The sequence below is a fragment of the Cystobacter fuscus genome (assembly GCF_044360685.1).
Classification (GTDB): domain Bacteria; phylum Myxococcota; class Myxococcia; order Myxococcales; family Myxococcaceae; genus Cystobacter; species Cystobacter fuscus_C.
The window spans coordinates 3,161,667-3,219,337 of record NZ_CP043491.1 but is presented as its reverse complement, the minus strand read 5'-3'; the positions used below and the strand labels follow the sequence as shown (position 1 = coordinate 3,219,337).

Here is a 57,671-nt window from a genome sequence, read left to right as displayed (position 1 = left end):
TACTCGTTTGGTCGGGCATGCTGGACGTCGTTGACCAAACTGGTGATGTTGCCAACCTTGTCGAACTTATATGTGAACCGCTGGAACTCCCCGGCTTCCAACGTGGAGAGTCGTCGGCTGCGCGCGTCATAGTCGTAGTGCGTACGGATACCGTTCCCGGTCTGCAGGAACTCGCGTTGATCGAATCGGTCGTACTCCAACCGGGTCACATACGGGAACTGAACTCCCAGCTTCACGCCTACGGCTGCCCGGATCTGCCCACCCGAATCGTAGGCATACGTGAGCACCTCGGTATCCGGGTAGACCATCTGCTGTAGCCGTCCCCAGGTATCGTAGAGATACCGCGTCACGTAGATCTCTGGGCTATTGGAGCTATTGCCCATGGTGTGGCTGTCGATGCTGCGCCGCTCGAAGACCGTCTCACCGAGTGCGCCGTAGCGCCGCTCCTCGAAGCCGCTGTCGTCGTCCACGCGCACGATACGGCCCACGCGATTACCGCCCTGGCCACGCAGCGAGGCTGCGCCCCAGGCATAGGTCACGTCGTTGTCCTGGTAACGCGGATAGCGGATCCCGATCAGATGCGTAAAGTCGTACCGGTATTCGATTGCCCCACCTTCGCGCCGCAGGTTGGCTGTGATTCGGCGGATGACATTGCCCGCTTCGTCGTAGTCCAACTGGGTGTGTCCGCTGTCGGGATGGACAACGTCGGTTCGCCGGCCGGCCAGGTCATAATCCGACCGTGTGAGATTGCCGACCGTGTCACGCACACGCCGGATCTGCTGGAGCGGATCGTAGTCGTAGCGCGTGGTGATTGCCCGTCCGTCGAGGTACTCGACTACCGCGCGGATGTTCCCGCGCGCGTCACGCCAAGCATCGCGGCGGTTGTTCTCGGCATCGATCGTGGTGGTCAGCGCCCACAGTCCGCTCCCCAAGAGCGCTGGCCCCAGCGTATAGGTCTTCAATGTCCGCGCATCATCGGGCATCACGACCTGGAGTTCGCGGTCGAGCAGATCGTAGGTGATGCGCGCGGGCGGCGCGCTGGTATCCATGGTCCGGGTGAATGCCAGATTGCGCGTCGTGCTCTTGGGCTCCTCGGTGGGGAACCATCGCGCCACCGCCCGGCCCCAGGGATCGAGGTGCGTGCGGCCCGACACGATCACTGCGTCCTGGGCCGCGGTATCGACTCCACGGTGCAGGGTTCCATCCTTCTTCGTCTGGATGGCCCGGCCGAGGCCATCCACGAAGGTCACCGTCTCGATCGGGTCGGCCACATTGCGGAACACATCCATGTTTGCGGTGGTGGCGTAGGGCACCACAGCATCAGGCCGGTACGTGAATCGGATCGTGTAGTCGAGACCTCGCTCTATCTCGTAGGGCCCACGGACACGCGCGATGCGCCCGAAGTCGTCATACTCGGTGAGCACCGGGTTGCCATTGATGTCGATCTCGCTCGTGGGTGCACCGAAGCGCAGGTCATGCCCAGCCGTGGAATAATAGCCAAAGCTGTCATCGATGCGAGCCACGTGGGTTCGTATCTCGTCGTCATAGGTATAGCGCAGCTCGTAGCGTTGGCCGTTGAGGTTGGGTGGTGAGGTGACGCTCGTCAGATTGCCATCGGTGTCGTAGTCGAGTTCCGTATGGGCGACCGTGTCACTGTCGAGCGACACTCGGATCTGGCGCACGTCGCCCGCGCCACTGGCGCAGTCCACGCTGGCCTCCCGCTTGCGCAGGAGCGTGCCAGCCGCGTCACGCACAATGATGCTATCGGCTATGCCCACGATGTGGTGCGCGCGGCAGGTGGACGACCTGCCGGTGTATTGCATCTCCGCCTGGTAGTCGTCGCTTGAGCCCGGCCCGCCGGCATCATGGAGCGCGATGACGTTGCCGTAGGTGTCGTAGTCCTGGGTGGTGAAAGTGTGGATGAACGCGTCGGGAGCGCCCTCGTGCTGGTAGTGGTGCTCCTCCACCTGGGCCGGGAACACCGCCTCGGTGCGCGCCGCCTGCTCGGGCGTCAGCACCCGGCCACTTTCGATGTCGCGGAGCTCGTACTGGTAGGTGGCGCGCTCGAAGATCGCGCCGTCTCTGCCCAGGAGTCGCGATTCAGCCATGAGGCCACGCTCATGGTAACCGTTGTTGCGGAACTCGAGCTTCTGGCGGCGGTAGACCGGTAGCGTGATCGTGGACGAGACACCGTTCCAGCCGCGGGTATCCAGCGTTTCCACCTCGACCCGGGCGAAGCCGTAGAATTCGCGCTCGTAGCGGTCGTAGCGGCCCCCTTCATACCGGATGCGCTGCAGCGAGTAGTCGGTGACCTGGCCGAACTCGGCCGAGTCCGCCTGGCCGTCGTAGACCTTGACCTCGTTCAAGGCCCAGCGGCTCTGCGGCATGTCCTGGGTGTTGCCAGTGCGCGTGTAGTCGAGCCAGAACTCCGCCCCCAGCGGACGCTTCACGTGGCGCAGGAGGTCGGTGCGGCCCGTGCGGTTGCGAGCCACCTTGATTTCATGCGGGTTGTCGGAAACCAGTTGATCAGGACGCCCATCGCCGTCGATGTCCTGGATGGAAGCGGTGGGCCGGCCGACCGATTCGCCGAAGTCCGCGCCCGGGTTGATGATGAGGCTGACAGCGAAGATGGGGATGCTGATGGTGAAGTAGGCGCCACCTCCGAGGGTGGTCGATTGGTTCTCGGAGAGGTCCTTGCCGCCAATGCCACCCCGCCAGCTCACCGGGACTGCGGAAATGCGATGGCCCTGGTTGAACCAAACCCGAAGCCCATCGCCCGCCTGCTCGGCGCAATCGATCAGACCATCGCCGTTGACGTCGAGCAGGGAGCCGCCACACCAGGAGCCCCCGCCCGAGCTGGTTCCGGACTGGCTGTTGCTTCCGTTGATGCCACCGCCGAACCCGTAGATGCCATCGTTGAAGCTGAAGGAGGCTCCGGCGTTCTGTTCCCGAGTGACACCTTGGTGGATGACCGCCTGGCCCCAGGGCTCGCGAACCGCGAACCGGTAGCCCAGATTGAGGGCCACATCCAGCGTCCCCGCTCCCTTCCACACCCGGTCGGGAAGGCCGTCACCGTTGACGTCCATGAGGTCTGCCTCGGATGTGGCGTCTCCCTTGCTGGCGCCCAGGCTCAGGGAGAAACCGACCGGCTGCATCTGCTGGGTGCTGGCGGAACCATTCCCGGGTTTCTCGGCACCGCCACCCATCAGGCCGCGCGCGGTGGCGATCGCAGTGGAGATATTGCCGCCAATGCCAAACGTCGAGCTCTCACTGCTGGTGCTGCGCAGCTCACGGCTCGGCACCCCGCGCCACTCGGCCAGAACTCCCAGGGGCGACGTGTACTGGATGACCTCCGGCGACACCACGTCGGGGAAGCCATCGCCGTTCATGTCGAGGAAATCGAGCAGGCCGCTCGACTTCCCGTCGGACTGGGAGAAGGAGGCGGGACCGGCTCCGCCACCCACGGCCGTGTTGCGCGAACGGGAGATGCGGGGCACGGCCGAGGCCCCAGCGACCTGCGCTGGCTTCGGGAGCCGCATCAGCGGACCCCCGAGCCGAGTGGTCGACATCTCGGTCGCGGTCACATAGATGAGTTCATGGGGCCCCTGCCAGTGCCCACCTCGCACCGGGCTGCACTCGAAGGCATCCTCCGCGGTGTAGCGGCAAGGCATCGTGTCGGGCATGGGCAGGAGTGGGAATGCCCCCATGCCTTCCTCTGAGAACCGGCGGGCCATGTCTGGGGCCGTCTGCTCATTGAGGGGCTCGTTGCCGTAGAAGGGAGGGGGCTTGTCGAGCTCGCTGGGTGGAATGGGCTGATCGCCCTGCTCCTCTCCCCCGTTGTAGCCACCGTAGGACCAGCCGCGGTAGCCATGCGAGAGTCGGCCCGGTTGCGCCACGCCATAGCGGATGTAGGGGAGTGGGGTAATGCCGGTGAAGAGCGAGGTCCGGATGGCATCGAACAGCCCCAGGTCGCTCACGGAGAAGGAGAAGAAGACCGGCTCATTGGCCGTCACCGGTACATCCAGGGTCACCGTATAGCTGCCGCCATTTTCGACGGTGACTTGCTTCTTCCCGAGCAGGCGCCCCTGGCTCTTCGCCGTGAAGGTGACCGTCGCCTTGCTCGGGATGCTGCCCACATCGATTCTCGCCGCGACGGGCAGGGTCCGGCTGACCGAAGGCACGAAGGCCGGTGGCGGACTCTCCGGTGCACGCAGCGAATACGCCGTCATGTCGTAGATCAGGGGAATGTCGAAGATAGGCTTCCCTTCATGGTCCACGACGGGCAGGGTCCGGCCGTCCTCGTCCCGTGCGCTCGCGTAGCGGATCCACGGGCCATGCTTGACGCCACCGCCCGCGACACTGATGGGTGCGAAGGCCAGTGCGGTCAGATCGATGGGCGAGTCCGAGTGGATGCGGAGCGCCACGAAGCTCCGGGCCTGAACCGTGATCGCCTGATCGAGCGTGAAAGTGCTCCGAGACGAGGCGGGGAGCACCTGGGTGACTGCCGGTTTGCCGTCAACCATGAGCATGACGGAGACGTCGTCGGACGTCTCGCGTGTCTTGGTGAGCCGGCCCGAAACCCGCAGGGTTCCGGCATAGGGAACATTCATCCCGGTGCCGGCGCGCCCGGCGAGCACGAACTCGGCCGCGGCGTTGAAGCGATGGACGTCGAGGAGGTTCTCGTCTTTGCCCGGAGCCACTCCCAGGTATTCAATGAGCGGGTTCCACTGCACCCGGTCATCCCACTCGTTCTCCAGTGCATGGATCCGGAAGAGGATGCGCTCGCCCGCGGCGACCTCCACCTCCACGCTGGGATTCTGCGGCTGGGTCTCGGTGGCATTGAAGACATGCGTCCAGAGTTGCGAGCCCTCGTGTTCGATGGAGGCCCGGAGACCATCCCCGCCAGAGCGCTGGGTCTGACTCAGGCGCACTGCGCCAGAGACGCGAACTCGCCCCGGGTAGGGCGCCTGCCAACTGCGGACCACATCCACGGGAGGCGCATGGCGGTCGAGCTCGTCTTCGAACTTGGGGTCCTCGAAGGACGTGGGCAATACGTCGGGCGCCACGGCACTCGCGCCGATACGCACCGGAGTGCCGCTGCTGTCTCCGGGGACGAACCGGGGCAGGCCGTCCGGGCGCCGCCAGTTGAAGTAGACCGTGGAGCCTTGCACCAGGTCCACTAGGCCGTCGGCATTGACGTCGGACAGGTAGGTGTCCTGCTCGGCGGATGAGAAAGCCAGGTTCGCGTGGAACTGGCCCGGGGTGAAGTACGCCTCGGCGCCAACGGACAAGTGCATGGTCGAGCGCTCATGCGACAGCGCAGGAAGACCCTCGACGGGGAGGGCTGAGGCCGCGAAGCTCGAGGGGCCCACGGGGCCGGACTGGTTGCGGTTGAAGAAGTAACCACCGCTCGCGCTGTGGAACACGCGGTCGGCCAAGCCGTCTCCGTCGACGTCCGCGAGCGCGACCCGGCCCTTGGTGTCGTCGGACCGCCGACCAACCTTGGCGCCGACCGAGATGTTCTTGCTCGTGCCGAAGCCGACGCCGACGTACAGGTGGCCTCCGAACGACCGCGTCCGCGACCCGCCGAGCGCGCTGGCGTCGGCCTCTCCAATGGAGTCGTAGAATCCGCCCGGCAGCGCGAGCCCGACATCGGGTTCCTCCGCACCCGCGTTCCACAGCTTCTCTGGATCGAAGCCGCGGTAGACGCCGCCCGGCTCGGTGACCTCGTCGAAGTACTCGAAGGCGTGCACGTTCCCCGGGAACGGCTGGTTGCCCACGCCGAACTGGGTGAGCGTCCTCAGCCGGCTCTTACCAAAGGGTCCCTGGTCGTACTCGAGCTGCCAGGCTCGCACGAGCGTCTGGCGGTAGTGGACCTCGATACGGCTCAGGCGCTCGCCGGTGACCTGCTTGAAGCCACCGCGACCGCTCACGATCAGATCCGGGCGGCCTCGCTCACGCAGGAAGACCACGCGATACGGTGCCGTGTCCTCGCCCACGCGCAGGGTGTAGTGCGCGGAGGACAGGTAGAGTTCTCGGCCAGGGACCTGTCCCGGCGCGCTCCAGGTCACCGTGTCGTAGTCGAAGCGCACACGGTTGCCGTGAGTGTCGCGGATCTCACGTAGAGCCCAGCGGAAGACATGACCGTCATCGTCCATCAGGCAGGCCTCGGATTGCCTGCTGGTCTCGGGCGTACCGCCGTAGAAGTAGCGTGTGCCCTTGCGGTCGGTGACCTCCCACCAGTAACGGCTGGGACTGTTTCCATTGCGGACGATGCGCTGGAACGAGCCCTCGATGCGTGGGTGGAACACCGTGGGGCCCGTGGAGCGCGGGCGCGGCTGGCTCCGGTGCGCGGTGGGGGAGAGCTGGGCACCATTGAAGAGGTAGGTCTCTGTCTCGAGCGCGGTGTCGTAGCGGGGAACACCCCAGCGGGTCTCTGCCTCGATGGCCGACAGGCCAATGTCCCAACCGAGTCCCATCCAGCCGTTGCCGCGCGCGGAGTTGTAACCGAGCGCGAACGAGGGCTGGACGCCGAGTCGGCCAGGGGGAATCTCCAGCGGGTAGTTCAGTGCCGCGTCACCGCTGGAGCTCGCCTGTGGTGGCTGAATGAGCTGGATGCCCGCGCTGGGGGTGGCCGTCTTGATGCCCTTGAGGCGATTGGGATCGAACGAGGCGATCTGCGGATGCTCGGGTGACACCACGAGCGCGTTGATCATGATGGTGAAATGGTCGGTGAGGCTCTCGACCACTTCCCGATCGCGCACGAGCCCGGCGCGGGCGAGCGGCTCCCAGCGCTTCAGGGTCTCGTCATAGTAGAAGGTCTGGATGTCCTCGGGCACATAGCCCGGTGGCAGCAGCGAGGGCTGATAGGGCAGCGAGATCTTCAGGGCGTCGTCGAAGTTTTCGCCGTGCGGCTGGAACTCGTAGGCGCGCCGGAAGGGCGCGGTGACATTGATGAGACCCGCATCCAGGGGCGGCAGTTGGGCGGCATCAAGCTGCTTGAGCGAGACACGCTTACGGCCCTTCATGGCGGTGGCTGGAATCTCGACCGAGACACGGGTGCCGAGCTCGATGCGCTTCGCCTCGCGAGGCGCGACCTCGGCATCAGCAAGCTGCCCGACCTCTCCGTAGCGGGCGCGGCGCTCCTCCTGGGTGAGGCCGTCGTCGAGCACGGGGTCCCGGGAAGCGGCACCCGGCATGAGGCCGGCGTCGCGGTCGAGCACGAACTGACGTGTGAAGGTGCTGCCATCGGCGAAGCGGGCGGTGATGGTGACCGGCCAGTGCTCGTCGGGTTTGGACGTGCGCCGGAGCATGGAGGCGAACACACCCGTGGTGGTGTCGGTCTCCCGGCCGTCGATGCTCATGCGCACGCCACCACTCACGTGACCGGGCGCACGAGCCCAACCATCCACCCAGGCCTCGTGGCCGAAGTGCTCGCGGGCCGACGCGAGCACGATGAGCGGGAAGTCGATGCGACGAGCCGCGCCCGAGCCGAAGACGCGCAGGCGCGTGACAGAGGTATCTCCCGAGGGACGCAGACGCAGGCCAGCGCAATGCGCACGGCCCGCGTCGTCGATGGCATACGTGTTGGTGCCCGTGGTGCCCTCGACACGTGAGGTCGGCAGGTCATGCGCTACCGCGCCAGCGCCCACGCAGCGCAGCGACCAGCTCACCCCCGGCCCCGAAGCGATGTGGACCACGTCTGGAGAGATCAACCGCTCGAAGGAGACGACGAGCTCCTGGCCCGCCGCGACCGGGACGGGCTCACCGCCTTCGCGAAGCAAGGCCATTGCACCTTGTGTGGGAATGGAATCGAAGGGCGCGACGGAAATGGACTCGATGACGTTGCTGCCGTGATCCAACTCGGCCACGAGCTTGACCCCATCGAGCTTGACCGTACCGCGCGCCTCGCCAGGCAGGCAGAACTCGAGCTGGTTGCGCCCGAAACGGAGGAGCTCGGTATCGATGGGATGAACGAAGGCGCCCTGCGCACCCGAGGCATCCGCGGCGGGCGGTACCCAGAAGCCGCGCGTCACCGGCCCCCCATTGATGACGCGTGTCAGGACCAGTGGTCGGAACACACCCTCGGTGCGGTAGCTCAGCCAGACGCGCCGGTATGCACCGGGATGGCGTGCGAGCTCGAACGAGAACGTGGTGCAGCCGGAGAAGCCACTGACCGGCTCGCGGCTGAGACTTCCGGTTTCAGGCGTCGCGGGTAGTACGTCGGCGAGCCCCGCCGGGGGCACCTCGTCGCCGGGGGGCACCGCCGGCTCCCACGCGAGCGGCAGCGCCGCCGAGGTGCCCCAGAGCTCCACCTCGGGCACCACGGCCCCGCTATCGTTCGTGGGCACGAAACTCAGGGTGACGCGCGACATCCGCAGCGGCACCTGCAACGGGAACGTCGTCCATCCGTTCGTCAGGGTCGCCAGATCATAAGGGCCCGAGATGCGCTGACCCTGGACATCGACCAACGAGAGTTGGTAGGGGCTCGGGCCGAACACCTTGAGCGCGACGACCTCCTGGCTTCCGTCCAGGATCACCGTGACATCCGTGTACCGCTCGCTGGCGGAGGGCCTCCAGCCGATGGCGGTATCGCGATCGAAGAGCGCCCAGGCCCCAACGTCCGTGCCGACTTCCAGCGCGCGGGGCGTGAGCCGGCGCGCCGAGCTTTCCCCCAGCTGTCCAGTAGGGTTCTCTCCGCCCTGGCAGGACAGGGAGGCCACCAGCATCATCACCGCAGCGGTGGAAAGTTTGAGCGAAGAGAGAACTCCACCGCGATGAATGGACATCTCGGTTTCTAAGGAGTTAAGCATGGGGCTTTGATTTCAAATTTAGTTCCATACTGTCAAGGGAGGTACTTGTGCGCCTGGGGACATACATGTCGCCCCTCTTCATCCTCGGAATCATGCTGAGCAGCGGCCTGATGGCGGGTTGCTCGAGCGACACACCGTTCCAACGCGGTGCGGCAGGCGAGAGTTGCCGCGCGCGTAATGATTGTGAAACCGGGCTCGCGTGCATCAACGAGACCTGCGTTCCCGGCGGCTCTCGCCTGAGCGTGACTGGCAAGGCGTGTTACCGGGTTGAGTGTGGGAACGATGCCGAATGTTGTGCCGATTTCGTCCCTGCCTCGGGCTGCGACATCTACGCAGCGGCCTGTCAGGCCAATCCGAGTGACTGTGATGCCTATCACAGGCTCTGTCAGTGCAATCGGACCTGCGAGGATGAGATGTGCGTGGACAGAGGGCCGGGCTGCTCCTCGGATGCACAGTGCTCGTCATCCTCATCGCCCTTCTGCGTGGGTAGCCGATGCGTGGAGTGCCGGGATCATGGGGACTGCCTCAACGAGGGTGCGCGCTGTGTCGAGGGGACTTGTAAGTCGCCGTGCACGACGAATGAAAACTGTCCGCCGCTCCATGCCTGCACGGCGGGGATCTGCGTGCCCTCCGGGTGCACCTCGGATCGTGAATGCAGCTTCGTGCTGGGTGATGCTCACGGCCGCTGCTCGAATGGCACGTGCTTTATTGGATGCACCAATGACACCGAGTGCGATGCGACAGCCTTCGAGGTGTGCCACGAGGGGCAGTGCACCTTCGCCGGGTGCGAGAGTGATACTGAGTGCCGTGCCTACCTGGGCATCTCCAACACCCCGGACGATATTCGAGCGGTGTGCCGGTGATTCGACTTCATGTCAGCCACCGCGCCAGTGTGGTGGTGAGCAGGAAGTCCAGGAGGAAGATGGCCGCGCACCCCAGCACCACCTCGCTCGCCGCCGCCTTGACCCACCACCCTCGCCGCCCCGCTATTGCCTCAAGCAGGTGCGGAGGAGACGAGCGCGGGGCTTGAGGCAGTGGCCATTTCTACTCCCCCAAGCAGGTGCGGAGGAGAGGAGCGTGACGCGCCCTCAGTTAGGAGCAGAGGAGGCGAGCGTGGCGCCGGAGTGATGTTGAGGCTTACGCCGCCACAGCCAAGAGACCTGATGCCCCTGCCGCGCTCCTCATAGGAGGGCAGCCTGGGCAGGCATGCCCAAGGAGGCTGCGTGGCCTCTCCACCGGCCCGGCTCACAGCTCGGCCGGCACCCTTCAGCGGCCCTCCTCCGCCCCTCTGCACCAGCCCACCCCCTCAACACGGCCTCTATCCTGCCTATACGCATACGGATTTGGTCCAAATTTGGTCCGACAAGAACCGGTTTGGTTCCCCAAGATGCTCCACGCCTCCTCGTTAGGAGTGGGTTCGACTCAAGGCGGCGGGTAACTTCTAGTGGGAGCGGCGGGAATCCAACCCGCCGCCTCCACTGAGGTGTCCGGAGAGAGTCCTCCCACACGGGCCTGATGAGGAACCGCCTTATTGATGGCTCGTGGGATGCTCGACGGTCAGGGGAAGCTGTCCCTTGAACAACCGGTTGATGTCGCCCGCCAGCCGCAAATAGAAGTCCGAGGACACGGCGACCCCATCCGCGTCCAGGCTCAGGAAGTACTGGCTGGTGGGAAGCATCGAGCTGTTCTCCGCCCCCTTGGCAATGGCCGTCCCCTCATCGTACTCGTCGAACATGGCCACGTAGCCGGTCGAGACCCCCACGCGCTTGAGATCGTAGGCCTGCCGCCACATGAAGTCGCCGTGGAGCCGGGGGATCTGATTGCGCGGCCCCGCGTTCAGGTTGGCCCAGGAGAACCCCGGCCAGATGACCGCCTGGTAGGCGATTCCATACTGCTGCGTGTAGTTGAAGTCCGGCTGCCACTGGTTCGCCATGTAGTGGTCCGCGCCATCCAGCCCCCCGAAGCGGCCGACGAACCACGGGGAGATCATGTCCAGGGACCTGTAGACGTTCTCGAACCCCGCCCTCGAGTCGTTCGTGCCCGTCCGCCAGTAGGTGGGAACGCCACCGATGACATACAGGCCCTGGCCCTTGAACCAGTTGATGAGCTCCATGGCCTCGGCGGCCGTGCCAGGCCGATCGGTGAAACCGATTCCCCAGATGCAGACGACCCGCTTGCCGTTCTGCCTCGCGTAGGCGGGGGACGAGGTCAGCTGCATGGCATTGACCACCTGGGCCGTCCAGTCACGCTTGACCGCGGCCACCCAGTTGGTGGGGTTCATGCCCGTGATGTCATACATGACATAGAACTTCCTGCCGTAGGCCTCCGCCGCGTTCTTCACCTTCACCGCCACGCTGTCGCGGTTGGTCTTCCAGCCGTTCGGCGCATCGTTCTCGTCGGCGCCGAACCGCTGCAGGGCGGCTCCATCGATGTTGTAGGTCCGCATCCACTCGAAGTGCTTGTTGACCGTCTCCGGATCATAGGACGAGAAGAGCCGGGCGGGCTGCCCATTGGCCAGGTTCCCCAGATTGGTCGGGTACAGTTTGGTGTACTCCCGGAGGTCCGGGTAGATCTCGAAGTTGACGTTGGAGTTGGGCGTCGGCGCGCTGCTGTTCTTCGACCAGTGGATCCAACCGTTGTTCGGAGAGCCATCCCCGGCCGCGTTGAACCAGCCCTGATATCCCGCGAACAGCTTGCCGGCCACGTCGTTGCCGTCACCCGCCGCCGCCGTCGAGAACTTGAACCAGCTCACGTTGAAGAGGCCGCCCGTCCCCGTCCCCGTGAACTTCAGGTACAGGTTGTGCACGCCGCTCACGCCACTGATGGCGCAGGAACGGGTGGTCCAGGTCTGCCAGCCGCCCGTGGCCGGGACCGCGCAGGTCCCCGCGAGCGTTCCGGTCTGGCTGTCGAGCCGGACCTCGATATTGCCCCCTGCCCCGGCGCTGGCGACACGGGCCTCGAAGGTGTTCGCGCCGCCGCCGAAGTCCAGGTTGTTGAACGCGATGAAGTCGCCATCGTCGAGGAAGGCGACATCCTGTCCCCCTTCACTGCACGCCTCCAACTGCGTGCCCGACTGGCTGTCGTAGCTCGAGGCCGCCAACTGGCCGAGCGCGGAACGGGGAGTCGTCGTGGGGGCGGAGCCATAGACCTCGAACTCGGAGACCTGACCGCCCGTGGCGCCCGAGTTGGCCGTGAAGTCCAGCTTCACGTACCTCGCGCTGGTCGCCGTGAAGTTCAAGGTGACCGTATTGGCGCTCGGGCTGAACGTATAGGGGGCGGAAGCGAGCACCTGCGTATAGGTGACGTCGTCGGTGCTCTTCAGGACGGACAGGGTCTGCGTCCTGGCGCCCCAGGCCGTCGGTAGCTTCAAGACCACCTGGTTGAGGCTGTTCGCGCTGCCCAGATCGACCCGGATCCAGTTGGGATAGGCGTTGGCCGCACCCTCCCAATAGGTGGCTGGATTGCCATCGTTCGCGTTCGTCGCGACATAGACCTGCGTGTAGCTGCCCGCCGTGATCCCTTGCGCGTTGAGTCTCAGCGGGAGCGTGCTCGCCCCCACCTCACCGGCTGGATTCACATCGGGAGCCCGTGGCGGGCCGCCCTCGGGCGCGCAGGCCAGGACCGCCCACAACAGGCCTCCCACTCCAATCCACAACCCCCCACGGCTTCCCATCCGTCTCTTGAAGTTCAAAGCCACTCGAGCCTCCTCGTTTTTACTTGAATTTCAATTCTATCATGGAAAGTTACTTTCCCTGAAGGAAGGCCAGGAGCCGAGCAGGCACCAGCGGCGGAGGCCCCTGCTCCGGGTTGATCCCCGCTCGGGTCGGGTCCAACTTCCAGGACATGAAGCTGCCCGTCATGCCTCCGGTGTCGCCCATGCTCGCCAGGCTGGAGCGAGAACTCCCCGAGGAAGGCGAGGTGCTCTACGAGCCGAAATGGGACGGATTCCGCGCCATCGTCTATCGCGACGGGGACGAGGTCATCCTCGGCAGCCGCAACGAGCGGCCGATGACGCGCTACTTCCCCGAGCTCGTCGAGTCGCTCCGCACGCAGCTGCCGCGCCGCTGCGTCGTCGACGGTGAAATCGTCATCGTGGGCGAGGACGGTGGGCTCGATTTCGACGCGCTGTTGCAGCGCATCCACCCGGCGGCTTCACGCATCCGGAAGCTCGCGGTGGAGACCCCCGCCTCGTTCGTGGCGTTCGATCTGCTCGCGCTCGACAAGCGCGACGTACGGCCACGGCCCTTCCACGAGCGCAGGAAGTTGCTCGAGAAAGCGCTCGCGGGGGTCCGTGCGCCCATCCACCTCACCCCCGCCACGCGCAGCCGCGAGGTGGCCGAGGCCTGGTTCCGCCGCTTCGAGGGCGCCGGGCTCGATGGGGTCGTCGTCAAGCCGCTCGCCCTGCCCTACCTCGAAGGCAAGCGCGAGATGTACAAGGTGAAGCATGAGCGCACCGCGGACTGCGTCGTCGGTGGCTTTCGCTGGCACAAGGACGGCCAGGGCATCGGCTCGTTGGTGCTCGGCCTCTACGATGAGCAAGGCGCTCTGAACCACGCGGGCGTCGCGACGGGGTTCACCGCGAAGCAGCGGGTGGAGCTCGCCAGGAAGCTCGAGCCATACCGGAAGCGGGCGATGGAGACGCACCCCTGGCGCGAGTGGGCGGAGGTGGAGGACGACGCGGTCCGGATGCCGGGGGCCCAGAGCCGCTGGAGCGCGCAGCGCGACCCGAGCTGGGAGCCCGTGCGCCCGGAGCTCGTCGTCGAGGTGGCGTACGACCACCTGCAGGGCATGCGCTTTCGGCACGCCACGCACTTGCGAAGGTGGCGCCCGGACCGGACGCCGCGCTCGTGCACCTACGCGCAATTGGAGCGCTCGGTCCCGGCCGAGCTCGCCGAGGTCTTCTCCTCCGAGCTCGAGGGCGCCTCGGCCCATTGAATGCGCCGTTCCCCGGGTCGGCTCAATGGCTTCCGCCGCGACGCGGCTGTCGCTTCGCCCGGGCCGCGAGCGCCGGTTTCGCGAGGCGAGCACCCGCGCGAGGCGGCGCACGGAGCGGTTCGTCCTCCTGCTTGTCGAAGTGCGGAGGAAAGGGAGCCTCACCAAGCCCCTCGGCTTTCTGTCGCTCGAAGAGTTCGAGCAGGCTGTCGAGCGTGAAGGCACGCGCATCCATCTTTTCCCAGACGTCGCCGAGCTTCTTGTAGCGCCGGGGCACCGTGGCGAGCGTGAGCTCCTCGGGCTCCACGTCCGCGACCTCGTCCCAGCGCAGCGGGCAGGACACGCGCGCTTCGGGGTTGGCTCGCACGGAATAGACAGACGCGATGGTCCTGTCCTTCGCGTTCTGGTTGAAGTCCACGAACACCCGCCGGCCGCGCTCCTTCTTCCACCAGGCGCTCGTCGCCTTGCGCGGCATGCGCCGCTCCACCTCACGCGCGAGCGCGAGCGCGGCGTGGCGAACCTGGGTGAAGTCCCAGTGCGGTGCGATCCGGACGTAGACGTGCATGCCGCGTGACCCGGACGTCTTCGGGTACCCCACGAGCCCGTGCTCCTCGAGCACCTCGCGCACGCACAGGGCCACCTCGCGCACGGAGGAAAAGCGCACGCCCGGCTGCGGATCGAGGTCGATGCGGAGCTCGTCCGGGTGCGCGAGGTCGCTCCGGCGGACCGGATGCGGGTTGAAGTCCAGACAGCCGAGGTTCACCGCCCAGACGACGTGCGCCAGGTCCACCGGGCAGAACTCGTCCGCGCTCCGGCCGCTGGGAAAAGTCACATGGGCGGTCTGGAGCCACTCGGGCGCGCCGGGCGGAACCCGCTTCTGGAAGAAGAAGGCCCCTTCGGCGCCGTCCGGGTAGCGCTTGAGGGCGCACGGGCGCTCGCGGACGCCGCGGAGCACGCCTTCTCCGACGGCCAGGTAGTACTCGATGAGGTCGAGCTTCGTCTCGCCGCGCGCGGAGAAGAAGACCTTCTCCGGCCGACTGATGCGCACGGGACGGCCCGCGACCTCCAGGTGGGTGAACTCGTCGGACATGTCCTCAAGGTAAGTCCATATCCGAGACGGGTGGCCGGGGTGAGGGTGGGAGCGCCCGGCTGTCCGGCGGCCGAGCAGGACTCACGGTTCACTCGACGTCCGGGGAAGGACCCGCTTAAGGTGCGTGGCCCATGACTACTCCCCGTCCCCTTCTCTCCGACGACAAACGCGCGCCCGCCGTGGCCGAGGCGATGGCCGGCTTCCACCGGGACATCGTCGATCAGGTCCGCACCACCGTGGAGCGCGAGCCCGTGGTGGTGGTGGGCATGGCGCAGAATCCCTTCGTCAAGAAGGTGCGCCAGGCCCTCACCGAAGCGGGCATCACCTTCACCTACCTCGAGTACGGCAGCTACTTCGCCAAGTGGAAGGAGCGGCTCGCCATCAAGATGTGGAGCGGCTGGCCCACCTTCCCCCAGGTCTACGTGCGCGGCGTGCTCATCGGCGGCCACGACGACACGCTCAAGGCCCTGAAGGATGGCTCCCTGCGCGAGCGGCTCGGGCCCAAGGCCTGAGCCACCCGGGGCCGGGGCCTACTGCACGTCCTGCAGGCTCCGGCCCTGCACCCACGCGTCGTGGTACACCACGCCGGTCTGCGCGATGGAGCTGTTGCGATACAGGCCGACCTTCAAGTAGTTCGTCTGCCCCGAGTACATCGTCGCGCCGTAGCGCTTGGGCAGCTCGAGCTTGCCATTGCGGTAGAGTTCCACGAAGCCCGTGCCCGACTTGGACGACCACTTCACGTGGAAGATGAAGTCCTGCCACTGCCCGCGCACCAGCGGGGCGCTCCACACCACGGTGCTGCCCTGCAGGCGCAGGTACATCGTCTCTCCGTTGACGTAGAACTCCACCGGCGGCGAGCCGCTGTCACCGCTCTGGTGCCACTGGGTGAAGAGCTGCCACGTCTTGGCGCTCGGGAAGTCCGAGGCGAACATCGTGCTCCACCGGTAGTAGTACTCGTCGCCCTCCTTCTCGTTCGTCATCTTCACCAGCTCGTTGCGGTTGCCGCTCGCGCTGATGGGATTGTCGCCCTGCTTCACCGTCACCTTGATGGCGTAGCTGCCCTGGCGCGACGGCGAGGACACCACCTGGAGCCGGTCCGAGCTGACCATCTGCGTCCGGGTCCACTGCGTGCGATCGCCCGTATCGAAGTCACCCCGCCACACCACGCCACTGCCGCTGGACGACTCGGAGGCCACACCGCACGCCCGGGCCTCGGCGATGCTCGCCCAGTCGTTCTGGGAGTTGCTCTTGAAGGTGATGCGCAGCCGGCGCGCGGACGTGGGGGAGAACGTATAGGTCTCCGCCGCCGTCGTCTTGCCCGAGCTCGTGCCCGAGTAGACGGTCGTGTAGCTCATCCCGTCCAGGGACACGGACATCGAGAAGGTATTGGTGCGCAGGTTGCCCTGGTGCCAGGCGATGGCCGCACCGGACACGGTGCGCGTCGAGCCCAGGTCGTAGTCAATCCACGAGCCCGCGCCCTGGTTGCTCCAGCGTGTCCCCATCTGGTCATCCAGGGTGTTCTGCGGGCCGTTTCCATCATTGCCGGAGGCCAGGACCGAGGCCGCGGAGAGCGTGGTGCAATTCGACGCGCTCAGCGCATCCGCCGTGGCGCCCATCGTCTGGAAGAACTCGTCGGCTTCCCCTTGTTCATCAGGAAGTCCGCAACCGAGACCAGCGAGGGCGAACAGGGCTTCAACCAGCAGGAGGGTCTTCTTCAAAATGAGGCTCTCCGGGGGGATAGGGCAGACAGGGGGTGAAACCGGACCGCGACACACGGCCGGTGGGGGGGATGAACAGTCTGGCTTTCGGACGCGGGACTCTCGTTGTGCCAATCGGGAACCGGCCCGATCAACGAGAGCGGATGTAACCGCGTGTGTGACTTTGACTCCCAGCCCAGACACCCGTGAAATCACGGGTGAATGAGACGCGCGGGAGCATCCCCTATCTTTGTATCCCAATCAACACCACGCCCCCGAGCCCGGGTGCAGGGCGAGGAGGCAGGCATTGCGGCCTCACGCCACGGAGCGCAGCGGCGTGGGCTGGTTCTCCGCGATGCGCAGACAATCCCCCAGGAAGCGGATGTAGGCATTGAGCGCCCGCGCGCCCGCCTCGGCGTAGATGCGCGCATTGTCGGGCGAGCGGGAGATGGCCTCCTCCAACAGCTTCTCGTTGAGCAGGGTATGGCCCACGTCCACCGCCACGTGCTCGGCCATGAAGGAGAGCAGTGAGGAGACCTCGGTGCCCAGCACGCTGTCCACCTGCTTCATCAGACGGGGCCCGAAGTAGACGGCGAGGTAGCCCACCTCGCGCTCGATGGCGATCTGCCCCACGGGGAAGTCCCCCTCGATGGTCTCGTCATGGAGCTGGCGGTAGCTCTTCATGGAGTCGGTGGGGGACTGGGCGATCAGGTCCTCCACCCTCAACGCGGGCGGCGGCTGATGGGCATTCCAATGCCTGACGAGGGCGTGGGTGTCCTCGAGCGTCATCAGGTGGTGGCCCGTCTCGCTCTTGGCGTGGATGATGAGCGCGTTGCCAATCTTCTGCATTCCCTTCTCGATGCAGCGCTGGCCCGTGCGGCGGATCCACCCGTCCACCGGCTCGGTCATGTACACCGCGCGCGCCATCCACTCGATGAGGAAGCGCTCGAGGACCCTCGGCTCGATGGAGGGCGAGAGCAGCCGGCACAGGGCGGGATCGGTATCCAGACGGGCGCGGGCCTTCACGGCGTGGGGCTCGTACAGCTTCTTCAGCAGTTCCATGGTGGACTCCTTCAGGGCACGGCGTGAGGGGTTGAACGGGAACGGCCAGCGGACTGCTCCTGGATGTGTTCCAGGAATTCGGGAACGAGCGAGGCGGAGATGATCCACAGGACGGGCTGGGTGGACGGATCATCGTGCAGGCGGGCGGCGGAGGCGTACGCGCCGTCGTCCTCGCACAGGTAGACGAAGGAGGTGCGCTCGCGCAGGGCGAACCAGCCGCGCGCCTCGTCCAGCAGCGCCACGTAGGCCTCCTTGCCCTCGGGCGACAGGGGAAAGAGGCGGGCCGAGTCGAGCAGGCGGAAGAGGTTGGCGCCGGGCTGCCCCAGCTCGAGCACCAGGGCCGCCAGCGGCAGGCCGTGGCGCCGGGCCACGAGGATGCGCCGCTCGCGCTGCAGCCCCGCCTCCCACCAGGTGCGCGACGCGCCCCGCATCTCCAGGCGCTCCCGGGTCAAGTCCAACGCCTCGGCGTAGCAGGCGGGCCGCGTGCGGGCGATCTCCCGCGCCAGCAGCAGCTTCTCCCCCATGGACGCGGGGGCGATCTCCAGATCGCCCACGGGCAGGCCGCTCGGCTCCGAGCACTCCACGTCCATCAGCCGCACGTTCATCACCAGCGACTGCCCGCTTGACGCCATGCGCTCGGCGAAGCGCACGTGCGTGCGGCGCACCCAGGGCACGGTCGACTCGGCGTAGCTGAACAACCAGCGGAACTCCGGGTCGCCCTGGGAGTGCTCCACCGTGCGCTGGTAGACGTCGCGCAGCGTCTGTCCCGGCGTCTCCGGGGCATGGGCGGGCTTGCCGGGCCGACGGCCCAGTTGGTGCAGCATCCAGGAGGACTGGTACAGCTTGAGCGAGGAGATCGACGCCTCCACGCCCCGCTCCGAGGGCCACACCGTCTGGCAGGACAGGAGGGGAAGCCGCGCGACGCGGGTATTCATGTCCATGAAGTCGCGGCGCAACGCCTCGAAGTGCTCGGACGTCTTGCCCGCCAGATTGAAGTAGCCCGAGGCGGCGTACAGCTCCCACAGCGGCTCGAGCCAGTCCTCGCTGGTGCGCGTGGAGGGGCAGAGCGACTGGGAGACGAGCTTCATCCACCGCAGGCTGTCGCGCTCGGAGCACGGCCGGACCTCGAGCCCACACAGCCGCCGGCCATCCGTCTGGGAAAAGGAGACGTGGCGCACCTCGCAGCGCAGGTCGATGCGCTCGCCCCGCGCCGTCTCCAGCTCCAGCGGCAGGAAGAGTCCCGGGAAGAGCAGATCCTCGGCGCCGCTGAGCAGCCCCAGGCCGGAGTAGGAGAGATCCACCGCCTCGCGCTCGAGCCACCCCAGCTCCGTCCAGAGCGGATGGGCGAAGCGCACGCGCAGCCCCGCGGGCGCCGGCACGCGGCGGTGCCAGCGGTGACGCACCCGCCACAGCCGCTCGGGAAGCGGGGTCACCCAGTGCTCGCCCCGCCCGGCGGGGGGCGCCAGGCGCATCCGGTAGGCGGAGTTGTACCCCACCACTTCCACCTCACAGGGGGGCTCGCCCCAGCGCGCGAGCGGCTCGGCGCAACGCCAGAACAGCAGGCCCCGCTCCGCGTCCATCCGCTCCAGCACCAGCCGCACCATCCGGCCGGGCTCGCGCAGGACGGCCTTGTTGTTCACCGCGGCGATCATCCCGAGGAGGGTCGCGATGCGCTCGGGGTCGGAGATCTCCTCCTGCACGGGGAGCGGAGACGCCTCGGGCAGGGCGCCCCCGTGCCGCAGCCGCTCCTCCATCATCGTCAGGAGGGCCCGCCCCTGGGCCGGCGAGACATCCACGAGCCGGATGCCCAGCATGGAGTCCTCGCCTCCGGCCTGCTGCCAGTGCAGCTCCCCCGACAAGGGCCCGAGAGAGGCCGAGCCTGTCTCCAGACACACCCGCAGCGCGCCATCGGACGGCCAGGACTCCACGCGCGACTCGGACCGGGCCCACACCGACGCGGGACTCAGCAGGGTCGCCGGCCCCAGGCGCCGTCCTCCCAGCTCGGGAAGCACCACCTGGATTTCACCAGGGGCCGACAGTGAGTAGCCCGAGTAGGGGCTGGTCACGGCGACCCTCCCCGTGGGCAGGGAGCGTGCCGGCCGATCCGAGATGGCGTTCATGGCGGGGTTCCTTTCGAACCGTTCAATCTCTCTCACAAACCAATAACGGGTCTCCGCGATTGTCGTCAAGCCAACCCGCTAGTCTTTGCAACTGTCTGGGATGAAAAACCTTGTCACGCGAAAGCTCCGCCCTGGCCGCGTCGGATTTCCCGGCCTCCACCCGCTCGCGGCATACGCCGAGGGATCCTCGTCCGTGGGAATTCCCGAACCCCTCGTCAATCCCATACAAGGGAATCAAGCTCTCACCGGGCCCGCCACGCTGACAGGGATTGGCGAGGAACACCGGGACTCCGGCGGAAGGCCAGGAGGGACGGTTGGGCGAAGAGTCCGGGGATGGCGGGACCGAGCGGACGAAGGCCAGGGCCCGGGGGACTCGACGACCCCCTCCCGGAGGGCACCCGCGCCCGCGGTCCCGTCCACACGCCAACAGGGAGCGCCACGCGTGCCCGTCCACCAGGCAGGCGACCCATGAGGAGGACTCAACCCCCTGAAATCACGGGGGACTTCCTCCTCCCGGCCCGCCGCCGGGGGCCCGGCGCCCCCTCGGGGAGGGGGAAAGTGGGGTGAATCAGCACCCCCCTCGCAACTTTTCCCAAAGCTTGGGAGATAATCCCCTCAACGCTGTACCCAACCTATTGGCAGGTGCGTCATGACCGCTCCCATCAACAACACCCCTCGCGCCACCGGCGTGGCCTCCACCACGCCGAGCGAAGTGCGCTTGAACCTCACCGGGAAGTCCACCCTGGAGGAAGTGACCGAGGGACTGCAGAAGTACGGCCTGGATGAGGCCAGCGCCAAGGCGTACGCGCTCCAGGTCGGCTCCATCCAGAGCAAGGAGAGCCAGAGCGCGGTCTACCGGAAGGTCGAGCAGAACGTGAACAAGTTCCTGAAGGCCAATCCGAACGCGACCGAGGAGGAGATCTCCAAGGAGGCCAAGAAGCACCTGATGGCCCAGACGCTCATGTACAAGCACGTGGAGAGGAGCATCATGGAGATGGCGCAGAAGTCCATCGAGCGCATCCGCGACACGTTCTCGGAAAACAACTGAGCGTGCCTGGTGCCCGGAGTCCCCTCGGGTGACTCCGGCGCGCCACCCGGCGCCCCGCGCGCCTACCAGTCCAGACGTACGAGAAAGCTGCTGGCGTCCTCATCCGTCACGCTGATCTCGTACTTCAACTGGCCCTGCTCCAGCGAGAAGGCGGCCCTCACGCTCGCCAGCACCATGCCCGTGTTCCAGGCCGGGCCAATCAAATCCTGAATGAAGCGCAGTTCCCCGGAGCCAGGGGTGACCCGGCGGTAGGAGTGCTCGCCGAAGTTGACCGCCTGCGCGGCCGCGTTGGGAATGCCTTCCAGGGCCCGATGCATGCCCGACACCGTGGACACCCTGGCGCGCACCCGGCCCACCGAGCTGCGCACATACGAGGACCCCGCGGTCCACCCGCTCTGGAAGAGCGCCTCGCCATAGGGCACTCCCTGCACCTGCGCCGCCTGCCCGATGACATCGAGCATCTCCAGCATGGCCTTCACCGGGTAGCGGTAGTTCTCCAGCAGTTGCCCATCCTCGGCGAGGTGCCGACGGGCCTGTTCGACCACCTGCGGCCCATAGGCCCCGGCCGAGGCGAGCACCGACTCCAAGAACAACCCAGGAACCATCTGCTCCCGCCGACATCTGGCCAGCCGAGACAACAGCTGTGGGCGGGTCTCCATCATGGGGGCGGCATTCTGTCACAAATCGATACATCCCGTCTCGACAGATCGATTCCGACGTCCCCCCCCCGTCCCGCTAGACGCCGGCGAGCAGGGGGGAGCGCACGCCCGCCGAAACCAACCAGAGCTGGTGGGAGGCCCGGGTGATCGCGATGTGCAGACGGCGGCGTGCCTCGTCATGGGACGGATAGGCCTGGGCGGTGGCGTCTGGAATGACGACGTAGTCGAACTCGAGGCCCTTCACGTTGTCCACGTCCGTCACGTCCACCCCCGGCTCGAAGGAGAAGTCTCCCTCCAGCACGAGGCGCGCCCAGGACATGTCCGAGATGACGCGATGGAAGGCCCGGGCCTGCTCGCGGCCACTGGCGATGACGGCGACGGAGGCCTGGGGCTCGCGCTCCAGCAAGTCCCGGAGCGCCTCGCCGATGAACAGCCAGGCCTGGGCCTCGTCCGGGAAGTGGTGCAGCCCCACGGGCGCCCCCTCCCGCCCCGCCGTGGGCGGCTCGCCCGGGGCCTGCGTGCCCAACACCTGACGCGCCAGCGCGGTGATGGGCGCCGGGCACCGGTAGGACACCTGCAACCGGCAGGTGGCCGCGTCCTGGATGCCCAGCTCCGCGAGCACCGCCGGCCACCCCGCGAAGCTCGTCGAGGTCTGCTGCATCTCGTCGCCCGCCAGCGTGCAGCTGCGCGCCTCCCCCAGGAGCCGCCCCACCACGAACAGCTCCACCAGCGAGAAGTCCTCGGTCTCATCCAGCACGACGTGCACCAGCCGCCCCACCGCGCCCAGGTTGCCCGCCTGCGCCCGGAGGAACAGCAGCAGCGGCAGATCCTCCACGTCCACCGTGCCTGCCAGCTCGTCCGGGGTGTCGCTCTCCAGGGACTTGCCATCCAGTGTCTGCAGCCGGTCGGGATCCACGCCCTCCAGCTCGTGGGCGATGGGCGTGGCGATCTGCAACATCGTGTGCCGCACCGTCTCGTCCACGGACGTGCTCGGCAGATCCCCCCCGGAATGGGCGACGACATTCTCCAGGAAGCGCCGGTCCGTGAAGAGCTCCGCGAGCCGCTTGCGCAGGCGCGGCAGGGCCGTGGCGGACGAGGACAGCACCCCCAGCCGGGCCGAGAGCGCGCGGCGCAGGGCCGGGTGGCGCTTGAGCTTCGCGACGAGCGGCGGGGTGTCCTCCCAGGGCTTGAGGGCCTTGGCGCCAAACGCCACGCGCGCGGTCAGCGCGGCCCACGAGTCCAGCGTCTCGACGGACACCTTGCCCAGGCCCAGTGGCGCGAGCAGCCGCCGGGAAAGCCGGGCCAGTCCCTCCTCGGGGACGATGACCTTCATGCGCGACTCGGGGTAGCGCTCCGCCTCGTCGAAGGCGATCTTCGCCAGCCGGTGCAGCGCCACCGTCGTCTTTCCACTGCCCGCGCTGCCCAGCACCAGCAGGGGCTGGTCCGCCGCCACGTTCACCGCCTCGAACTGCTCGGCGTCCAGCAGGGCCGTCACGTCCAGGGCCCCCTCGCGCCGCGCCGTCCCCCGCCCCACCCCGAGCTGGCCCGGCCGCACCGCCGTCCCCGTGCCCCCCTCGAGCTGCGAGCCCCACCCCGTCCCCAGCCGCCGCCACACGCCCCCGGGGCCCCGCACCAGCACGCGCGTGCCCACCTGCACGCGGCTGAGAATCCCCCGCTCGATGACCACCAGGCGGCGCACCTTCACCGTCCCCTCGGACAGCCGCTCGCCGAACCACTCCTCGTACGAGTCCCCTTCCCCGTACAGGTAGAAGACACGCGCCACCGGAGCGAAGCGCCAGTCGATGATGCGCACGTCCGCGGACACGTCCGCGAAGCTCGTGCGGCCCAGGAGATAGTCCCGGTCCCCCGTCGTCCCGGCCACCCGCAGGTGGGCGAAGTACGGGGCGCCGAGCTCCGGCAGCCGCGCCGTCTCCTGGCGCTCGAGCAGGGCGCGCGTCTGATCCATCTGGAAGAACAGGTGCGGCAGGTCCGCCACGGCCGCCGTGGCCGCGTCGTCGCGCAGCTCCTGGAGCCGGGTGATGAGATCCTCTGTCTCCTGCTTGCGATGGCCACTGCGCAGCCTCGCGCCCTCCACCGCGGCGAGGACGCGGCGCAGGACCGCCTCCTCCTCCGCGATGATGGCCAGCTCCTCGGGGGACAGCTCTCCGTCAGGCGTGCTCATGTGGGCGGGCAAGGTGACGCGGGGAGGGCACGGGGTCAACCCTCGCGCACGCTCCCCCAGAGGCTCAGCGCAGCAGACCGCCCAACAGACCCCCCAGGCCCCCGCCCCCCGGCGTCCCCCCGCCCTCCGGCGGCTTGTTGCCCCCCGTGAGCTGGGTCAGCACGGGCATCACCGTGAGGATGCCGCTCACGAGCTTGGGATCCAGCCGGGACTTGAGGAAGTCCAGCAGCAGGGGCGCCACCAGCGCCGCCTTGCCCGCGTCGAGGTTGAAGCGCTGGAGCAAGGCCACGATGCCCGCGATCTCGCCCGCGTGTCCCACCGCGCCGCCCAGCGCCCCCATCAGGCCGCCTCCGGAGGCGCCCTGGGCCTGCCCCCCGAGCAGTCCGCCCAGTGCCCCCATCAACCCCCCACCCGCCTCGGACTGGGGCTGCGCCTGCTGCTGCCAGGTCTGCATCTCGGGAATCGACTGGCCCAGCTGCTCCGCCGCCTCGGGGCTGATCTTCTCCTTCACCGTGCCCTGCACCAGCTTGAGCAGCGAGCCCGCGAGCCCCTGCGCCTGGTTCGAATCCACACCCAATTGCTGAGAAAGCTGCCCAATGAAGTCCATGGCGTCCGCTCCTTGCCGTCCTCGGATGCCGCGGTTGTAGCGGACCCGCCGCGCTTCCCCCAACCCCGGTCACATCCGTGTCACGAAAGTGACGTCCTTTGCCCGACGGATGGCGGGAGCGCGCTCGCGTGTATCCTCGGGGGCCATGAGATGGCCCCACTGCCGCCCGCTGCTCCTCCCGCTCGTGCTGCTCGCCCTGCTCGGCGGCTGCAGGCGCCCCACGAGCGCCCCCGACGAGAAGGCGAGCGCTCCGGCGCCCGGCTCCCTGGGCACCGTCACCGTGAAGGGGTCGGATACCCTCGTCGTGCTCGGACAGCGCTGGGCCGAGCAGTTCATGAAGGACCATCCCGGGGCGCGCATCCAGGTGACGGGGGGCGGCTCGGGCACGGGCATCGCCGCGCTCATCAACGGTACCACCGACATCGCCATGTCCAGCCGGCCCCTGCAGGACGCCGAGCGACAACAGGCGCGGCGGCGCTGGCCCCGCGGCCCCGTGGAGCTGGCCGTGGCCCGCGACGGCATCACCTTCTATGTCCATGAGAGCAACCCCGTGGACAGCCTCTCCCTGGCCCAGCTCCAGGCCATCTACCTGGGGGACGCGCGCAACTGGAAGGACGTGGGCGGCGCGGACGCCCCCATCATCGTCTACTCGCGCGAGAGCTCCTCGGGCACCTATGTCTTCGTCAAGGACGCGGTGCTCAAGGGCCAGGACTTCACCGAGCGCGCCCAGACGCTGCCAGGCACCGCGGCCGTGGTGAACGCCGTCTCCCTCGAGCCGCATGGCATTGGCTATGGCGGCGTCGCCTACGCCCGGGGCGTCAAGGAATTGAAGGTGCGCGTGGGCGAGCAGGACGAGGCGGTGCCCCCCACCCCCGCCACCCTCCAGTCCGGCGCCTACCCCCTGTCGAGAGAGCTCTACTTCGAGCTGCCCCGGGAGCCCACCGGGCTCACGCGCACCTTCATCGACTACGTCCTGTCCCCCGAGGGGCAGGGGCTCGTCACCGACGCGGGCTTCTTCCCGGTGAAGTAGCGCTCACGCGAGCCCGTCCACGCTGGCGTCTCCCCAGCACTCCCGGGCCAGCGCCACCACCCGGACGTTCTCGGGCACCTCGCGCAGGAAGCGCGCACGGTGGGCGGGCTCGGGGATGTCCGCGGCCCGGGCCCGCACGCACTCCAGGGCCTGGCGCAGCGCGGACTCCGCCTGCTCCCGGGCGCCCTCGCGCAGGCACGCCTCCGCCAGCGCCAGGTACATGGCGACCGCGTAGACGCCCTCGCCGCGGTTGCGCTCCAGCTCGTGCACCCCGAGCACCGCCTCTTCCCGCGCCTGCGCCACGTTGCCCCGGGCGAGCAGCACGGTGCTGAGCACGCCCCGCGCGAAGACCACGTCGGCCTGGAAGGGCGTCAGCAGCGCGCACGCCTTGCGCGCGTGCGCCTCGGCCTCCGCCAGCGTCTCCGGATCACTCCAGGTCTTCGCCAGCACGGCGTGCGACACGCCCTGGCGGAACAAGGCCAGGCCCTCATCCAACCCCTCGCGCGCCAGCACATGCGCTTCCCGGCGGTGCTCCGGATCCGCGCTGCCGGCCAGCAGCACGCTGCGATACGCCAGGGCCGAGCCCACCACGAGGTGCTCCTCCAACCGCCGTCCCGTGGCCAGCACCTCGCGCATGCGCTCCAGGGCTCCGGGCATGTCGCCCACGGCCCCCAGCGCCAGGGACACGCAGGTCTGCACGATGAGCGCGTCGCGCTCCATGCCGAGCTTGCGGAACAGGCGCGTGCCTTCCTCGGCCAGCACGAAGGCCGTCCAGGGCCGCGGCGCGAAGAGGTAGTGGAAGAAGCCATCCATGTAACACGTCCAGGCCCGCGCCACCCCTTCCTTGGCCATGCCCCGCATCCGCTCGAGCCACGCTTCCAGCTCCCACCGCGCTCCCGAGTACACGAGCGACAGGCCCAGACACGCCAGGGCCCAGTGGTGGGCGTCCACCGCATCCGGCAGGGGCACGGTGTTCCACAGGCTGGCGTTCAACCGGGCCGCCTTCTCCGCGTCCATTCCCAGGTAGGCGCCCCCCACGATCTGTCCGCCCACCAACCAGCACCACAGCCGGCTGCCGGGCTCCAGCTCGTCCAACACCGCGGAACCGAGCGACAACGAGCGCACCAGATCGTCCATCCAGAACGCCACCACCGCCTGGAGCGCGCGCAGGTGAACGGAGCGCTCCCCCTCCACCCCGCAGGCCAGCGCCTCCACCACGCAGCGCATCGTCCCCGGCAGATCGTACAGGGCGAAGAGCCGCTCGGCCGCCAGGGAGTAGTAGTGCACCGCGCGCTCGGGTTGTCCGCCGCGTTGATGGTGCGTGGCGAGCACCAGCGGATCCATCCCGCCCATCCGCTCCAGCCAGTCCGCCGCCAACCGGTGGCCTTCCGGACGGTAGACGTCGGACAGCAGGCCATAGGCCGCTTCCTGGAGGAGCGCGTGGCGGAAGCGGTAGCTCGTCTCGGTCGGCATCGCGTTGTCGGACCGCGGCTCGATGACCTCTTGATCCATGAGCGTGCGCAGGTGGCCCTCCAGCATCGCCTTGGAGACCTGGTCGCCCAACAACTCGCCCAGGCCTCCCGACCAGAAGTCGCGGCCGAAGATGCTGGCCGCCAGCAGGACCTGGCGCACGCCGGACTCCATCCGCATCAGGCGCGCCTGGAGCACCGCCAGCACCGTCTCCGGCGCCTCCGTCCCCCGCCCCTCGGACGCCACGCGGATGAGCTCCTCCAGGAAGAGCGCGTTGCCGTCGGCCATCTCCACCGCCCAGCGCACCACACTCTCCTCGACCCGCGAGCCCAGCACCTCCCGGACGAGCCGCGCGCTCGCCTTGCGGCTCAGGCCCTGCAGCGGCACCTCCTGGAAGCGCCGCGTCCAGGGGAAGGGAAACTGATCCTTCACCTCGGGCCGCGCCAGGGCCAGCACCCCGAAGGGCTGCTCGGCCAGATCCCTCAAGAGCGCGTCCACCCGCCGCACCGTCAGCGCGTCGCTCCAGTGCAGATCCTCCAGCACCAGCAACACCGGGTGCTGGGCACACTCCGCCTCGAGGAAGGTCACCAGCGCCCGCTCCACCTGGGTGCTCATCAGCCGCGGATCATTGCGCGCGGCGCGCAGCAACGGATCATCCTCCTCGTCGATCATGGGCACGGCGCACAGCTCGCCGATGAACTCCACCGTCCCCTCGGCCCGCGCCTCCGGCAGGTACCGCGAGATGCGCTCGCGCAACCGCTCGCGCTGCACCTGCAGGGGCTCGCCCTCCATGATGCCGCACAGCCGCCGGAACACCTGTCCGAGCAGGCCGGAGGCCACGCCCGCGCTCATCGGCTCCCCGCGGCCCAGCAGCACCAGGGTCCGCGGCGCGTCGCGCTCCATGCGGCGCAGGAACTCATGGCGCAACCGGGACTTGCCCGTGCCCGCGGGAGCCGTCACCAGCACCGCCTTCGCGACGGACTCCTCCGCGCTGCCCTTGAAGGTGAACTCCAGCAGGGACAACTCCTGATCCCGGCCCACGCACGGCGTGGGCTTGCCCAACAACAGCCGGGACTCGTCCACGCCGAGCTGCTCGCCCCGCAGCACGAACATGCCCTGCTCCACGCGCGACAACTGGAAGCCCGGGCCCAGCAGCCCCGCGGTGGTCTCGTCCATCACCACCGGGCCGGAGCCCTGCTCCTTGCCCATGTGGCGCAGCAGCTCTCCGGCGCGATCCATGGCGTTGCCCACCGGCAGGCGCTCGTTGAGCATCCCCACGCCGGTGACGAGCACCACCGAGGCCTCGGGCCAGTGCTCCTTGAAGGACAGGGCGGAGCGGGCCGCCACCGCCGCCTGATCCGTGGCGGTGCCGCGCTCGGGCATCACCGTGGCCACCAGCGAGCCGTCCGCCAGCAACTCCACCTGCGCCCCCGAGTTCTTGAGGGCCGCGCGCAGGGCATCCCGGGGCGCCGAGCCCGGCTTGAGCACCTGGGTCGCCCCCTCCGGGCCGGGCGTGTGGGTCGACACCAGCAGCACGCTGAAGAGCTTCTGCTCGGCGCCCGCCATGCCGGAGGCGGAAGGGAGCGTCGCGGAGGACAGCAGGCGGGGCACGGTGTCCAGCTCCGCCATCAGGCGCAACAACTGGTCGGCATCGGCGGGCCGGCGCGCGAGATCCTTGGCCAGCATCCGATCCACCAGCGCGCGCAGTCCCTGGGGCAGGTCCGGACGCAGCCTGCGCAGGGGCACGGGGTCGGCGAAGAGGATCTTCGCCAGCACGGCGGCGAAGTGCGGGGCCGAGAAGGGCGGCTGGCCCGTGAGGCACTCGTAGAGCACGCACCCCAGCGAGAAGATGTCCGCCGCGGGGGGGATCTCGTCCTGGCTCGAGGCCTGCTCGGGCGCCATGTAACCCGGAGTGCCCACCACCGTGCCGGCCACGGTGACCGCATCCAGCGAGGGCGCGGCGTAGCGCGCCAGCCCGAAGTCCAGCAGCACCACGTCCTCGGGGCGGCCCGCGCGCAGGAAGAGGTTGGAGGGCTTGATGTCGCGGTGGACCACGCCCTGGCGATGGGCCACGGCGAGGCCCTCGGTGGCCCGGCGCACCATCGCCACGCTCTCCGTGGGGCTCAACGGCCCGCGATGCAGGCGGTGCGAGAGTTCTTCCCCCTCGAGCCACTCCATCGCCAGGTAGGGTGGACCTTCCGCGAGCGTGCCATGTGCCACGTGGCCGACGATGGCGGGATGGACCAGGCCCTCGAGCAGCTGGGCCTCGCGGTTGAAGCGCATCGCCGCGTCCGCCGAGGCGCCCACCAGCAACAACTTGAGGGCCACCTGCCGGCCGGTGACTTGATCCAGCGCCCGGTAGACGAACCCCATGCCACCACTGCCCGCGAGGTCCTGGATGACGAAGCGGTCGGCGACCGTCCAACCCGCGGGAAGGACCGCGGGAGCCAACCCGGGAGGTGATGGAACCGTCTTGTCGTTTTCCATGAGAAGAGCGCGGGTCAATCCATATCATGCGTCCCTGTCCAGCCGCTGTCCGACTGAAGCTCCGTGCTGGCCTCGGGCCGCCGGGATTGCGTAGGCTGCGTCCCATGATTCAGGGCTCGGGCCGCTGCCACTATCATCCAGAGCGCACCGGACTGGGCATCTGCGTGGAATGCCGCCGCGTCATCTGCCGGGAGTGCACCACGCAGTTCGAGGGCATCAACCGGTGCGCCTCCTGCCTGGACCAGCGCACCCGCGCCCTGGCCGTGTCCGCCGAGCGCCGGGAATGGAGTGTGGGCAACGTGCTGCTCGCCCTGCTGGCGGGCGCCGTGGTGTATGGCGGCGTCCTCCTGGCCGCTCGCCTGGCGGCGGGGCTCTAGACATGGCCGTCTCCGCACTCGAACTGCGCCCCCGAGGAGCCGTGGCCCTGATGGATGCCGCCCTGCGCCTGTGCGTGCGCGGCTCGGGCCTCTGGGCCCTCACCCTCCCCGGCGGCGTGCTCGTCACCGCCGCGCTCCTCCACCTGATGGACGCGGTGTCCCACCGCCGCCCACTCGCCCTCCCCGCCCTGGTCTTCACCCTGGCCTGGCTCGCCCGGGGCCTCTTCCAGGGCGCCGCCTGCCACCATGTCCAGCAACTGCTGCTCGGCCAGGGCCCCGAGGCGCCCTCGGTCCGCGACTCCCTGCGCGCCGCCCTGGCCCGCGCTCCCAGCCTGCTGTGCGCGGTGGCCTACCTGCTCGTCTTCAACACGGTGACACTCGGCGTCACGCTGGGGCTCGCCTATGTGTTCCTGTCCGCCCACATCGTGGGCTATGCGGCGACCCTTCAGGGCCGGGGCAGTCCGCTGAACCTGTATGGTCAGTGCGCGAAGCTGCTGGGGCCCGCGAAGATCACCGCCATCGGCGTGCGTCTGCTGCTGCTCGTGCAGGGGCTCGTCCTGCTCAACCTGCACATCGCGGCCAACGCCCTGTTCTACGTGGGCCGCAAGCTGCTCGGCATCGATCTCACCTTCGCCGAGCGCTTCGCCTCCCTCGACAACCCGTCCTGGGATGTCTTCCTCGTCGCCGTGACCTTCACCCTCTTCGAGCCCCTGCGCGCCGCCACCGCCTCGCTGCTGCTGATCGATGGCCGGGTGCGCCAGGAGGGGTTGGATCTGCTCGCCGCGGTGCAGCAGCTCCCGGTCCGCAAGCCGGCGCTCGGGCTGCTCGCGCTCCTGGGAATGAACCTCCTGGCTCCCACCGCCCAGGCCCGACCCGCGGCGTCCTCCGAGCCCTCCGGGGATCTGGTCCCGCGCGTGGAGACCCTGGCCGGAGCGTGCGAGTGGGACGAGGCCGCGCTCGAGGAGTGGCGGCGCACGCTCACCTCGCTCGGCCCGGCGGAGGCGAGGAAGGTGGCGCGGCTGGTGCGCTCCGTGGAAGCGGAGGTGGAGGAGAACGAGGAGTGTGCCGCGCTGGAGCGGCTCGACGAGGGACTCGCCCTGGCGGCGAGCACCACGGAGCTGGAGCGGCAACGGGCGGATGCCGCGAGCGCCCGGACACGCGCCCGGGACATCCTCGCGCGGCCCGAGTTCCAGGAGCCCGCCCCCCGGGCCGAACAGGAGGAGGCGTCCCCCGACGACACCGTGCCCAACGGCCTCTGGGAGCGCTTCGTCAAGTGGCTCGAGAAGACGCTCGAGGAGCTCTTCCGGCGCCGGCCGGATCCCACCCCGCCCCGCTCCAACGCCTCGGGCCTGGGAGGTGAGGCGGTGGCGAACGTGCTGGTGGTGGTCCTCGTCACCGCCGCGCTGGGCGTGCTCGCGGTGGTGCTGTGGCGCGCGTTCAACGCCCGGGGCCAGGCGGACGAGGGCGCGCGGCTCGAGGTGAGCAGCCAGAGCGCGGCGACGTTCGCGGCGGATCCGATGAACGCCCTGGCGCGCGCCCCCGAGGGCTGGGCCCACCTCGCCGACGAGCTGGCCGCCCGGGGCGAATACCGCGAGGCGGTGCGCGGCCTGTACCTCGCCCTGCTCTCGCGCCTGCACCACCAGGGCGCCATCCACTATGACCCCCGCCTGAGCAACTGGGACTACCTGCGCCAGTTCCGCGGCCGGAGCGAGTGGGTGCCTCCCCTGCGCGAGCTGACGCTGCGCTTCGACTTCGCCTGGTACGGCAACCTGCCCGTGGGCATGCAGGGCTACCGCGACTTCCGGGCGATGTGTGCCCCGATGCTCTCCACGCCCGCCGTCGCGGAGCCCGCCCGTGCGTGACCGATTCCCCCTGCTGGTGGTGGGCAGCCTGCTGCTGACCGCGGTGCTGGGCGCCTGGCTCGTGCGAGGCGCGGCCCGGGGCGGCTTCGCCGACACGCTCTCCACCTGGCGCGCCCAGCCGGATGGGGCCCGGGGACTCTTCCTGCTCGTCCAGGAGAGTGGCCTGTCCGTCACGCGCCGCACCGCGGACCTGCGCATCCTCTCCGAGCCGGGCACGCTCGTGCTGCTCGCCGTGGAGGTGGAGGGCGCCCAGGAGGACGACCCGGACCAGACGGCGCTCGCCGCGGACCGGGGCTCGGACCTGGAGGACGAGGAGGTCCCCCGCCACGGCTTCAACCGGCTGCACGTGCCCGAGCTGAGCGACGACGAGACGGAGAAGCTGCTCGAGTACGTCCGCTCCGGCCACTCGCTCGTGCTCGTGCCCTGGGGCTCGAAGGAGAACCCGCTGCTCGACGCGCTCGGGGTGTCGCTCATCAAGGCGGACACGTCCCTGCCCATGCGAACGCTGGTGCCCCCCCTCTCCAGTCCCTACACCCTGGGCGTGGAGCGGGTGGAGGCGCGCGTGCAGGCCTACCTGTCGCTGTCCGCCGAGGGCGCCATCCCCGTGCTGGAGGACGAGCCGCTGGGCATGACGGTGGCGGCGGTGGTGCCCTACGGGACGGGCAAGGTGCTGGTGGTGGGGGCGCCGGAGCTGGCGATGAACCAGGCGCTCGCGCGCGCGGACAACGCCCGGTTCTGGCTGAGCGCCCTGGAGGCACTGGGCCCCGGCCCCTACGCCTTCGACGAGCACCACCATGGCTTCACCAACGAGCGCTCGGTGGTGGACTTCGCGCGCCGCTACGGCCTGCACTTCGCGGTGGCGCAACTGCTGCTGGGGCTGAGCCTGTGGGCCCTGGCGCTCCAGCGCTTCGGCCGGCCCCGGCCTCCGCCCGAGACCCAGCGCGTGGGCACCACGGATGCGCTCTTCGCCATGAGCCGCCTGTACCGCGAGGGCCACCACCATGCCTTCGCCGCGGGCCTGCTGAGCCGGGGCCTGCTCCAGGAGCTGGCCGGGCACGCGGGCCTGCCCGCCCACGCGCCCGCCCAGGCCGTGGCCGAGAACCTCACCGCGCACGGCCAGGCGGAGCTCGCCCGGGGCCTGCGCGAAGTCGTCCACAAGGCCGCGAACGTGACCAGCGAGAGCGAGCTATTGCACCTGGCCACGCGCGCCGCGGCCCTGCGCCAACGCCTGCCTTCTTCCGGGCCGCGCCCCGCCGCGCCCCCCGCCCAGACACCCGAGGAGCCATGACTTCGCCCCCCTTCGCCTCCGCCCAGACCGCCGCCTCCCCCACCGCCGTGACCGCCGCCCACGCCATCCGCGAGGGCGTGCTCACCGAGGTGCGCAAGGCCGTCGTCGGACAGGACGAGCCGCTCGAGTTGATGCTCGTGGGCCTCGTCGCCGGCGGCCACGTGCTGCTCGAGGGCGTGCCCGGCGTGGCCAAGACGCTCATGGCCAAGGCGCTCGCGCGCTCCATCAGCGCGGACTTCAAGCGCATTCAATTCACCCCGGACCTGATGCCCGCGGACATCCTGGGCACCAGCATCTTCGACTTGAAGAGCCAGGCCTTCACCCTGGTGCGCGGCCCCATCTTCACGGACCTCTTGCTGGCGGATGAAATCAACCGCGCCCCGGCCAAGACGCAGTCCGCCCTGCTCGAGGCCATGCAGGAGCGCGGCGTGTCACTCGAGGGCCGCCACCTGGCGCTCTCGCCGCTCTTCTCCGTCTTCGCCACGCAGAACCCGGTGGAGTCCGAGGGCACCTACCCCCTGCCCGAGGCCCAGCTCGACCGCTTCCTGTTGAAGATCGACGTGGGCTACCCGGCGCCCGAGGAGGAGGATGCCATCCTCGCCGCGGTGCACCGGGGCTTCGACTCGGGCGACCTGGAGCGCGCGGGCGTGGGCGCGGCGGTGACGAAGGAGGGCATCCTGGAGGCGCGGCTGGCGCTCAACACCGTCACGGTGGAGCCGGCCGTCATCTCCTATGTGCGCCAGCTCGTGGGGGCCACGCGCACCTCCGGCCGCATCCGCCTGGGCGCGGGGCCTCGCGCCGGCGTGCACCTGCTGCTCGCGTCCAAGGCCCTGGCGGCGCTGCGTGGCCGGGGCTTCGTCACGCCCGAGGACGTGCGCTTCCTCGCGGAGCCGGTGCTCAAGCACCGCCTGTTGTTGTCGCCGGACGCGGAGCTGGATGGGGCCACGCCCGCGGACGTGCTGCGCGAGGTGGTGCGCTCCGTCGAGGTCCCCCGGTGATTCCCACCGGGCGCCTGTGGGTGCTGCTGTGCCTGCTCGCCGTGCCGATGATGGCCGCGGGGTTCTTCCCCGGCCTGGGCGGCGCGGTGCTGGCCCTGGACACGCTCGCGCTCGCGCTCGCGGCCCTGGACTTCCTCATGGCGCGGCGGGTGCGGCTGGAGGTGAGCCGGCAGCTGCCTCCCCGTCTGTCGGTGGGCGCGCCCAACAAGGTGGAGCTGCTGCTGGTGCACCGGGGCCCCCGGGACGTGGAGGTGCGGGTGCGCGACGACGTGCCCGAGTCCTTCACCGCCGAGCCCGAGGAGGCGCCGCTGCGCTTGCCCGCGGACAGCCAGACGCGCTGGGTGTACCGGGTGACGCCGGCGAAGCGGGGGCGGTTCGGCTTCGGGGACGTGCACGTGCGGGTGCGCGGGCCCCTGGGCCTGCTGCTGCACGAGCGCCGCGTCCCCGCGGCCCAGGACGTGGCGGTGTTCCCGGACATGCGCGGCGCCAGCCGGCTGTTGCTCTCGGGCGCGGCGTTGGACCTGGTGAACCTGGGCCTGCGGCAGTTGCGCCGGGATGGCCGGGGCAGCGAGTTCGCGCGCCTGCGCGACTATGCCCAGGGCGACTCGGTGCGCGAGGTGGATTGGAAGGCCACGGCCCGGCGCACCCGGCCCGTCACGCGGGTGATGGAGTCCGAGCGCTCGCAATCCCTGCTCATCTGCGTGGACGCGGGCCGCTCCATGGCGGCGCAGGTGGACGGGCTCACCAAGCTGGACCACGCCGTCAACGCGGCGCTCTTCCTGGCCTTCGTGGCGGTGCGCAATGGAGACCGCGTGGGGCTCGCCGTGTTCGCCGATGGCGTGAAGGCGTACCTGCCCCCGGCGGCGGGCCGCCTCCAGTACCGGAAGATACTGGACACGCTCTACGCCACCACGCCCAGCCTCACCTACGTGGACTACCTGGCGCTCTTCAAGGAGCTCAACGTGCGCCTGAACCGGCGCAGCCTCCTGTGCGTGTTCACGGACTTCCTCGACGAGGAGCAGGCCTCCACCCTGGTGGCGCCCCTGCACCGGCTGGCCCGGCGGCACGTCCCCCTGTGCCTGTCCGTGCGCGACACCGCGCTCACCACCCTGCTGCGCACCCCTCCCGCCGGCCCCGAGCAGGCCTACCAGCAGGCCGTGGCCAGTGAGCTGCTCTCGGACCGAGAGACCCTCAAGGCCAAGGTGGGCGCCGGCGGCGTGCACATGCTCGACGTGCGGCCCGACGAGTTGAGCCTCGCCGCCGTGAACCGCTACCTCGACATCAAGGCGCGCGGGGTGTTGTAGGCCGGACATTGCCCCACGCCCGCATCAGCCCTGAAAGCGGGTAAAAGCAATGAAACGAGAATTTTACGTTCCCCCTGTTCAATAAGGAGGTAAGAGAGAGGCCGCTCAGCACCTGAACGGCTCCCCGGGGCCGACGCGAGGTCATCCCATGAAGAGCGCGACCCTCCTCTGCTCCCTGCTCGGTGGACTGGCGCTGCTGGCCGCTCCGGCCGCGAAGGCGGACGTCACCACGGCCAGGCCGCTCTTCGAGTCCCGGGTGGCCAGCGCGCGCACCGCCAGCAGCCCCGGGGGAGCGACGGTCCTGCGCCAGGAGCTCATCACGGCGCTGGACGCATTCATCGTGGACGGGTGGGTGGACGCGCAGGAGGCGAGCTACCTGTCCACCAGGGTGTCCAACCCCACGTTCCTCACCGGCCTGGAGGCGGCGGCGAAGAAGTACCTCTTCGACTTCCACGAGCTGAACGACGCGGAGGACTACGAGGCCCCCCTGAGCCTGGAGTCGGTCTCGAGCACGCCGGCCCAGGTGTTCGGCGCCAGCGGGCCGCTCGCCAGCAGCTCGCGCATCAAGGAGGGCTCCATCCCCGAGGGCACGGGGGTGGCCAACCAGGTGACGCTGACGAACGCGTACACGTGGGTGTTCGGCAGCTCCTACGACAGGCAGACCTACTTCGAGCCCGTCAACATCGAGGAGCTCACCGCGCGGCTCAAGGCGAGGACGTCCTACGGCACGCCGAGCACGGCCGAGGTGAATGGCGCGCTGGCGTGGCTCGCGCGGATCTACAACACGGGCAACCGCATCTACGTCGCGGACTGGCGCAGCGAGGGCCGTGGAGGCCCGGGCGAGTCCGCCGGCTTCGTGGTGGCGGTGGTCAGCGCGGACCGCGGGTTCGTCCGCATGCTGGAAGTGCTCACCTGGGCGGAGTAGCCGCCCCGTCGCGAGTCGTAGCCCCGCTCGCGGACCCGCTCGTACAGGCGTGAAGCTCAGGCTTCTTCGTCGGGCAGGAGATTCAGCAACAGCTCGTCGTCGGGCCCGAGCGGGCGCCAACCGGGCGGCGGTGGCGAGGCAAGGAGTGCATCACCAGCCCTATCGGCGCGCTCCTTGTGGGTTTCTGGGGTGTACGCAAACCAGCGACCAACTGCCTTGGCCACCTTGAAGCGGTTGGCATCGTCCAGCACAGTCGGCCACCCATCGGGAAGACTCTGGGACAACATGCGCACGAGCACATCACGCACGAAGCGAGTGACCTGATTGCGCTGCTCCGCCTCGGCGAGCAACCCACTCAACACCTGCACCCCTGCGATGTCGTCCGGACCCAACTCGTCGGCCAGCGCAACCAAGGAGGCAGTGGGGCGGGCGTTCGCGAAGGCCGTGACCGAGTCGTAACCCCGCTCGCGGATCCGCTCATACAAGCGGGCTTTCCAGTTGCCCTCCCAGGAACGATCCTCGCTCATGGTCCTTCCAGGAGTGAAGCTCACGCTTCTTCGTCGGGCAGGAGCGTGAGCAGTAGCTCGTCGTCGGGCCCGCGCGGGCGCCAACCGGGTGGTGGTGGCGAGGCGAGGAGTGCATCACCGATTCGCCTGACGCGCTCCTTATGGGGGTCTGGAGTGAAGGTCCCCCAACGGGCAAGTGCATGGGCGACGTCGAAACGGTTTGCGTCGTCGAGCACGGCTGGCCAGCCGTTGGGGAGTGCTTCGGCCAGCTCGCGCACGAGTTGGCCGCGTATCAAGCGCGTGACTCGGCGGCTTCGCTCCGCCTCGGCAAGCAAACCGCTAAACACCTGCACTCCCGCGATGTCGTCCGGGCCAAGCTCCTCAGCCAGCGCCACCAGCGAGGCAACGGGGCGCTCCTCGGCGAAGGCGGTGAGCGAGTCGTAACCTCGCTCGCGGACCCGCTCGTACAGGCGCACCTTCCAGTTACCCTCCCAGGAACGTCCGTCGGCCATCGCTCATTTCCCTCGGCAGCGGACGAAGTTCATCGGGATGTCGTACAAGTTCATATAGCCCGCGACGATCTTGAGGATCTCGTTCCGAGTCAACATCCGGCCCGCCTTGGACTCGGCATCGTACAGCACCTCCATGATCATCCGGTTCCATTCACCGGACCATTGGCGCCCCAGCATCCAGTTTCCACCGCCGTGAATCGCCTGATGGTGCGGCTGCTGAAGCGTGACGCAGAACCAGTCGATTCTCATCTTGCCGGTGAAGCCGCGCTTCTCGAACCACTCGCGGAACTCCTTCGGCATGACGTGATGACGCGGGGGCTCGGCCATCCCGGCGCCCGTCTTGCCCGTCACACGCATGGCCCGCACCTCGGGCGCATCGCCAAGCGCGTCGCGCACGCCCCTGGGAAGGTCGCCGTGGCCCTGTGCCATCATCACGTGGCCGGCCTGAATCCGCACGGCGGCGCTGACGACAGGCACGGAGAGGACGCCCGCTCGCACCAACTGGCGCATCATCTCCACCCACTCGGCGGACACCACCACCCGCGTCCCCATCATCACCCCGTTGGGGCCCACCATGAGGCTCGCGCCGAGCATGGCGGGAGTAGCCGCGCGCAACGCGGGCAACGTGAACTTCAGCACCGACAGGCTGGTGAGCGCCTCCATGGACTCCTTCAGCACCAGCGCCGTCTCGAGGACTTTCGCCCCCTTGTTCATGGCCTCGAGGAGTGCGGCGAATTCGCCCGTGAGGTGGCCTACCAGCGCGGGCATGTCCTCCGCCGCTGACTCCACCTGCTCTGGCTCCAGGGAGGAGAGAGCCCTCATGGAGGGCTCCATCATCTTCTGCCAGCCATCCATCCTCATGAAGAGCGCCTCCACGCCGTAGAGGCGTCGGGAGAGCGCGGCGTCGGCGAGGTTGAGGAAGTCAAACCACACGGCCAGCAGCATGGAGCCCATCATGGCGGCCTCCAGCCGTGGGCCCGCGAGGCGCAGCAGGGCGAGCTGCATGTCCGGGTCCTTCACCTCCGACGCCTCGGCGGCCAGCTCCGTGGCGGCGGCAAGCTCAGCGTCAATCCACCGCAGCTGAGCTTCGCCCTGGTCGACATAGCGGACGAAGATGCCGTTGCCCGCGCCAGCGATGCCGAGGTTGCTGGCCTTGAGTCTGGAGAGCTCGCGGGAGATGCGGCGGGTGGAGCCGGACACCTCGCCCACGCCCTTGCGAAAGGCCAGGTGGGCCGCGAGGGCGCTCCGCCACACCGTCGCGTCGGCGCTGCCAGGGTCCGCCACCGTCACGGCTTCCCGGGAGCCGCGGCGACGGTGCAGCCGCTCTGGCGCCTCGGGCCCAAGCGGGGAGGTCGGCTGAGAGTCGAGGACGAGCGGCGACTCCTCGCCCGCCCCTCCGGTCCCCGCGAGCCCCGTGACGACATGGGGGGTGTAGCGAAGGCTCCGCCCCGGGCCGGGCCGAGGCGTCAGCGACCCACAGCCGTTGGACAAGAGGGCCAGGGCGAGCAGCAGCCCTGTCCCCCTCGCCCTTGCTGAGTCAGCGCACATGGTCCACCCCAGGCCCGTGGGTCACCTGGGGCGCCCGTCCTCCGCCCCGTCCCGCGCGCGGCCCGCCCCGCGCATCCAATCCGAGCCGAGATAGGCATAGACGCCCAGGCCCACCATCAGGGCGAAGGACACCTTGAAGGCCACCGACAGCTTGGGCGGGTGGATTTGAGAGATGGTGCCCTCGATGAAGCCCGCGAGCACGAAGAGCGCGAGCGTGCCGAAGAGCAGCCGCACCGCGCGCACCGCCTCCTGACGCAGCGCCACGCCGCGGGGCAGTCCTCGCGGCGCCACCTGCCCCCGGGCGATGACGAGACCCGCCGCGCCCGCGATGCAGATGGCGGTGATCTCCGGAATGCCGTGCGGGAGGATCCACGCCCAGAACCAGCCCGCCATGCCCTTGGCCGTGTACACCTGCGCGAGCGCGCCCAGCATCAGCCCGTTGCTGAAGAGCATGATGCCCGTGCCCACGCCCGCGGTGATGCCCAGCGCGAAGGCGAGGAAGGCCACCTGGATGTTGTGGGTGAAGAGGAAGGTGGTGAACTGGGCCTGCTCGCCCACGCTCGCCCCCTGCCCCGCGGCCTCGTCCCGGGCGCGCTGGAGCGGGTCCAGGTTCAGGTGCTCGGCGGGGACGAGGTAGGGCGCGGCGTCCGGATCCACCAGCATGCCCAGGTAGCCGAAGCCCAGGCCCGCGAGGAACAGCAGCACCGACGCCGCGTACATGCGCCACTCCTGGCGCAGCAGCGCGGGAAACCCCCGGGCGATGAAGTTCCACACGTCCGCGAACCTCGGCCGCTCGCCCGGATAGGTGAGCGCGTAGGCCCGGCCCACCAGATCATTGAGGTACTCGCTCACGTCGGCGGCGCCACTGCGCGCGCGCACCCACAGCAGGTCGCTCGAGACGGCACGGTAGAGCCGCCCCAGCGAGCGGGCCTCCTCCAGTTCCAGGGCGCGCAGCCCCTTGCCCTCGGCCTTGTCGAGCAGGGACTCCAGTTGCTGCCAGCGCGGTCGGCGCGCCTCGATGAACTCGGGCATCTCCATGCCCGGACACTCTAATCCCCTTCAGCAGGGAGTCGATGGCGGAGGGCGCAGGGCCTTGGGCCACGCCGGCCCCATTCATCTACATGACGTAGAGCGGGCTGTTGCCAATCTCCGCCTTCTTGAGTTCCTCGAAGGAGTTGTACTTCTTCGGGGCCGAGTGGTTGTAGCTGTCATAGCTGGTCCACTTGCCGTTCTCCTTGCGCACGGCGAAGAAGTGGCCGGTATTGACGTTCGCGACGATGCCCTGCCCCTTCTGTCGGAGTGACTTCTCGCTGCCCTCTTGCAAGCCGTACAGGTTCAGGGCTCCAGGATCATTACCACCCAGCACGAGCGCTTGCGCATCCTCCGCTGTCATACCCAGCATCTGCTGGTAGTGGTTGCTCGCCCTTTGGATGAACTCCGACTTGCTCACCTGTCCGTTGAAGAAGTGGTGCAGCGCGTAGAACGCGCAAAGGTTGGAGTCAGGATAGGTTTTCGGCTGCTTGACGAAACAAAACTGGGACGCTTGAGGCGCGCCTCCATACCCTACGGATTTGGCCGACCCGTGGTTGTACACACCATGATGGTGTGATGCATGTTGGAGGTTGGAGCCATAGGCCTGGTGATAGCCATGCGACGGTCCCGGCTGACTCGAGTAGGCGCTGTGGGGGGAGGCCTGCTGAGGATGCGCGTACGGCTGATGCGTGCTCTGATGAGTCTGCTGAGGAGCGGAGCTGTGAGACGCTCCATTCGTCGAATATCCCTGTCCGGAATTGTTGTAGTGGTAGTGGTACGATGGCGCGTTATTGTTGACCTTGCCCATTTCAGTTCCTCCTGACGCGCGCTCCAGACACGGAGCCCACTCGCGCATGGGTATTGAATATTCCAAGCTGGATGGACGCGCAATAGACAAAGCGCTTGACACGGCACTACCGCGCTTTCCTCGGATTCTCAGAAGAGCCCCTCGAACTCTCAGAAATCGAGGGCTCATTGTGCTGCCTGGACACCTACGAGAAGGGCCCGGGGAAGGCGTCAAAGGTGTGGCTGGGAGGAGCAATGCCCATGCCATCCCAACGCCCTATCTCAGACAGTCTGGAGCTCCTGTGGCAGCGGCGGGAGCAGGCCCGACCAGCCGAGTGTCCACGGGGTAATCCCCGGGCTTCCTACGCATGTCCTCCGCCGCTGACTCCTTGGCCCAGTCCTCCCGGCGCCGGGCCCGCCATGGTGGCGGAGAGGAGATTCCCAGCCCGGCGAGCGCGAAGCCGGGTTCCACCCACCACGGCGAGCGACAGTCCCGCCAGGAGCGCGACCCCGAGCAGCGCGTGCCCGGCGATGGCCTCCACGAAGGGGACGATGGGCGTCTGGAGGGCGAACGCGCGCTCGGCGATCCACCCCACCGCGGCCACTCCCGCGAAGCACGCGCCGGCCCCCCGCACGAGCGCGTGGACGGGAGAACGGCTCAACACGAGCAGCCAGGGCAGGGTCACCGCGACCACCGCGAGCTGCATGGCCTCGATGCCCAGGTTGAAGGCCAGCACGCTCAACACGAGCGCCCGGGTGTCGAGGCCGAACTCCGCGAGCACCGTCGAGAACGCGAGCCCATGCACGAGCCCGAACGCCACGGCGATGAGCGGCTCGCGACCGGAGAACAGGGGGCGCAGCGCGTGGACGGCCGACACGAGGATCGACACGGCGATGAGGATCTCCACGGGCGCCTGGGGCACCTGGAGGACGCCCAGGGCCCCCGCCGCCAGCGTCAGGGAATGGCCGAGCGTGAAGGCACTCACCACCTTGACGACCTGTTTCACGCCGTGGCCCGTGGAGGGCGACGGCGCCCACCGCCCCCCGGCCCCGAGCAGGGGCGCGGCGAGCAGGAGGACCAGCAGGAAGAGCAGGTGATCGGTGCCCTCGGCGATGTGCCGGGTCCCCAGGACGAAGACGGACTGGAAGCCCCGCCACCACGAGCCGTCCGAGCGATCCATCCCCAGGCTCGTGCTTCGATACCGCAGCACCCCGAGCAGCTCGGGATGCGCGGAGAAGACACCGCCCTCGAAGTCACTGCGGACGTAGACGAAGACCGAGTGCGTGACGACCCGGTGGAGGATGGCGTCGTAGCGCAGGGTGAGCGCACGGGCCGTCGCGCCGGGGGGAGGGCTCATGGAGAGCTTCACCACGAGGAACTCGGAGCCGTCGATCCGGCGCACCTCCGGAGAGAGGAGGTCCACGCGGAACGCCCGGCCATCCGGAGCCTGCACGGACAGGTGCTCCCCCAGGTAGCGCATGAGCTCCTCGCCCCTGCGCGCCACCAGGGTCGAGGTCTCCTCGAGCAGGCCGCGCCGGAGGGTGAGCTCCAGTTGATCCAACGGCAGTTGCACCTCGCCCCCGACGGCTTGCCCTCGCAGCTCGAGGAGGACGGCGGTCGAGCGCAGGGGATGGGCGGCCACGGGAGCGGCCACGCCGACGAGGACGAGCGCCAGGAGCAGCGCCCACGCGGGAAGGGTCCGGTTCATGGGGGAGCTCAGAGGCCTTGGCCGTAATCCATCGTCTTGTCGCGCAGGATGGTGTGGAAGTGGATCTGGTCGCGGAAGACCACGCCCGACTGGCAGGCGAACTCGATCCACAGCCGGGGACCATCGATGCGCACGTAGGTGCCATTCACGTTCGGGTCGAGCTGATCTCCCGCCCAGGCCACGTAGGTGTCGGCGTACGCCGCGGCCGAGGTGTACTCGGCGAGCAGGGCCTCGGAGATGTCCGGGCTGTAGTCCTTCACCCAGGCCGAGATGGCGGCCGTCACCAGCGCCTGCTGCTGCGCCGTGAGGCTCGACACGAGGACGCCCACGCGGTCCGCTCCCGTCGGATAGTCCGTCGGGTACACACCGCTTCCGTTGTCCGGGCCCACCGTGACGTCCCCGTACACCACGGGCTGCCCATTGTTGGTGATCCGGGCGGAGGTCTTCTGCGCCTCGGAGAAGGAGTCGAAGATGCCGAACACCGCGATGCGCTCGTCCGTCAGCGGGGAGTAGGTGAGGCCTCCACTCGTCCACGTCTGCGGCTCGACGCCGATGAAGTTGGGGGTCGGGCTCGCGACGCCGTTGCGATACGTCACGTTGATGGCCAGGTGGTGACCACCCAGTTGCAACATCCAGTCGCCCGCCACGGAGGGCGTTCCAATGAAGGCGATGGAATAGTTGTCCGAGGAGTAGCCACCACCACCCGGAAAACCTCCACCCGGAGGAGGACCCCCGCCCCCATCGGGCGGGCCGCCTCCCGGAGGACCTCCGCCGCCGTCGGGGGCCCCTCCCCCACCACCGCCTCCGCCGCCCTGGGTCCCGAGGTAGTCGTCCGCCGCCAAGATGGCCTTCAGCTCCTCGTAGCCCTCGGGGCTCATCACCTGTTCGGCGACCGCGAGCGCCGCCGCGCGGCTGTCCTCGTCCAGGTCGCCGAGCGCCAGACCATTGCGCGTCACGCCGGGAAGGTTCGACCACACGGTCTTCGCGGCCGAGTCGCTCCAGTCATAGAGCAGGGCCTCGCGCTCGGTGTCCGTCAGCGTGGCCATGAAGGCATTGGCCGCGCAGACGACCTTCTCGGAGTGGCTCGTGGCACCCGAGCAATCCACGGGCTGGGGCTCCGTCGGCGTCCCGTCCTCGTGACAGCCCAGTACGCCCAGGCCCACGGTCAGGCCCATCACCACCGCGAACTTGAAACGGTTCATGTCGTGTCTCCAACGGGGCTTGGAAGAAGAAGCACCCCGTTGCATCCAGGAACCGTAGGGACCGCAGCTGAAGAGAATCTTAAGCCCGGCGCTCTACTGCGGCAGCGGCGGGAGCAGGCCCGACCAGCCGAGCGTCAGCTGCCCTCCCCAGGCGCCCCAGACACTCGCTCCGTCCGGACCGAAGCCCCGGCGCACCGAGGCGCCCACTTCGAATCCGCTCCACTTCCAACGGGCACCCACCCCGGCCGCGTAGGCATGGGGGCCCGGAGCCTCGAGCGTGGCGTCCACCAGGGCGTTCACCTCGGCTCCGAGCGCCAGGGTCGGCAGGGGCAGGAACCATCCCTGGTAAGCGCTCTCCCAGGTCGCCCGCGTCCGTCCAGGCCGCAGGGCGTACCCCTGGCTGGTGGACCAGGCCCAGCGCTCCCACTGTCCTCCCGCGATCAACGCCGGCCGCAACCACGCGCCACGCTCCTCTCCGGCGAACGCCGAACCCGCGAACAGGCCCTCGAAGGACAGCAGCACGCGCAGGGTGGGCAGATCCGACAGCAGGACCCGGCCCGACAGGGTGGCGGACAGCTCCCGCGAGAACGCCTCGGGACTCACCGCCAGCGCCGCGCCCAGGGCCACGCGCTCGCCCAGCCGTCCCTCCACGGAGAGCGCGGCACGACCGCCCGCGACGTCCGCTCCCGAGGGAGCCGCGCCGGTCTGGGCGCGCAACTCGACGAGCAGCGAGCGCGGCAGGAAGGCGGTGGGCAGGGCCGAGGCGTCGCGCCGGCCTCCCGGGGGAGCACTCAACAGAGACGTCAGCGCCACCTCGGGACCCGCGGGAACCACCGGAGCAGGTGGCGGGGGCGCGACGGGAAGCGGAGCCTGGGCCTCGAGCCGCGCGAGGGACGTATCGCCCCAGAGGGCCTCCACCGAGGTCACGCGCCGCCCTTCCCGCTCGGCGGGCACCACGCGCGCCAGCCACGAGCCATCCGCCTGACGGGACAAGGGCTCCACCCGGGTGCCCTCCAGACCGCGCAGCGTCAGCGCCGTAGGGGCGATGTCCAGAGGCTGGCCCTGCTCGTCGACCACCCGCAGCCGCGCCTGGAACGTCTCTCCGAGGGGCTCGAGCGCCAGGGTCGCCTTCGGAGGTGACACGGTGAGCGTCAACCGCTCCGCGGGCGCGTCGGGCAGGCCGCGAGGCCGCAGTTCCAGCGTGTGCGCGCCCAGGGCTTCCACGCGCAGGGGCAGTGTCACGGGGGCGCCATCGAGCCGCGCGTCCAGGGACTCGGCGCCGTCCACGGAGAACTCGAGGGGAGGCGTGCCCTGGAGCCCCTGGGGTCCGAGGGTTCCGCGCTGCGTCTTCACCCGGAGCACCTCGACCCGGCGCACGGCGGAGGCCCGGCCCAGCAGGCCCGCGGCATCCACGGCTCGCACCCGAGCGAAGTACTCGCCAGGCGCCAGCGCGGGCACCACGGACTTCAACGGCTCCGGCCCGGCGGGGACCGTCTCCGTGTGCAGCCGATCATTGAAACGCTCATCCCGCGCGAGCTCCACCCGGTAGGACGCCGCGCGCGGCACGGGCGTCCACGGCAGCGTCTCGTCCACGCCCGCGCCGTCCAGCAACAGCCGCACCGAGCGCACACCGCCCACCCACTCCGGCGCCTCGGGCAACGGGCGGGGCTTCTCGGGCACCTTGCCCTTCTCCACCCGCGTCCCATGGTCGCGGGGCACCTGCACGCGCTGGCCCTGGGCGGCCACCTCGGCCTGGCCGTCGAAGACGGACAGCCGCGTCATCTGCTGCGCGTCCACGCCGACAATCAAATCCCTCGAGCGCGAGTCCACCGTGGCCGCCGGCATCTTCACGCCCAGCGGCTCGCCGCGCAGCTCCGCCAGCGACACGTTCAGCTCGCCCTGGAGCAGCTCCACGGCACCGGACTTCTTCACCTTGTCCGGCGCCTGGGTCTCCTGGCCGTAGATGACGACGAGCGCGTTCTCGTTCATCTGCAGCCGGGTGAGATCGCGAAAGGTCACCTCCGCGCCGGCCGAGCGCAGCGTGTTGACGGAGTCCAGGCGCCACAGGCCCTGGCCGGTATTGGCATGGAGCCAGTCGGGCTTGCCGGCGCGCTTGGAGTTGACCTCGGGCTTGACGAAGGTGAGCCGGGCGTCCGGGTCGCCCTTGATGCGCAGCCGAGTGCCTGGCTTCAGCGTGTGCGGCGGCGGCCCCATGGAGTTGAGCGCGTGCAGCTTCGCGGAGCCCGCGGAGGCGTCGCCGAAGAACCTGCGTCCCACGCTGGCGCAGGTGTCTCCCGGCTGGACCACGTACACGTCGTCATCGGCCTGTTGGGCCCGGGCCACGTCCGGACGGCCCAGCACCAGGAAGAGGAGGAGGGAGAGAACCCTGACGTTTGAGTTTCTGGGCACGAGATACCTTCCGGGTCAGATCCCTCGGGTCGGGCGGAAGGGGGATGAAGTCGAACACGCCCCCCTCCAATGCGCCTGTCACCAGCTCCCAGTCCTCCGCGGGACCACACACCAGGACAGGCGGAACATCCGGGCGCGCAGCCAATTCCCTCGCCCGGGCGAGCGACGCACGCCCCTCGGCGATGACGAGCAGCGCGCCAAAGCCGAGCAGGGGCTCGGCCGCTTCGGCGAAGCGCGCCTGGAAGCCACACGTGGTGAGCAACTCCACCAGGCGAGCACCGGCGTCGGTCCGCTCGGACAGCACGGCCACGGGCGCGCTCCCCACCACGGGTCCCGGCGGAGCCACTTCGCGCGGCGTGGGCCGCTCCGTCTTCTTGCCCTCGCCCCGGCGCGCGGGAGGAGCGCCCGGCACCGGCTCGGCGAGCACGGCGAGCAGCTCCTCGCGCATGGCCGCGGCGTCCACCGGACGCGCCGTGGGCAGCTTCTCCATCGCCCGCATCACGGCGGACTCCAGCCGCGCCGGGAACGACAGGTCGGGCCGGGCCTCGCGCAACGAGGGCACGGGCCGGTAGAGGTGCGCGGCGGACACTTCCACCGAGGGCCCCACGGGAAAGGGGGGCGAGCCCGTGAGCAGCTCGTGGAGGACACACCCCAGCGCGTAGAGATCGCTCCGCCCGTCCACGAGCCCGCCCCGCATCTGCTCCGGCGACATGAAGCCCGGAGTGCCCACGGCGGTGCCCGCCTGGGTGATGCGCGTGTGCCAGGACTCACTCAGCGTGGCGAGGCCGAAGTCGAGCACCTTCACGCGCTCGCCCTCCGGGTGGGGCTCCAGGAAGAGGTTCGCGGGTTTGAGATCCCGGTGGATGATGCCGAGCGCGTGGGCGGCCCGCAGCACCTCCAGCACCTGGACGGTGAGGCCCACGGCGCGGGGCACGGACAGCACGCCCTCGCGCTGGAGCACGGCCTCCAGGGACTCGCCGGACACGAGCGCCATGGCGATGAAGAGCAGCTCCTCATCGGCCCCGAAGTCATACACCTCCACCGAGCCCGGGTGGCGCAGCCGGGCGAGCACCTGGGCCTCGCGATGGAAGCGCTCCACGAAGCCCGGAGCGCTGGAGATATGCGGGTGCATCACCTTGAGGGCCACGAGCCGGCCGAGGCCGAGCTGCTCCGCCTCGTAGACGACGCCCATGCCGCCCTCGCCCAGCGCGCGGACGATCTGGAAACGCCCGGCGACCACCTGCCCCGGAACGAGCCTCACACCGGCACCTCATAGGTGCGCGTGGCGGCGGAGCGGCCATGCAGCCGGCGCTCGCCCGCGGGCACCAGCTCCACGGAGTCGTCGCCGATCCGCTCGCGCGTGGCCTCGCTCACGAGGATCTGCCCTGGCTGGGCCATGGACTCCAAACGCGCGGCCACGTTCACCGTGTCGCCGATGACCGTGTAGTCCATGCGCTTGTCACTGCCCACGTTGCCGGCCACGGCGAAGCCGGTGTGCACGCCCATGGCGAGCTGGATCTCGATGCCCCAGCGCTCGCGCCAGCGCCGGTTGCCCACGTCGAGCCAGCGGCGCAGATCCTCGGCCGCGAGCACCGCGCGTTGGGCATCGTCCTCGTGGGACTGGGGCGTGCCCCAGACGGCCATGATGCAGTCGCCGATGAACTTGTCGATGATGCCCCCGCGCCGCTGGATGATCTCCGTGGCGAAGGTGAACAGCTCGTTGAGCAGCGCGACGATGACCTCCGGGGGCTGGGTCTCGGACAGGTGGGTGAAGCCCACCACGTCCGCGAAGAGGATGGTGACCTCGCGGCGCTCGCCCCCGAGCCGCAGGCGCTCGGGATGGGAGACGACCAGCTCCACCACGTCCGGAGACAGGTAGCGGCTGAGGGCGGCGCGCGCCTGGGTCTGGGAGAGCAGCTCGCGCTCCTTGGAGGCGAGCGTGCGCGCCATGTCCTCGAAGGCCCGGCCCAGGGTGCCCACCTCGTCCGAGCGCCGGGTGACGCGCTCGCCCACGCCGCGGAAGGCGCGCTCGGCGAGGGCCCGGGTCGCCGCGACGAGATCGCGCAGGGGCCGGGTGAGCTGCCGGGCTCCGAGCAGACCAGCCCCCAGGGCCACCAGGGCCGCGAGCGCGAGCGCGGCGAGGATGGAGCGGCGCATCTCCGTCAGCGACGCATAGGCCACGGACTGGGGCTGCTGCACCACCACCGCCCAGCCATGTTCGGACAGGACCTCCAGCGAGCCGAGCATCGCCTGGCCCTCGAGCTGGAAGTCGGAGATGGCGGCCATGTCCGTGGAGAAGGAGGCGTCGCCGCTGAGCGCCGCGAAGAGGCCGTGGTGGGAGAAGTCCTCGCGGGCCGCCACGCGGGCGGGGTCGGCGTGGAGCACGAGCCGCCGCCGCTGGTCCACGACGAAGACGTTCTCGCGCGCGCCGAGGAAGCGCTCGCCCAGCTCCCCCATCAACGCGCACAGCTCGCCGAGCCGCACCTGGGTGCCGAGGATGGCGCGCGGGCTGCCGTCACGGATGATGGGGAAGAACACCTCGAGCACGGGCTCGCCCCGAGCCCCGGTGCTCACGTCGCGCACCACCAGGTGCCCCCGGGAGACGAGCGCGTCGAGCAGGGAGGCCTCCAGGCGGGAGGCGATCCGGGGAGCGGGCACCTCGTCCGCCTTCACCGTGGTGACGCTCTGGCCGTTGGGGGCGTAGAGCGTGACGAAGTCGATATTGCCCAGGGCGGCCACCCGCGAGCCGACGAGGGCGAAGCGCGTGGCATCGTCTCCCAGGCCGGGCGCGAAGAGGATCTGTCCGAGTCCCTCGAGGTCCTGCTCGACGCGCGCCAGCGAGCCGCGCACGGAGCGCTGCACGTCCCCCACGAGGGAGCGGTGCAGGTGGCGCACGAGCTCCTCCAAGGCCAGGGCGTTGGTGTCCATCATCTTCCAGCCCAGCCCCACGAGCGGAGGCAGCGCGCACACGAGGATGAGGAGGAACAGGCGAGTGAACAGCGAGACGCCCCGGCGGGTCTCCGGAGAGGACATGGGAGGGGCCTCCATCGCTGGAGCCTAGCAGACCCCCCACCGCGAATGCATTCCACGCCACCGGGTGCGCCGTGAACGTAGAATGCCCGCTCGCTCTCCACCCCTTGAGGATGTCCAGCATGCACACCGAGAGACTCGTTGCTGGCCGTTGGCTCGCGGCCCCCCTGTTGTTCCTGTTGGCGGGCTGTGGCGACACGAGCTCCAGCGGCCCGCTCCTGCCCCTGGGCGAGTACCAGAACGGACTCATCACCTTCTATGACGCGACGGGCGCGGGCAATTGCAGCTTCGACGCGAGCCCGAACGATCTGGACGTGGCGGCGATCAACATCGGCCAGTACCAGAAGAGCGCCATGTGCGGAGCGTGCGCGGAGGTGGAGGGACCGCTGGGCACCCTGCGCGTGCGCATCGTGGACTCGTGCCCGGACTGCCCCGACAAGGGGCACCTGGATCTCAGCCGCTCGGCGTTCGCGAAGATCGCCAACCCGGTGGATGGCCGGGTGCCGGTGCGCTGGCGCATGGTGACATGCAACACGCCGGGTCCCATCCGCTACCACTTCAAGGACGGCAGCAACCCCTGGTGGACGGCCATCCAGGTGCGCAACCACCTGGTGCCCGTGACGAAGCTCGAGGCCTGGAAGAACGGCGCCTGGGTGTCGCTGCCCCGGGCGGACTACAACTACTTCGTGGCCGACAAGGGCCTGGGCTCGGGCGAGCTCAAGCTCCGGGTGACGGCGCTGGGCGGCCAGACGCTGGAGGACACCCTGGCCGGGGTGGGCGACAACAAGACCTTCGACGGCAAGGCGCAGTTCCAGGCTCCCTAGCGCGTGCGGTAGCCTCGGGGGCGTGACGGACGCGCCCGCCCCCCTCCTCGACGGCATCCATACCGTGCTCACACCCGAGTACGTGGAGTTCCGCTTCACGCTCGCGGGCCTCTACTCGCGCTTCCTCGCGTGGCTGGTGGACGCGGTGCTGGTGATGGTGGGCACGAGCGTGCTGCTCGTGGGGTTGAGCATGGGGATGGCGGCGTTCCCCGGCTTCGCCAGCGCCCTGGGCATCGTCCTCTACTTCCTGGTGGACTGGGGCTACGGCATCACCCTGGAGACGCTCTGGAGCGGGCAGACGGTGGGCAAGAAGCTCTTCGGCCTGCGCGTCATCCAGCGCAGCGGGGTGCGCATCGGCTTCCACCATGCCGCACTGCGCAATCTGGCGCGGCCCGTGGACCGGCTGCCCCTGTTCTACCTGGTGGGAGGGGTGACGGCGCTGCTGTCCGGCTCGCACCAACGGCTGGGGGACATGCTGGCGGGCACACTGGTGGTGCGCGAGCGCCGGCTCAAGCTGCCCTTGGCCATTGGCGTCCCGGCCGGCCAGGGGCTCCTGGCGGATCCGCTGTTCGTCTCGCGGGTGAAGCGTCTGGGCACCGAGGCGCGTGAAGCGGTGCTCTCGGCGGTGCTGCGGCGCGAGGAGCTGAGCATGGAAGCGCGCCTGCGGCTCTTCTCCGTGCTCGGCGCGAAACTCCAGGAGCTGCTGGCCATGGAGAAGCCGGCCCACCTCTCGGACGAGAAGTGGACCCTGCTGGTCGCCGCGGCCCTGCTGCCCGCTCCGGGGAGCGCCCCCACGGGACGAGGGCGCGCGGTGGCCGCCTAGAAGTGGACGGCCGTGCCCCCGGAGAGGATGAGCGAGGTCTGCACCCGCTCGTTGAGCGCCAGGTAGAAGTTGTACTGGGCCCGGACGCCCAGGCTGATGGAGTCGGAGACGAAGAAGTCCAGGCCCGCGTTGGGCCCCAGGCCGACGTAGTTGGAGTCTCCCGCCGGCTTGAAGACGTGCAGGTAGCTCAGGTCCGCGCCGAGATAGGGGCGGATGGACTCCTCCAGGAAGAGGTAGCGCACGCCCAGCGACGGAGCGATGCCCACCACGCGCTGCCCGCTGATGGGATCGTAGGGGAAGGTGAGCTTGGTGAGGGACACCACCTCGAAGCCGCTCTCGATGTAGAGGCTGGCGTCGAAGCCGATGAAGAAGGTCTCGGAGAGACTCTGCGTGTTGTTGAAGTTCATGTAGCCCGCCGACAGGCCCAGGCTGCGGTTGGCGAACTGGGCGTGTGCGGGAGCCGCCGCGAAGAGGGCGGCCAGCAGGGCGAGGGACAGGAGAAGCGAGCGCATGGGCGCGTACTGTAGCGTCCCCCCCTCACCGCCCCACCCATGAATCCGCGAGGTTCGCGTCATCGGGGAGTGGACGTTGATCCCCTGGGGGCGCGTCTCCTACACTCCCGCCGCCATGCGTTCTCTCCGCCCCATGCTCGCCCTGCCGCTGTTCCTCGTCTCCGGGTGCATCAACACCCCGCCGCCGTCGGACCGCGCGCTCATCAACAACGAGCTGTGCGTGAAGGAGCTCGACAAGGGCAACTGCAAGCAGGCGGAGGTCTACTGTGACCTGGGCCTCGAGTTCGCTCCCCAGTACGCGGACCTGTGGACCAACAAGGGCCTCATCGCCATGTGCATGGAGAACAAGAAGCAGGCCAAGGAGTGGTTCATCAAGGCCATCCGCTACAACCAGGACCAAGCCTCCGCGCACATGAACCTGGGGAAGATCTACCTGGACGCGGGTGACTACGGGAAGGCGCACGACAGCTTCCAGCGCGCGCTCAAGGTGAACCCGGACTACATCGAGGCCCGCTACAACCTGGGGCTCACCTTCCTCAACATGAAGAAGCTGGAGAAGGCGGAGAAGGTCTTCCTCACCCTGCTGGCGGTGGATCCCAACGTGGCCCAGGTGCACCACGACCTGGGGGTCGTCTACTACCAGATGGACGACAAGACCAAGGCCGTGGAGGAGATGGGCATGGCAGTGCAGCTCGCCCCCAGCCTCAATCCGGACTGGTGGAACGACCTGGGCGCCGTCCTCATGGAGCTCAGCCGCTTCGAGGAGGCCCGGCAGTCCTTCGGCAGTTGCGTGGCGCTCCAGAACGAGCACTCGCAGTGCCTCAACAACCTGAGCATCGCCCAGCGCAAGGCGGCCCTGACGGACTCGGCCCTCAAGGAGTTCCGGGACACGCAGCGGGCGGAGAACACTCCGAGTGCGCTCTTCGAGCTGGCGCGCAAGTACAAGAGCCAGGGGCTGCTCTCCGAGGAGGAGCGCGCCTACAAGGACTGTCTGAAGCTGGACGGCAAGTTCGCCCCCTGTCACTACGGCCTGTTCCAGCTCTACTCCGAGGGCCAGAAGCGCCAGTCGGCGGAGATTGCCTGCAAGAACTTCCTCAAGTATGGGGCGCTGGACGAGTTTCCCGCCGAGATGCAGACGTGCGAGAAGTTCCTCAGCGCGCAGTCCTACTAGCCTCCGCGCTCCCCATCCTCGCCCTTCCCGTCCCCCGCTGCGATGAGTGTCAGGCTTACGGTCAAGCAGAGCAGTGAAGCCGGTGGCAAGGCCACCGAGCACGTCCTCGACGAGCCCGTCATCACCCTGGGACGGGACAAGTCCTGCCAGGTGGTGTTGGCCCAGCAGGCCGTGTCGCGCAACCACGCCCGCATCACCCAGGAGGGCAACCTCTTCTTCCTGGAGGATCTCGGCAGCGCCTTCGGCACCCAGGTCAATGGCAAGCCGCTGCCCAAGGGCGAGAAGCGGCTGTTGCGCAATGGCGACGTCATCGCCATCGCCCAGTTCGACGTGCGCTTCGACAAGGTGACGGAACTGCCGCACGACGTGGACTCGCAGAAGACGTCCTTCGTCGCCCGCAACATGGTGAAGGACGTGATGCGGGGCCTCGCCGGCAGCGAGGAGCGCTACCTGCGCGTGATGAACGGCCCGCGCGCGGGTGAGCGCCTGGAGATCGCCGACGCGAAGGAGTTCGTCATCGGCCGGGACGACTCCGCGGACGTCATCTTCCGCGACGATCTCATCTCCCGCCGGCACGTGAAGGTGCGGCGCGACTGGTCCGGCACGCACGTGGAGGACCTGGGCAGCCGCAACGGCATCAAGATCAACCGCAAGCGCGTGTCGCGCAAGCTGCTGCGCGACGGGGACGAGCTCGAGGTGGGAGGCGTCCGCTTCGTCTACGTCTGCCAGTCCGAGGCGCCCGAGGAGCAGCCCGAGCCGCTGCTGGAGGACGTGGCCGCGGGTCCGGGAGAGTCCACCAGCGAGACGCCGGTCCTGCCCACGCCGCGCAAGCGCGCCCCCGTCGTGGAGAAGAAGGAGGAGCCGCCTCCGGAGCCCGAGCCCGAGCCGGCTCCCGAGGAGCCGGAAGCAGCCGCGGAGGAGGAGCAGCCCGCGCAAGAGGAGCCCTCGGAGCCCGAGGCGGAGGAGCAGCCCGCGCAAGAGGAGCCCCCCGCCCCCGAGGAGGAAGCCGCCGAGGAGCAGGCCGCCGTGGAGGAGAGCGCGCCGCCCGAGCAGGGCATGAAGCGCTACATCCCGGTGATGGTGCTGGGCCTGTTCGGCGTGGTGGCGCTGGGCGTGCTGATCGTCCTGATGGTCGCCTGACGTACCGCCCGGGGACTGCTCCGAGCGAGGCGGCCGGGACAGGGGCTCGCCTCGCGCGAGGCGGCCCCCCGCCGGGGACACTCAGCGCGTGGAGATACGGGCCACGGGCTGGATGTTGAGGTCCGGGGACAGCTCCTGGAAGCTGACGACGGAGAAGGGCGGGTTGAACTCGTACTCGAGCAGCTTGCGCACGTAGCGCCGGATGTCCATCGCGGTGAGGATGATGGGACGCTGGGCGCTGGGCGGCAGGTGTCCGCACTCGGCCTTGACGGCCTGGACGATTTCCTGGGCGATGTCCGGCTCCAGGGCCAGGTGGGTGCCCGCGGAGGTGCGCTTGATGGAGTTGCGGATGGCCTCCTCGATCTGCGGATCCAACAGGTAGACCACGAGGGTGCCGGTGCCGCGCGCGAACTTGTGGGACACGTAGCGCCGCAGGCTCGCGCGCACGTGCTCGGTGAGCATCACGTTGTCGGCTTCCACCTGGCCGAACTCGGCGAGCGACTGGAGGATGCTGCGCATGTCGCGCACGGAGATCTCCTCCTCCACGAGCCGGGCGAGGATGTCGGTGAGCTTGAGCACGTTGATGACCTTGGGCACCACCTCCTTGACGATGGCGGGGAAGGCCTTCTCGAGCTGATCCAACATGGACTGCGTTTCCTGCACGCCGATGAACTCGCGCGCCTGACGGCGCAGCACGGCCGCCAGGTGGAGGATGATGTAGCCGGGCACGTCCCAGGTGGTGAGCCCCGCGGCCTCCAGCGTCTCCTTGTGCTCCTCGGGCACCCACGCCGCCGGCTGACGGGTGGCGGGGTTGATGGCCTCGAAGCCCTGGATGCTCATGAGCTTGAGGCGCTCCACCGTGTCATTGACGAGCACGTGGCCGATGGTGGCCTGGCCCGTCACCACGGGCACCTCGTTGATTTGAATCTGGTAGGCGCCGGGCGACAGGTTCGGGTTGCCGCGGGCGCGCACGCCGGGGAAGCGCACGCCCAGTTCCACGAAGAGACCATCGCGCATGAAGGGGATGAGCTCGAAGAGGAACTTGCCGTTGTCCTGGCGCGAGTCCACGTAGGGCACCAGCGCGTCGGACACCTCCAGCACGATGGGGGTGACGACGGGGATGAAGAGCTCGGAGTCCGGGTTGATGGGCTCCTTGGGCGCGGGCTCGACGGCGGCCGGCGTCTCTCCAGCGGCCGTCTCTCCCGCGAGCGCCATGCCGCCGGTGTCCTCGCCCGCCGCCACCGCCTTCTCCTTCTTCAGCATGGTCCAGGAGGCGTAGCCGGCGAGCCCACCGAGGATGAAGAAGGGAATCTTGGGCAGACCCGGGATGAGGCCGAGCACGCACAACATGGCGGCGGCGATGGCGATGGCCTTGGGGTAGGCGGTGAGCTGGCTGCCCACGTCATGGCCGAGGTGCTGGCCCTCCTCGTCGCCGCCCACGCGCGTCACGATGATACCGGCGCAGGTGGAGATGAGGATGGCGGGAATCATTCCGACCAGACCGTCACCGATGGTGAGCAGCGTGTACTTGGCCGCCGCGCTCCCCACGTCCATGCCCTTCTGCATCACGCCGATGACGAGGCCGCCCACGATGTTGATGACGGTGATGATGATGCTGGCGATGGCGTCGCCCTTGACGAACTTCATCGCGCCGTCCATGGCGCCGAACAGCTGGCTCTCCCGCTCCAGGTCGCGGCGCTTGCGCTTGCCCTCGTCCTGGTCGATGGAACCCGCGCGCATGTCCGCGTCGATGGACATCTGCTTGCCGGGCATCGCGTCGAGGGTGAAGCGCGCGGCCACTTCCGCCACGCGCTCGCTGCCCTTCGAGATGACGATGAAGTTCACGATGACGAGGATGACGAAGATGACCAGACCCACGACCATGTTGCCCTGGACCACGAAGTGGCCGAACGCCTCGACCACTTCTCCCGGGTCACCCGTCAGCAGGATGAGGCGCGTCGTGGAGACGGTGAGCGCCAGCCGGAACATCGTGGTGATGAGCAACAGGGTGGGGAACACCGACAGCCGCAGCGCCTGCGGCACGTACAGGGAGATGAGCAACAGCACCACGGAGATGCTGATGTTCAGGGTGAGCAGGACGTCCAACAACAGCGTGGGCATCGGGACGATCAACATCCCGATGATGGCCACCACCACGATCGCGAGGACGATGTCGGAGTACTTGGAGAGAAAGCCGTTGCTCTGGGCGGACATGCGGCCCGCGATACTAGCGAGACCCCGGCCCTTTCCCAAGCCTCCCCCCCCACCAGGGGCTCGTCATGCTCGGCCCGTCCCGGAGCGGACGAGCGTGAGGCGAGGCCCTACCCTTCCTGGACCTCTCCCAGATCCCTCTGGGCATCTTCCGCGCTCTGCCACGCCGCGTCGGCCAGCACCCGCGCCCGCTCGGTGAGGGGATCCTGGTTCTCGGGATCCAGCTCCACCACGCGAGAGAAGTCGCGCGCCGCCTCCAGCGTGTTGCCCAGCCGCAGGTGCACCTCGCCGCGGTTGATGAGCGCGGCCGTGTCCTCGGGGTTGAGCTGCAGCGCCTGGTTGAAATACTCCAGCGCCTTGTCGAAGCCATCCATCGCCAGGCAGATGGCCCCGAGCGCCGTGCGGTAATACCCCTCCGACGCATCCCGCTCCGCCAGTTCCTCGAAGAGGACACGGGCCTCGTCGTACCTCCCCTGTTCGTACAGAAGGAAGGCCTGCATGGCATTCACGAGCAGGTCGGGTTTCGGGGAGTCGGAGTTCGCCATGGTGGGTGGAGTCCGGTCAGTCAGGCGACAGGGACCATACTACGCTCGCGCGAACGGGCGGAAGCCTCCTCGACGAGCTGGCCCGGCGGTCTAGGATGGCGCCCATGGACATCGCACGCGCCCAGGAGATCTTCGAGCAGCTCTACTCTGGTTTCTCCGGCTACGACATCGCCCGGCACGAGAAGGAACGCACGGGCCTGCAGGAAGCGGGAACCACCTATGGCGAGGTGGTCCCCCTGGCCTTCCACGACGTGCTCAACGAGGCCGCGCCCAGACCCGGAGAGGTCTTCATCGATCTCGGCTCGGGAACGGGCAAGGCCACCCTGCTGGCGGCACTCACCTTCCCCTTCAGCCGGGTGGTGGGCATCGAGCTGCTGCCGGGACTGGGAGACGCGGCGCGAAAGGTGCTCGCCCGCTATGACGCCGAGGTGCGGCCCCACCTGCCCGCCGAGTACGCCCAGCAGCGCATCGAGTTCATCGACGGGGACTTCCTCGAGCAGGATCTCTCGGCCGCCGACGTGTTGTTCGCGCACGGCACGTGCTACCCGCAGGAGACGATGGAGCAGCTCACCCACAAGCTCGAGGAGCTGCGCCCCGGCGCGCGGGTCGTCCTGGCGGGGCAGACCATCAAGTCCCCGGCGTTCGCCTTCGTGAAGATGAAGGTGATGCGCACCGACTGGGGCACGGCGCTCGCGACCGTCTACCGGCGCCAGTAGCCCCGCGGGAACTCCGGGAGGAGGGAGAGTGGCCCCTCCTCCAGACGGGCGGAACGACTAAGACTTGGAAGACTCCGCCGCCGCGCTCTGCAGCGACGCCAGGGTGGCGCGCGCGCGCCGGGTGTTCTCGCGCTTACCCTCGGGGTCGTACTTCAGCACGGACTTGATGTCCTGGAGGGCCTCGACGAGCCGGTTCTCGCGCAGGAACAGCTCGCTGCGCCCCACCAGCGCATCCACGTTGCCGATGTTGAGCTCGATCGCCCGGGTGTACTCCTCCATGGCCTCGGGGTACTGCTCGAGATGGGCGTAGACCGCCGCCAGGTTGCAGTGGAAGACGCTGTCATGGGGCGAGGCCGCCACGAGCCCCTTGAAGATCTCCAGGGCATCCTTGAGCTTGCCCGTGACGAGCAGCTCGTGGCCGCGGGTGGCGATCTCATAGAGGCGCTCCCGGGGAATGCCGAGGAACTCCGCCGGGGAAATTTCTCCCAGGACGAGTCGCTCCCCCGCCTCCGCGGGAATGGCGAGCGTTTTGGACGCGGGCTTCTGCTGGGAATTGGTCATGGAAGTAACCGTGGGGAGAAGATGGGGAGAAAAAAGAAGGCGGGAGAAGCCTCGAGGACTTTCCCGCCTTGCGAGTCTAGCGTGAGGACGTCGAATTAGTAACGCGGGCGGAACTGGCTGACGCTGGCGCGCAGCTGCTCCAGGGCCATCATGCGATCCATCATGCGGCCGATGTCCTCGAAGCTGGTCTGCAGCTGGTTCTGGCGGTTCTGCAGCCAGGGCAGCGGACGGGGGGTCGGGCGCTGCGACTCGAACGGGTTGCGGTTCTGCAGCTGCTTGGTGAGCTTGCTGAGCGTCTCGAACACGCGCGACAGCTGGCCGAAGAGGTTGCTGAGCTTGTCGAAGTAGGTGTTGCCGGCCTTGGGCGGCACGATGCCGGTGTTGCCATTGGGGGTGGCGGCGCCGGGCTTGAGCTCGTTGCCGAGCTTGAAGGACTCACCGCCGTTGTTGCTGCCGATGACCTCCTTGCCCTGGAAGGACCAG

The 57,671-nt window shown here is 68.9% G+C and carries 40 protein-coding genes (2 of these 40 cut by a window edge); 15 read left to right on the top strand and 25 right to left on the bottom strand.

All coding sequences use genetic code 11. The features are described from left to right. Both F0U63_RS13270 and F0U63_RS13265 read right to left on the bottom strand, forming a co-directional pair. Positions 1–8,789 carry the 5' portion of a SpvB/TcaC N-terminal domain-containing protein gene (locus F0U63_RS13270; RefSeq protein WP_395846261.1) on the bottom strand. 1,789 nt of this gene lie to the left of the window's left edge, so 8,789 of the gene's 10,578 nt are visible here — the first part of the coding sequence; it begins with the start codon at positions 8,787–8,789; the stop codon falls past the left edge of the window. Positions 8,790–10,341: 1,552 nt separating this feature from the next. After that, complete coding sequence (locus F0U63_RS13265) at positions 10,342–12,486, bottom strand: carbohydrate-binding protein (RefSeq protein ID WP_395846260.1); 2,145 nt, start codon at positions 12,484–12,486, stop codon at positions 10,342–10,344. Between the two features lie 170 nt (positions 12,487–12,656). On the opposite strand from F0U63_RS13265, the gene F0U63_RS13260 reads away from it, so the two are divergent. Next, entirely contained in the window at positions 12,657–13,748 is a 1,092-nt protein-coding gene (locus F0U63_RS13260; protein ID WP_395846259.1) for an ATP-dependent DNA ligase, read from the top strand. Between the two features lie 22 nt (positions 13,749–13,770). Here F0U63_RS13260 and ligD read toward each other — a convergent pair whose 3' ends face one another. Further along, positions 13,771–14,835 carry a non-homologous end-joining DNA ligase gene (gene ligD, locus F0U63_RS13255; RefSeq protein ID WP_395846258.1) on the bottom strand — a complete coding sequence of 355 codons (1,065 nt, stop codon included), beginning with the start codon at positions 14,833–14,835 and terminating at the stop codon, positions 13,771–13,773. Between the two features lie 131 nt (positions 14,836–14,966). Between ligD and F0U63_RS13250 the strand changes: the two genes are divergently transcribed. Continuing rightward, positions 14,967–15,347, top strand: coding sequence for a glutaredoxin domain-containing protein (locus F0U63_RS13250; protein ID WP_395846257.1), 381 nt, complete (start codon positions 14,967–14,969; stop codon positions 15,345–15,347). A gap of 18 nt (positions 15,348–15,365) precedes the next feature. Here the strand turns inward: F0U63_RS13250 and F0U63_RS13245 are convergent, their stop codons facing one another. From F0U63_RS13245 to F0U63_RS13235, 3 genes are all read right to left on the bottom strand, one after another. Continuing rightward, the gene (locus F0U63_RS13245) at positions 15,366–16,553 is read right to left on the bottom strand and encodes a heparin lyase I family protein (protein ID WP_395846256.1); all 1,188 of its coding nucleotides are present in this window, start codon (positions 16,551–16,553) and stop codon (positions 15,366–15,368) included. Positions 16,554–16,847: 294 nt separating this feature from the next. After that, positions 16,848–17,594 (bottom strand): hypothetical protein, encoded by a 747-nt coding sequence (locus tag F0U63_RS13240; RefSeq protein ID WP_395846255.1) that lies wholly within the window; start codon positions 17,592–17,594, stop codon positions 16,848–16,850. Positions 17,595–17,605: 11 nt separating this feature from the next. After that, entirely contained in the window at positions 17,606–19,714 is a 2,109-nt protein-coding gene (locus F0U63_RS13235) for a hypothetical protein (RefSeq protein WP_395846254.1), read from the bottom strand. A gap of 649 nt (positions 19,715–20,363) precedes the next feature. Here F0U63_RS13235 and F0U63_RS13230 point away from each other — a divergent pair. After that, on the top strand, positions 20,364–20,762 hold the full coding sequence (locus tag F0U63_RS13230; RefSeq protein WP_395846253.1) for a hypothetical protein: 399 nt from the start codon (positions 20,364–20,366) through the stop codon (positions 20,760–20,762). A gap of 62 nt (positions 20,763–20,824) precedes the next feature. Here F0U63_RS13230 and F0U63_RS13225 read toward each other — a convergent pair whose 3' ends face one another. The 3 genes from F0U63_RS13225 to F0U63_RS13215 all read right to left on the bottom strand — a co-directional run bounded on the left by F0U63_RS13225 (position 20,825) and on the right by F0U63_RS13215 (position 24,210). After that, entirely contained in the window at positions 20,825–21,424 is a 600-nt protein-coding gene (locus tag F0U63_RS13225) for a TIGR02265 family protein (RefSeq protein WP_395846252.1), read from the bottom strand. Positions 21,425–21,497: 73 nt separating this feature from the next. Further along, positions 21,498–23,603: an ATP-binding domain-containing protein gene (locus tag F0U63_RS13220; RefSeq protein ID WP_395846251.1), complete on the bottom strand. Its 2,106-nt coding sequence runs from the start codon at positions 23,601–23,603 to the stop codon at positions 21,498–21,500. A 64-nt stretch (positions 23,604–23,667) separates the two neighbouring features. Continuing rightward, positions 23,668–24,210 (bottom strand): DUF2780 domain-containing protein, encoded by a 543-nt coding sequence (locus tag F0U63_RS13215; RefSeq protein WP_395846250.1) that lies wholly within the window; start codon positions 24,208–24,210, stop codon positions 23,668–23,670. A 145-nt stretch (positions 24,211–24,355) separates the two neighbouring features. On the opposite strand from F0U63_RS13215, the gene F0U63_RS13210 reads away from it, so the two are divergent. Then, the gene (locus F0U63_RS13210) at positions 24,356–25,240 is read left to right on the top strand and encodes a phosphate ABC transporter substrate-binding protein (RefSeq protein ID WP_395846249.1); all 885 of its coding nucleotides are present in this window, start codon (positions 24,356–24,358) and stop codon (positions 25,238–25,240) included. Positions 25,241–25,243: 3 nt separating this feature from the next. Here the strand turns inward: F0U63_RS13210 and F0U63_RS13205 are convergent, their stop codons facing one another. Further along, positions 25,244–29,197 (bottom strand): serine/threonine-protein kinase PknK, encoded by a 3,954-nt coding sequence (locus F0U63_RS13205; protein ID WP_395846248.1) that lies wholly within the window; start codon positions 29,195–29,197, stop codon positions 25,244–25,246. A 104-nt stretch (positions 29,198–29,301) separates the two neighbouring features. Here F0U63_RS13205 and F0U63_RS13200 point away from each other — a divergent pair, with 104 nt between their 5' ends. The 6 genes from F0U63_RS13200 to F0U63_RS13175 all read left to right on the top strand — a co-directional run bounded on the left by F0U63_RS13200 (position 29,302) and on the right by F0U63_RS13175 (position 35,951). Further along, the gene (locus F0U63_RS13200; RefSeq protein ID WP_395846247.1) at positions 29,302–29,574 is read left to right on the top strand and encodes a hypothetical protein; all 273 of its coding nucleotides are present in this window, start codon (positions 29,302–29,304) and stop codon (positions 29,572–29,574) included. Between the two features lie 2 nt (positions 29,575–29,576). Then, positions 29,577–31,436 carry a DUF4129 domain-containing protein gene (locus F0U63_RS13195; protein ID WP_395846246.1) on the top strand — a complete coding sequence of 620 codons (1,860 nt, stop codon included), beginning with the start codon at positions 29,577–29,579 and terminating at the stop codon, positions 31,434–31,436. Beyond that, complete coding sequence (locus tag F0U63_RS13190; protein WP_395846245.1) at positions 31,429–32,724, top strand: DUF4350 domain-containing protein; 1,296 nt, start codon at positions 31,429–31,431, stop codon at positions 32,722–32,724. Before F0U63_RS13195 ends, F0U63_RS13190 begins: the two co-directional genes overlap by 8 nt. Next, the gene (locus F0U63_RS13185) at positions 32,721–33,722 is read left to right on the top strand and encodes an AAA family ATPase (RefSeq protein WP_395846244.1); all 1,002 of its coding nucleotides are present in this window, start codon (positions 32,721–32,723) and stop codon (positions 33,720–33,722) included. Before F0U63_RS13190 ends, F0U63_RS13185 begins: the two co-directional genes overlap by 4 nt. Continuing rightward, positions 33,719–35,026: a DUF58 domain-containing protein gene (locus F0U63_RS13180; RefSeq protein ID WP_395846243.1), complete on the top strand. Its 1,308-nt coding sequence runs from the start codon at positions 33,719–33,721 to the stop codon at positions 35,024–35,026. The genes F0U63_RS13185 and F0U63_RS13180 overlap by 4 nt, the downstream gene beginning before the upstream one ends. A gap of 148 nt (positions 35,027–35,174) precedes the next feature. Further along, positions 35,175–35,951 carry a hypothetical protein gene (locus F0U63_RS13175; RefSeq protein WP_395846242.1) on the top strand — a complete coding sequence of 259 codons (777 nt, stop codon included), beginning with the start codon at positions 35,175–35,177 and terminating at the stop codon, positions 35,949–35,951. A gap of 56 nt (positions 35,952–36,007) precedes the next feature. Here F0U63_RS13175 and F0U63_RS13170 read toward each other — a convergent pair whose 3' ends face one another. The 10 genes from F0U63_RS13170 to F0U63_RS13125 all read right to left on the bottom strand — a co-directional run bounded on the left by F0U63_RS13170 (position 36,008) and on the right by F0U63_RS13125 (position 48,688). Continuing rightward, on the bottom strand, positions 36,008–36,478 hold the full coding sequence (locus tag F0U63_RS13170) for an NUDIX hydrolase (RefSeq protein ID WP_395846241.1): 471 nt from the start codon (positions 36,476–36,478) through the stop codon (positions 36,008–36,010). Between the two features lie 20 nt (positions 36,479–36,498). Next, the gene (locus F0U63_RS13165; RefSeq protein ID WP_395846240.1) at positions 36,499–36,969 is read right to left on the bottom strand and encodes an NUDIX hydrolase; all 471 of its coding nucleotides are present in this window, start codon (positions 36,967–36,969) and stop codon (positions 36,499–36,501) included. A 3-nt stretch (positions 36,970–36,972) separates the two neighbouring features. Further along, on the bottom strand, positions 36,973–38,517 hold the full coding sequence (locus tag F0U63_RS13160; RefSeq protein ID WP_395846239.1) for a DUF2380 domain-containing protein: 1,545 nt from the start codon (positions 38,515–38,517) through the stop codon (positions 36,973–36,975). Between the two features lie 21 nt (positions 38,518–38,538). Then, positions 38,539–39,555 carry a stage II sporulation protein M gene (locus tag F0U63_RS13155; RefSeq protein ID WP_395846238.1) on the bottom strand — a complete coding sequence of 339 codons (1,017 nt, stop codon included), beginning with the start codon at positions 39,553–39,555 and terminating at the stop codon, positions 38,539–38,541. 79 nt (positions 39,556–39,634) lie between these two features. Beyond that, a complete protein-coding gene (locus F0U63_RS13150) occupies positions 39,635–39,910 on the bottom strand; it encodes a hypothetical protein (protein WP_395846237.1) in 276 nt (91 codons plus the stop codon). A 787-nt stretch (positions 39,911–40,697) separates the two neighbouring features. Further along, positions 40,698–42,044, bottom strand: coding sequence for a HupE/UreJ family protein (locus tag F0U63_RS13145; RefSeq protein ID WP_395846236.1), 1,347 nt, complete (start codon positions 42,042–42,044; stop codon positions 40,698–40,700). A gap of 8 nt (positions 42,045–42,052) precedes the next feature. After that, positions 42,053–43,246: a DUF3500 domain-containing protein gene (locus F0U63_RS13140; RefSeq protein ID WP_395846235.1), complete on the bottom strand. Its 1,194-nt coding sequence runs from the start codon at positions 43,244–43,246 to the stop codon at positions 42,053–42,055. A gap of 93 nt (positions 43,247–43,339) precedes the next feature. Continuing rightward, positions 43,340–45,655, bottom strand: coding sequence for a FecR domain-containing protein (locus F0U63_RS13135; protein ID WP_395846234.1), 2,316 nt, complete (start codon positions 45,653–45,655; stop codon positions 43,340–43,342). After that, positions 45,564–46,916 carry a protein kinase gene (locus F0U63_RS13130; protein WP_395846233.1) on the bottom strand — a complete coding sequence of 451 codons (1,353 nt, stop codon included), beginning with the start codon at positions 46,914–46,916 and terminating at the stop codon, positions 45,564–45,566. Before F0U63_RS13130 ends, F0U63_RS13135 begins: the two co-directional genes overlap by 92 nt. Beyond that, entirely contained in the window at positions 46,913–48,688 is a 1,776-nt protein-coding gene (locus F0U63_RS13125) for an adenylate/guanylate cyclase domain-containing protein (protein ID WP_395846232.1), read from the bottom strand. The genes F0U63_RS13130 and F0U63_RS13125 overlap by 4 nt, the downstream gene beginning before the upstream one ends. Before the next feature lie 119 nt (positions 48,689–48,807). On the opposite strand from F0U63_RS13125, the gene F0U63_RS13120 reads away from it, so the two are divergent. Next, a complete protein-coding gene (locus F0U63_RS13120) occupies positions 48,808–49,509 on the top strand; it encodes an expansin EXLX1 family cellulose-binding protein (RefSeq protein WP_395846231.1) in 702 nt (233 codons plus the stop codon). Positions 49,510–49,531: 22 nt separating this feature from the next. Further along, the gene (locus F0U63_RS13115) at positions 49,532–50,332 is read left to right on the top strand and encodes an RDD family protein (RefSeq protein ID WP_395846230.1); all 801 of its coding nucleotides are present in this window, start codon (positions 49,532–49,534) and stop codon (positions 50,330–50,332) included. On the opposite strand, the gene F0U63_RS13110 is transcribed toward F0U63_RS13115, so the two are convergent. Then, positions 50,329–50,844 carry an outer membrane beta-barrel protein gene (locus F0U63_RS13110; RefSeq protein WP_395846229.1) on the bottom strand — a complete coding sequence of 172 codons (516 nt, stop codon included), beginning with the start codon at positions 50,842–50,844 and terminating at the stop codon, positions 50,329–50,331. The two genes, F0U63_RS13115 and F0U63_RS13110, sit on opposite strands and share 4 nt — an antisense overlap. A gap of 115 nt (positions 50,845–50,959) precedes the next feature. Here F0U63_RS13110 and F0U63_RS13105 point away from each other — a divergent pair, with 115 nt between their 5' ends. Together F0U63_RS13105 and F0U63_RS13100 are read left to right on the top strand one after the other, a co-directional pair. Continuing rightward, entirely contained in the window at positions 50,960–52,015 is a 1,056-nt protein-coding gene (locus F0U63_RS13105) for a tetratricopeptide repeat protein (protein WP_395846228.1), read from the top strand. Positions 52,016–52,057: 42 nt separating this feature from the next. After that, positions 52,058–53,155, top strand: coding sequence for an FHA domain-containing protein (locus F0U63_RS13100; RefSeq protein WP_395846227.1), 1,098 nt, complete (start codon positions 52,058–52,060; stop codon positions 53,153–53,155). Between the two features lie 81 nt (positions 53,156–53,236). On the opposite strand, the gene sctV is transcribed toward F0U63_RS13100, so the two are convergent. Both sctV and F0U63_RS13090 read right to left on the bottom strand, forming a co-directional pair. Continuing rightward, on the bottom strand, positions 53,237–55,369 hold the full coding sequence (gene sctV / locus F0U63_RS13095) for a type III secretion system export apparatus subunit SctV (RefSeq protein WP_395846226.1): 2,133 nt from the start codon (positions 55,367–55,369) through the stop codon (positions 53,237–53,239). Positions 55,370–55,476: 107 nt separating this feature from the next. Then, positions 55,477–55,911, bottom strand: coding sequence for a tetratricopeptide repeat protein (locus F0U63_RS13090; protein ID WP_395846225.1), 435 nt, complete (start codon positions 55,909–55,911; stop codon positions 55,477–55,479). A gap of 104 nt (positions 55,912–56,015) precedes the next feature. On the opposite strand from F0U63_RS13090, the gene F0U63_RS13085 reads away from it, so the two are divergent. Beyond that, complete coding sequence (locus F0U63_RS13085) at positions 56,016–56,627, top strand: SAM-dependent methyltransferase (protein ID WP_395846224.1); 612 nt, start codon at positions 56,016–56,018, stop codon at positions 56,625–56,627. Positions 56,628–56,684: 57 nt separating this feature from the next. On the opposite strand, the gene F0U63_RS13080 is transcribed toward F0U63_RS13085, so the two are convergent. Both F0U63_RS13080 and F0U63_RS13075 read right to left on the bottom strand, forming a co-directional pair. Further along, the gene (locus F0U63_RS13080; RefSeq protein WP_395846223.1) at positions 56,685–57,188 is read right to left on the bottom strand and encodes a tetratricopeptide repeat protein; all 504 of its coding nucleotides are present in this window, start codon (positions 57,186–57,188) and stop codon (positions 56,685–56,687) included. 95 nt (positions 57,189–57,283) lie between these two features. Continuing rightward, positions 57,284–57,671, bottom strand: partial view of a DUF1521 domain-containing protein gene (locus F0U63_RS13075; RefSeq protein WP_395846222.1) — the end only. It continues 761 nt past the right edge of the window; only the last 388 of its 1,149 coding nucleotides appear in the window; the start codon falls outside the window, past its right edge; its stop codon occupies positions 57,284–57,286.

Excerpts from the sequence above, each read along its gene's own strand:
- F0U63_RS13265 (WP_395846260.1), bottom strand. The coding sequence starts at position 12,486 with ATGGGAAGCCGTGGGGGGTTGTGGATTGGAGTGGGAGGCCTGTTGTGG.
- F0U63_RS13260 (WP_395846259.1), top strand. The coding sequence starts at position 12,657 with ATGAAGCTGCCCGTCATGCCTCCGGTGTCGCCCATGCTCGCCAGGCTG.
- ligD (WP_395846258.1), bottom strand. The coding sequence starts at position 14,835 with ATGTCCGACGAGTTCACCCACCTGGAGGTCGCGGGCCGTCCCGTGCGC.
- F0U63_RS13250 (WP_395846257.1), top strand. The coding sequence starts at position 14,967 with ATGACTACTCCCCGTCCCCTTCTCTCCGACGACAAACGCGCGCCCGCC.
- F0U63_RS13240 (WP_395846255.1), bottom strand. The coding sequence starts at position 17,594 with ATGGAACTGCTGAAGAAGCTGTACGAGCCCCACGCCGTGAAGGCCCGC.
- F0U63_RS13235 (WP_395846254.1), bottom strand. The coding sequence starts at position 19,714 with ATGAACGCCATCTCGGATCGGCCGGCACGCTCCCTGCCCACGGGGAGG.
- F0U63_RS13230 (WP_395846253.1), top strand. The coding sequence starts at position 20,364 with ATGACCGCTCCCATCAACAACACCCCTCGCGCCACCGGCGTGGCCTCC.
- F0U63_RS13225 (WP_395846252.1), bottom strand. The coding sequence starts at position 21,424 with ATGATGGAGACCCGCCCACAGCTGTTGTCTCGGCTGGCCAGATGTCGG.
- F0U63_RS13220 (WP_395846251.1), bottom strand. The coding sequence starts at position 23,603 with ATGAGCACGCCTGACGGAGAGCTGTCCCCCGAGGAGCTGGCCATCATC.
- F0U63_RS13215 (WP_395846250.1), bottom strand. The coding sequence starts at position 24,210 with ATGGACTTCATTGGGCAGCTTTCTCAGCAATTGGGTGTGGATTCGAAC.
- F0U63_RS13210 (WP_395846249.1), top strand. The coding sequence starts at position 24,356 with ATGAGATGGCCCCACTGCCGCCCGCTGCTCCTCCCGCTCGTGCTGCTC.
- F0U63_RS13205 (WP_395846248.1), bottom strand. The coding sequence starts at position 29,197 with ATGGAAAACGACAAGACGGTTCCATCACCTCCCGGGTTGGCTCCCGCG.
- F0U63_RS13200 (WP_395846247.1), top strand. The coding sequence starts at position 29,302 with ATGATTCAGGGCTCGGGCCGCTGCCACTATCATCCAGAGCGCACCGGA.
- F0U63_RS13195 (WP_395846246.1), top strand. The coding sequence starts at position 29,577 with ATGGCCGTCTCCGCACTCGAACTGCGCCCCCGAGGAGCCGTGGCCCTG.
- F0U63_RS13185 (WP_395846244.1), top strand. The coding sequence starts at position 32,721 with ATGACTTCGCCCCCCTTCGCCTCCGCCCAGACCGCCGCCTCCCCCACC.
- F0U63_RS13175 (WP_395846242.1), top strand. The coding sequence starts at position 35,175 with ATGAAGAGCGCGACCCTCCTCTGCTCCCTGCTCGGTGGACTGGCGCTG.
- F0U63_RS13170 (WP_395846241.1), bottom strand. The coding sequence starts at position 36,478 with ATGAGCGAGGATCGTTCCTGGGAGGGCAACTGGAAAGCCCGCTTGTAT.
- F0U63_RS13165 (WP_395846240.1), bottom strand. The coding sequence starts at position 36,969 with ATGGCCGACGGACGTTCCTGGGAGGGTAACTGGAAGGTGCGCCTGTAC.
- F0U63_RS13160 (WP_395846239.1), bottom strand. The coding sequence starts at position 38,517 with ATGTGCGCTGACTCAGCAAGGGCGAGGGGGACAGGGCTGCTGCTCGCC.
- F0U63_RS13155 (WP_395846238.1), bottom strand. The coding sequence starts at position 39,555 with ATGGAGATGCCCGAGTTCATCGAGGCGCGCCGACCGCGCTGGCAGCAA.
- F0U63_RS13150 (WP_395846237.1), bottom strand. The coding sequence starts at position 39,910 with ATGACAGCGGAGGATGCGCAAGCGCTCGTGCTGGGTGGTAATGATCCT.
- F0U63_RS13145 (WP_395846236.1), bottom strand. The coding sequence starts at position 42,044 with ATGAACCGGACCCTTCCCGCGTGGGCGCTGCTCCTGGCGCTCGTCCTC.
- F0U63_RS13140 (WP_395846235.1), bottom strand. The coding sequence starts at position 43,246 with ATGAACCGTTTCAAGTTCGCGGTGGTGATGGGCCTGACCGTGGGCCTG.
- F0U63_RS13125 (WP_395846232.1), bottom strand. The coding sequence starts at position 48,688 with ATGTCCTCTCCGGAGACCCGCCGGGGCGTCTCGCTGTTCACTCGCCTG.
- F0U63_RS13120 (WP_395846231.1), top strand. The coding sequence starts at position 48,808 with ATGCACACCGAGAGACTCGTTGCTGGCCGTTGGCTCGCGGCCCCCCTG.
- F0U63_RS13110 (WP_395846229.1), bottom strand. The coding sequence starts at position 50,844 with ATGCGCTCGCTTCTCCTGTCCCTCGCCCTGCTGGCCGCCCTCTTCGCG.
- F0U63_RS13105 (WP_395846228.1), top strand. The coding sequence starts at position 50,960 with ATGCGTTCTCTCCGCCCCATGCTCGCCCTGCCGCTGTTCCTCGTCTCC.
- F0U63_RS13100 (WP_395846227.1), top strand. The coding sequence starts at position 52,058 with ATGAGTGTCAGGCTTACGGTCAAGCAGAGCAGTGAAGCCGGTGGCAAG.
- sctV (WP_395846226.1), bottom strand. The coding sequence starts at position 55,369 with ATGTCCGCCCAGAGCAACGGCTTTCTCTCCAAGTACTCCGACATCGTC.
- F0U63_RS13090 (WP_395846225.1), bottom strand. The coding sequence starts at position 55,911 with ATGGCGAACTCCGACTCCCCGAAACCCGACCTGCTCGTGAATGCCATG.
- F0U63_RS13085 (WP_395846224.1), top strand. The coding sequence starts at position 56,016 with ATGGACATCGCACGCGCCCAGGAGATCTTCGAGCAGCTCTACTCTGGT.
- F0U63_RS13080 (WP_395846223.1), bottom strand. The coding sequence starts at position 57,188 with ATGACCAATTCCCAGCAGAAGCCCGCGTCCAAAACGCTCGCCATTCCC.